Origin of the sequence: Streptococcus sp. 1032, from assembly GCF_013277015.1 — a bacterium.
In the GTDB taxonomy this organism is placed as follows: Bacteria; Bacillota; Bacilli; order Lactobacillales; family Streptococcaceae; genus Streptococcus.
Genome location: NZ_VMMD01000012.1, coordinates 1 through 57,671, shown reverse-complemented (window position 1 = coordinate 57,671; position 57,671 = coordinate 1). Strand labels below are relative to the sequence as shown.

51 protein-coding genes, 2 pseudogenes and 1 riboswitch (1 of these 54 running past the window's edge) are annotated in these 57,671 nt (G+C 41.5%); of the genes and pseudogenes, 40 read left to right on the top strand and 13 right to left on the bottom strand.

All coding sequences use genetic code 11. The features are described from left to right. The 13 genes from HT711_RS03240 to HT711_RS03180 form a co-directional block, all read left to right on the top strand. Positions 1-704, top strand: partial view of an enoyl-CoA hydratase gene (locus HT711_RS03240; protein ID WP_164227001.1) — the 3' portion only. The gene continues 82 nt to the left of window position 1, outside the view; only the last 704 of its 786 coding nucleotides appear in the window; the start codon falls outside the window, past its left edge; the stop codon is at positions 702-704. Positions 705-797: 93 nt separating this feature from the next. Next, positions 798-1,232 carry a MarR family transcriptional regulator gene (locus HT711_RS03235; protein WP_164227000.1) on the top strand — a complete coding sequence of 145 codons (435 nt, stop codon included), beginning with the start codon at positions 798-800 and terminating at the stop codon, positions 1,230-1,232. Continuing rightward, positions 1,232-2,206 carry a beta-ketoacyl-ACP synthase III gene (locus tag HT711_RS03230; RefSeq protein ID WP_164226999.1) on the top strand — a complete coding sequence of 325 codons (975 nt, stop codon included), beginning with the start codon at positions 1,232-1,234 and terminating at the stop codon, positions 2,204-2,206. The genes HT711_RS03235 and HT711_RS03230 overlap by 1 nt, the downstream gene beginning before the upstream one ends. 58 nt (positions 2,207-2,264) lie before the next feature. Beyond that, positions 2,265-2,489: an acyl carrier protein gene (locus tag HT711_RS03225; protein ID WP_000257838.1), complete on the top strand. Its 225-nt coding sequence runs from the start codon at positions 2,265-2,267 to the stop codon at positions 2,487-2,489. Between the two features lie 117 nt (positions 2,490-2,606). Next, the gene (gene fabK, locus HT711_RS03220; RefSeq protein WP_112444397.1) at positions 2,607-3,581 is read left to right on the top strand and encodes an enoyl-[acyl-carrier-protein] reductase FabK; all 975 of its coding nucleotides are present in this window, start codon (positions 2,607-2,609) and stop codon (positions 3,579-3,581) included. Further along, the gene (fabD, locus tag HT711_RS03215) at positions 3,574-4,497 is read left to right on the top strand and encodes an ACP S-malonyltransferase (protein ID WP_173233481.1); all 924 of its coding nucleotides are present in this window, start codon (positions 3,574-3,576) and stop codon (positions 4,495-4,497) included. Before fabK ends, fabD begins: the two co-directional genes overlap by 8 nt. 40 nt (positions 4,498-4,537) lie before the next feature. Further along, complete coding sequence (gene fabG / locus HT711_RS03210; RefSeq protein ID WP_173233483.1) at positions 4,538-5,269, top strand: 3-oxoacyl-[acyl-carrier-protein] reductase; 732 nt, start codon at positions 4,538-4,540, stop codon at positions 5,267-5,269. A 21-nt stretch (positions 5,270-5,290) separates the two neighbouring features. After that, positions 5,291-6,526 carry a beta-ketoacyl-ACP synthase II gene (fabF, locus tag HT711_RS03205; protein ID WP_173233485.1) on the top strand — a complete coding sequence of 412 codons (1,236 nt, stop codon included), beginning with the start codon at positions 5,291-5,293 and terminating at the stop codon, positions 6,524-6,526. A 2-nt stretch (positions 6,527-6,528) separates the two neighbouring features. Next, complete coding sequence (gene accB, locus HT711_RS03200; protein WP_173233486.1) at positions 6,529-7,014, top strand: acetyl-CoA carboxylase biotin carboxyl carrier protein; 486 nt, start codon at positions 6,529-6,531, stop codon at positions 7,012-7,014. Beyond that, a complete protein-coding gene (gene fabZ, locus HT711_RS03195; protein WP_173233487.1) occupies positions 7,011-7,433 on the top strand; it encodes a 3-hydroxyacyl-ACP dehydratase FabZ in 423 nt (140 codons plus the stop codon). The genes accB and fabZ overlap by 4 nt, the downstream gene beginning before the upstream one ends. An 11-nt stretch (positions 7,434-7,444) precedes the next feature. Further along, positions 7,445-8,812, top strand: coding sequence for an acetyl-CoA carboxylase biotin carboxylase subunit (gene accC / locus HT711_RS03190; protein WP_173249728.1), 1,368 nt, complete (start codon positions 7,445-7,447; stop codon positions 8,810-8,812). Between the two features lie 36 nt (positions 8,813-8,848). Next, the gene (accD, locus tag HT711_RS03185; RefSeq protein ID WP_173217937.1) at positions 8,849-9,715 is read left to right on the top strand and encodes an acetyl-CoA carboxylase, carboxyltransferase subunit beta; all 867 of its coding nucleotides are present in this window, start codon (positions 8,849-8,851) and stop codon (positions 9,713-9,715) included. Next, positions 9,712-10,479, top strand: a complete 768-nt coding sequence (locus tag HT711_RS03180) for an acetyl-CoA carboxylase carboxyl transferase subunit alpha (RefSeq protein WP_173217935.1) — start codon at positions 9,712-9,714, stop codon at positions 10,477-10,479. Before accD ends, HT711_RS03180 begins: the two co-directional genes overlap by 4 nt. A gap of 220 nt (positions 10,480-10,699) precedes the next feature. On the opposite strand, the gene nusB is transcribed toward HT711_RS03180, so the two are convergent. From nusB to gatC, 6 genes are all read right to left on the bottom strand, one after another. Beyond that, on the bottom strand, positions 10,700-11,125 hold the full coding sequence (gene nusB / locus HT711_RS03175) for a transcription antitermination factor NusB (RefSeq protein WP_173217933.1): 426 nt from the start codon (positions 11,123-11,125) through the stop codon (positions 10,700-10,702). After that, complete coding sequence (locus HT711_RS03170; RefSeq protein WP_000510575.1) at positions 11,118-11,507, bottom strand: Asp23/Gls24 family envelope stress response protein; 390 nt, start codon at positions 11,505-11,507, stop codon at positions 11,118-11,120. The genes nusB and HT711_RS03170 overlap by 8 nt, the downstream gene beginning before the upstream one ends. A 21-nt stretch (positions 11,508-11,528) precedes the next feature. Then, positions 11,529-12,089 (bottom strand): elongation factor P, encoded by a 561-nt coding sequence (gene efp / locus HT711_RS03165; RefSeq protein WP_000568643.1) that lies wholly within the window; start codon positions 12,087-12,089, stop codon positions 11,529-11,531. 131 nt (positions 12,090-12,220) lie between these two features. Further along, on the bottom strand, positions 12,221-13,663 hold the full coding sequence (gene gatB / locus HT711_RS03160) for an Asp-tRNA(Asn)/Glu-tRNA(Gln) amidotransferase subunit GatB (RefSeq protein WP_173217931.1): 1,443 nt from the start codon (positions 13,661-13,663) through the stop codon (positions 12,221-12,223). Continuing rightward, positions 13,663-15,129 carry an Asp-tRNA(Asn)/Glu-tRNA(Gln) amidotransferase subunit GatA gene (gatA, locus tag HT711_RS03155; protein WP_173217929.1) on the bottom strand — a complete coding sequence of 489 codons (1,467 nt, stop codon included), beginning with the start codon at positions 15,127-15,129 and terminating at the stop codon, positions 13,663-13,665. Before gatA ends, gatB begins: the two co-directional genes overlap by 1 nt. Beyond that, a complete protein-coding gene (gene gatC / locus HT711_RS03150; RefSeq protein WP_173233489.1) occupies positions 15,129-15,431 on the bottom strand; it encodes an Asp-tRNA(Asn)/Glu-tRNA(Gln) amidotransferase subunit GatC in 303 nt (100 codons plus the stop codon). Before gatC ends, gatA begins: the two co-directional genes overlap by 1 nt. A 212-nt stretch (positions 15,432-15,643) precedes the next feature. On the opposite strand from gatC, the gene HT711_RS03145 reads away from it, so the two are divergent. Then, on the top strand, positions 15,644-17,188 hold the full coding sequence (locus HT711_RS03145) for a peptide chain release factor 3 (RefSeq protein ID WP_173218060.1): 1,545 nt from the start codon (positions 15,644-15,646) through the stop codon (positions 17,186-17,188). Between the two features lie 420 nt (positions 17,189-17,608). Beyond that, entirely contained in the window at positions 17,609-18,034 is a 426-nt protein-coding gene (locus HT711_RS03140) for a glycosyltransferase (protein WP_225904793.1), read from the top strand. Positions 18,035-18,072: 38 nt separating this feature from the next. On the opposite strand, the pseudogene HT711_RS03135 reads toward HT711_RS03140, so the two are convergent. Continuing rightward, a pseudogene (locus HT711_RS03135) lies at positions 18,073-18,234 on the bottom strand (ISNCY family transposase); the annotation flags it as partial. A 204-nt stretch (positions 18,235-18,438) separates the two neighbouring features. Here HT711_RS03135 and rpmB point away from each other — a divergent pair. The 9 genes and pseudogenes from rpmB (at position 18,439) to HT711_RS03095 (ending at position 26,717) form a co-directional block, all read left to right on the top strand. Then, positions 18,439-18,627, top strand: a complete 189-nt coding sequence (gene rpmB, locus HT711_RS03130; protein ID WP_001140948.1) for a 50S ribosomal protein L28 — start codon at positions 18,439-18,441, stop codon at positions 18,625-18,627. A 154-nt stretch (positions 18,628-18,781) separates the two neighbouring features. After that, entirely contained in the window at positions 18,782-19,147 is a 366-nt protein-coding gene (locus HT711_RS03125) for an Asp23/Gls24 family envelope stress response protein (RefSeq protein ID WP_050089938.1), read from the top strand. Positions 19,148-19,149: 2 nt separating this feature from the next. Continuing rightward, on the top strand, positions 19,150-20,817 hold the full coding sequence (locus HT711_RS03120) for a DAK2 domain-containing protein (RefSeq protein WP_173233490.1): 1,668 nt from the start codon (positions 19,150-19,152) through the stop codon (positions 20,815-20,817). Between the two features lie 201 nt (positions 20,818-21,018). Next, a complete protein-coding gene (locus HT711_RS03115; RefSeq protein WP_173233491.1) occupies positions 21,019-22,719 on the top strand; it encodes an acetolactate synthase large subunit in 1,701 nt (566 codons plus the stop codon). Beyond that, positions 22,712-23,188, top strand: coding sequence for an acetolactate synthase small subunit (gene ilvN / locus HT711_RS03110; protein ID WP_001253803.1), 477 nt, complete (start codon positions 22,712-22,714; stop codon positions 23,186-23,188). Before HT711_RS03115 ends, ilvN begins: the two co-directional genes overlap by 8 nt. A gap of 169 nt (positions 23,189-23,357) precedes the next feature. Then, positions 23,358-24,380 carry a ketol-acid reductoisomerase gene (gene ilvC, locus HT711_RS03105; protein ID WP_173233493.1) on the top strand — a complete coding sequence of 341 codons (1,023 nt, stop codon included), beginning with the start codon at positions 23,358-23,360 and terminating at the stop codon, positions 24,378-24,380. A 114-nt stretch (positions 24,381-24,494) separates the two neighbouring features. Further along, positions 24,495-25,745 (top strand): threonine ammonia-lyase IlvA, encoded by a 1,251-nt coding sequence (ilvA, locus tag HT711_RS03100; protein WP_000952975.1) that lies wholly within the window; start codon positions 24,495-24,497, stop codon positions 25,743-25,745. Positions 25,746-26,282: 537 nt separating this feature from the next. Continuing rightward, positions 26,283-26,396: pseudogene (locus HT711_RS11215) on the top strand (SPFH domain-containing protein); the annotation flags it as partial. 105 nt (positions 26,397-26,501) lie between these two features. Then, complete coding sequence (locus tag HT711_RS03095) at positions 26,502-26,717, top strand: hypothetical protein (RefSeq protein WP_001130036.1); 216 nt, start codon at positions 26,502-26,504, stop codon at positions 26,715-26,717. Between the two features lie 106 nt (positions 26,718-26,823). On the opposite strand, the gene HT711_RS03090 is transcribed toward HT711_RS03095, so the two are convergent. Beyond that, positions 26,824-27,564: an amino acid ABC transporter ATP-binding protein gene (locus HT711_RS03090; protein WP_000189477.1), complete on the bottom strand. Its 741-nt coding sequence runs from the start codon at positions 27,562-27,564 to the stop codon at positions 26,824-26,826. After that, entirely contained in the window at positions 27,564-29,129 is a 1,566-nt protein-coding gene (locus tag HT711_RS03085) for an ABC transporter substrate-binding protein/permease (RefSeq protein ID WP_173233494.1), read from the bottom strand. Before HT711_RS03085 ends, HT711_RS03090 begins: the two co-directional genes overlap by 1 nt. A gap of 137 nt (positions 29,130-29,266) precedes the next feature. Here HT711_RS03085 and HT711_RS03080 point away from each other — a divergent pair, with 137 nt between their 5' ends. After that, positions 29,267-31,156, top strand: coding sequence for a DUF2207 domain-containing protein (locus HT711_RS03080; protein ID WP_173233496.1), 1,890 nt, complete (start codon positions 29,267-29,269; stop codon positions 31,154-31,156). A gap of 61 nt (positions 31,157-31,217) precedes the next feature. Continuing rightward, positions 31,218-32,063 carry an undecaprenyl-diphosphate phosphatase gene (locus HT711_RS03075; RefSeq protein ID WP_173233498.1) on the top strand — a complete coding sequence of 282 codons (846 nt, stop codon included), beginning with the start codon at positions 31,218-31,220 and terminating at the stop codon, positions 32,061-32,063. 138 nt (positions 32,064-32,201) lie between these two features. Here HT711_RS03075 and dinB read toward each other — a convergent pair whose 3' ends face one another. Next, on the bottom strand, positions 32,202-33,263 hold the full coding sequence (gene dinB / locus HT711_RS03070) for a DNA polymerase IV (RefSeq protein ID WP_173233500.1): 1,062 nt from the start codon (positions 33,261-33,263) through the stop codon (positions 32,202-32,204). A gap of 237 nt (positions 33,264-33,500) precedes the next feature. On the opposite strand from dinB, the gene pflB reads away from it, so the two are divergent. Continuing rightward, the gene (gene pflB, locus HT711_RS03065) at positions 33,501-35,825 is read left to right on the top strand and encodes a formate C-acetyltransferase (RefSeq protein WP_000260631.1); all 2,325 of its coding nucleotides are present in this window, start codon (positions 33,501-33,503) and stop codon (positions 35,823-35,825) included. A gap of 330 nt (positions 35,826-36,155) precedes the next feature. On the opposite strand, the gene HT711_RS03060 is transcribed toward pflB, so the two are convergent. Further along, positions 36,156-37,595 (bottom strand): TrkH family potassium uptake protein, encoded by a 1,440-nt coding sequence (locus tag HT711_RS03060; RefSeq protein ID WP_173233502.1) that lies wholly within the window; start codon positions 37,593-37,595, stop codon positions 36,156-36,158. Between the two features lie 3 nt (positions 37,596-37,598). Then, positions 37,599-38,948: a Trk system potassium transporter TrkA gene (gene trkA, locus HT711_RS03055; protein WP_173233504.1), complete on the bottom strand. Its 1,350-nt coding sequence runs from the start codon at positions 38,946-38,948 to the stop codon at positions 37,599-37,601. 187 nt (positions 38,949-39,135) lie between these two features. Between trkA and HT711_RS03050 the strand changes: the two genes are divergently transcribed. The 11 genes from HT711_RS03050 to HT711_RS03000 all read left to right on the top strand — a co-directional run bounded on the left by HT711_RS03050 (position 39,136) and on the right by HT711_RS03000 (position 49,255). Next, a complete protein-coding gene (locus HT711_RS03050) occupies positions 39,136-39,984 on the top strand; it encodes an S-adenosyl-l-methionine hydroxide adenosyltransferase family protein (RefSeq protein ID WP_112444429.1) in 849 nt (282 codons plus the stop codon). Positions 39,985-40,002: 18 nt separating this feature from the next. After that, positions 40,003-40,551 carry an ECF-type riboflavin transporter substrate-binding protein gene (locus HT711_RS03045; RefSeq protein WP_000403160.1) on the top strand — a complete coding sequence of 183 codons (549 nt, stop codon included), beginning with the start codon at positions 40,003-40,005 and terminating at the stop codon, positions 40,549-40,551. Positions 40,552-40,832: 281 nt separating this feature from the next. Continuing rightward, entirely contained in the window at positions 40,833-42,515 is a 1,683-nt protein-coding gene (locus HT711_RS03040) for an ABC transporter ATP-binding protein (RefSeq protein WP_173233506.1), read from the top strand. Further along, positions 42,500-43,330 (top strand): energy-coupling factor transporter transmembrane component T, encoded by an 831-nt coding sequence (locus tag HT711_RS03035; RefSeq protein WP_084923254.1) that lies wholly within the window; start codon positions 42,500-42,502, stop codon positions 43,328-43,330. The genes HT711_RS03040 and HT711_RS03035 overlap by 16 nt, the downstream gene beginning before the upstream one ends. 192 nt (positions 43,331-43,522) lie before the next feature. Further along, positions 43,523-44,026, top strand: a complete 504-nt coding sequence (locus HT711_RS03030; RefSeq protein WP_000181388.1) for a tRNA (cytidine(34)-2'-O)-methyltransferase — start codon at positions 43,523-43,525, stop codon at positions 44,024-44,026. Between the two features lie 59 nt (positions 44,027-44,085). Then, positions 44,086-44,304: riboswitch (FMN riboswitch) on the top strand. Between the two features lie 163 nt (positions 44,305-44,467). After that, positions 44,468-45,031 carry an ECF transporter S component gene (locus HT711_RS03025; RefSeq protein ID WP_156012675.1) on the top strand — a complete coding sequence of 188 codons (564 nt, stop codon included), beginning with the start codon at positions 44,468-44,470 and terminating at the stop codon, positions 45,029-45,031. Further along, a complete protein-coding gene (locus tag HT711_RS03020) occupies positions 45,021-45,671 on the top strand; it encodes a phosphatase PAP2 family protein (protein WP_112444438.1) in 651 nt (216 codons plus the stop codon). The genes HT711_RS03025 and HT711_RS03020 overlap by 11 nt, the downstream gene beginning before the upstream one ends. A gap of 27 nt (positions 45,672-45,698) precedes the next feature. After that, the gene (locus tag HT711_RS03015) at positions 45,699-46,118 is read left to right on the top strand and encodes a chromosome partitioning protein ParB (RefSeq protein ID WP_173217898.1); all 420 of its coding nucleotides are present in this window, start codon (positions 45,699-45,701) and stop codon (positions 46,116-46,118) included. Between the two features lie 4 nt (positions 46,119-46,122). Beyond that, positions 46,123-46,572, top strand: a complete 450-nt coding sequence (locus HT711_RS03010) for a GNAT family N-acetyltransferase (protein WP_173233514.1) — start codon at positions 46,123-46,125, stop codon at positions 46,570-46,572. Positions 46,573-46,699: 127 nt separating this feature from the next. Next, a complete protein-coding gene (gene rpoE / locus HT711_RS03005) occupies positions 46,700-47,287 on the top strand; it encodes a DNA-directed RNA polymerase subunit delta (protein ID WP_173233508.1) in 588 nt (195 codons plus the stop codon). Between the two features lie 360 nt (positions 47,288-47,647). Further along, positions 47,648-49,255: a CTP synthase gene (locus HT711_RS03000; protein WP_173233510.1), complete on the top strand. Its 1,608-nt coding sequence runs from the start codon at positions 47,648-47,650 to the stop codon at positions 49,253-49,255. Positions 49,256-49,729: 474 nt separating this feature from the next. Here the strand turns inward: HT711_RS03000 and HT711_RS02995 are convergent, their stop codons facing one another. Next, positions 49,730-51,361 (bottom strand): Na/Pi cotransporter family protein, encoded by a 1,632-nt coding sequence (locus tag HT711_RS02995; RefSeq protein WP_173233512.1) that lies wholly within the window; start codon positions 51,359-51,361, stop codon positions 49,730-49,732. Between the two features lie 303 nt (positions 51,362-51,664). On the opposite strand from HT711_RS02995, the gene HT711_RS02990 reads away from it, so the two are divergent. Both HT711_RS02990 and HT711_RS02985 read left to right on the top strand, forming a co-directional pair. After that, positions 51,665-56,674 carry a bacterial Ig-like domain-containing protein gene (locus HT711_RS02990; RefSeq protein WP_112444450.1) on the top strand — a complete coding sequence of 1,670 codons (5,010 nt, stop codon included), beginning with the start codon at positions 51,665-51,667 and terminating at the stop codon, positions 56,672-56,674. Positions 56,675-56,747: 73 nt separating this feature from the next. After that, positions 56,748-57,671, top strand: a 924-nt coding sequence (locus HT711_RS02985; RefSeq protein WP_205403207.1) for a G5 domain-containing protein, incomplete at its 3' end; no start/stop codon positions are given.

Genomic DNA, 57,671 nt, shown 5'->3' with positions numbered 1-57,671 from the left:
TTCCCATGTGTGAGGAGATTTTAGAAGCGCTGACTTTAGCAGAAGAGGATCCAGCTGTGCATTTTATCTTAATCAATGCCAATGGCAAAGTCTTCTCAGTTGGGGGAGATTTGGTAGAGATGAAGCGGGCAGTGGATGAGGATGATATTCCATCATTGACGAAAATCGCAGAATTGGTCAATACTATTTCCTATAAAATCAAGCAAATAGCTAAACCTGTTTTAATGGAAGTTGACGGTGCTGTTGCAGGTGCCGCAGCGAATATGGCTGTTGCGGCAGATTTCTGTTTGGCGACGGATAAGGCTAAGTTTATCCAAGCCTTTGTTGGCGTCGGCTTGGCTCCAGATGCAGGTGGGATTCATCTCTTGAGCCGCAGTATCGGTGTGACGCGTGCTGCTCAATTAGCTATGACAGGAGAGGCTTTGACCGCAGAAAAAGCTCTGGAGTGGGGGCTAGTTTACCGTGTTTCCGAAGCTGATAAACTTGAAAAGACGAGAGAACAGCTTCTTAAAAAATTAAGACGTGGTTCAAGTAATTCCTATGCTGCCATTAAGAAGTTGGTTTGGGAGAGCCAATTTAAAGACTGGCAGGATTACGCTACTTTAGAACTGAATCTACAGGAATCCTTAGCTCAAACAGAGGATTTCAAAGAGGGAGTTCGGGCTCATTCGGAGAGAAGACGGCCTAAATTTACAGGAAAATAAAAAAATACTTGCATCATTCTTTGAACTTTGATATAATTCTCTTGTCAAATGTTTTGATTGTAAAAGTTTTTTTGAGAAGGAGGGATATGAAAAATGGACTACCAACGAATTAATGAATATTTAACATCTATATTTAACAATGTCCTTGTCATTGAGGAAGTGAGCTTGAGAGGTAGTCGTTTCAAGGATATCTCCATCAAAGAAATGCATACGATTGATGTGATTGGGAAATTCCCAGACGTGACACCAAGTCAAGTGTCAAAAGAGTTGATGGTGACTCTTGGGACCGTTACGACTAGTTTGAATAATCTCGAACGCAAGGGTTACATTGAACGCATTCGCTCAGAGCAGGATCGTCGTGTGGTTCATCTACATTTGACAAAGAAGGGTCGCTTGGTTCATAGGCTGCATAGACGCTTCCACAAGGCCATGGTTGAAAAAATCATTGATGGTATGAGTAAGGAAGAAATTGATGTTATGAGCAAAGGTTTGACCAATCTTTATCAATTTTTGGAGGATTTGAAATAATGGCTTTTGCAAAAATAAGCCAGGTTGCTCATTATGTGCCAGAGCAAGTGGTTACAAATCACGACTTGGCTCAGATTATGGATACCAATGATGAGTGGATTTCAAGTCGGACGGGAATACGACAAAGGCATATTTCAAGAACAGAATCTACCAGTGATTTGGCTACGGAAGTTGCTAAGAAACTGATGGCAAAAGCTGGAATAATAGGAGAGGAACTGGATTTTATCATCCTAGCTACCATTACTCCAGATTCGATGATGCCCTCTACAGCTGCTCGTGTTCAAGCTAATATTAGTGCAAAAAAAGCCTTTGCTTTTGACCTAACCGCGGCCTGCAGTGGATTTGTATTTGCTCTTTCAACTGCTGAAAAGTTTATCGCTTCCGGTCGCTTTCAAAAAGGCTTGGTGATTGGTAGTGAAACCCTCTCTAAGGCAGTCGATTGGTCAGACCGATCAACAGCTGTGTTGTTTGGAGATGGTGCTGGTGGCGTCTTGTTAGAAGCTAGCGATAAGCAACATTTCCTAGCGGAGAGTCTCAATAGCGATGGAAGTCGTAGCGAGTGTCTGACTTACGGACATTCAGGTCTGCATTCTCCATTTTCAGATCAAGAAAATGCAGATTCATTTTTGAAGATGGATGGACGCGCAGTTTTTGATTTTGCCATTCGGGATGTAGCCAAGTCTATCAAGCAGACTATTGATGAATCTCCTATAGAGGCGACAAACTTGGATTATCTGCTACTGCATCAAGCCAATGACCGTATTTTGGATAAGATGGCTAGAAAAATCGGTGTCGACCGAGCTAAACTTCCAGCCAATATGATGGAATATGGCAATACCAGTGCAGCCAGTATCCCGATTTTACTTTCAGAGTGTGTAGAACATGGTCTTATCCATTTAGATGGTAGCCAGACTGTTCTGCTATCAGGCTTCGGTGGAGGCTTGACCTGGGGCACGCTCATTCTTACAATTTAGGTAATCATGTGGTGAACACATTGTTATAAAAAACTATTTATTTTAAAGGAGTCCTATCATGGCAGTATTTGAAAAAGTACAAGAAATTATCGTTGAAGAACTTGGAAAAGACGCATCAGAAGTAACACTTGAATCAACTTTTGATGATTTGGACGCAGATTCATTGGACTTGTTCCAAGTAATCTCAGAAATCGAAGATGCTTTTGATATCCAAATCGAAGCAGAAGATGACTTGAAAACAGTTGGTGACTTGGTTGCCTATGTTGAAGAGCAAACAAAATAAGAAGAATATAAGATAGAAGGAGTAGGGAAACCCGCTCCCTCTTGTTTAGGCAATAGTTTGATTTTCAAATTATGACAGTATCGAACTATTACGTAAGCAAGAAACGATGGAGGCACTATGAAAACGCGTATTACAGAATTATTGAATATTGAGTATCCTATTTTCCAAGGAGGAATGGCTTGGGTTGCTGATGGTGATCTGGCAGGGGCTGTTTCCAAGGCTGGGGGACTAGGCATTATCGGTGGGGGAAATGCCCCGAAAGAAGTTGTCAAGGCTAATATTGATAAGATTAAATCATTGACGGATAAACCCTTTGGTGTCAACATCATGCTCTTGTCTCCCTTTGTGGAAGATATTGTAGATCTCGTTATCGAGGAAGGCGTCAAAGTGGTTACAACAGGGGCAGGAAATCCTGGTAAATACATGGAACGCTTTCACGAAGCAGGGATTACAGTTATTCCTGTTGTACCAAGCGTTGCCCTAGCTAAACGCATGGAAAAAATTGGTGCGGACGCTGTTATCGCAGAAGGAATGGAAGCTGGGGGGCATATCGGTAAATTAACAACCATGACCTTGGTGCGTCAAGTGGCGGCAGCTGTATCTATCCCTGTTATTGCGGCAGGAGGGATTGCGGATGGTGAAGGTGCTGCGGCTGGCTTTATGCTAGGTGCAGAGGCTGTTCAGGTTGGAACTCGTTTTGTCGTTGCAAAAGAGTCTAATGCCCATCCAAATTACAAGGCCAAGATTTTAAAAGCTAGAGATATTGATACTACGATTTCAGCTCAACACTTTGGACATGCTGTTCGTGCAATTAAAAATCAGTTGACTCGTGATTTTGAAAAAGCTGAAAAAGATGCCTTTAAACAAGAAAATCCTGATTTGGAAATTTTTGAACAAATGGGAGCAGGTGCCCTAGCCAAAGCAGTTGTTCACGGTGATGTGGATGGTGGCTCTGTTATGGCAGGTCAAATCGCAGGCCTTGTTTCCAAAGAAGAAACCGTTGAAGAAATCCTAAAAGATTTGTACTATGGAGCAGCTAAGAAAATACAAGAAGAAGCCTCTCGTTGGGCAGGAGTTGTAAGAAATGACTAAAACAGCCTTTTTATTTGCTGGTCAAGGTGCCCAGTATCTAGGGATGGGACGGGATCTCTATGATCAGTATCCGATTGTCAAAGAAACGATTGATCAAGCCAGTCAGGTTCTTGGTTATGATTTGCGTCATCTCATCGATACAGAAGAAGAAAAACTCAATCAGACCCGCTATACGCAACCAGCTATTCTAGCGACTTCGGTTGCTATCTACCGTTTATTGCAAGAAAAGGGCTATCAGCCTGATATGGTTGCTGGTTTGTCCCTTGGAGAATATTCTGCCTTGGTGGCCAGTGGCGCCTTGGATTTTGAAGATGCGGTAGCCTTAATCGCTAAGCGTGGCGCCTATATGGAAGAAGCAGTTCCTGCTGGTTCTGGAAAGATGGTAGCAGTTCTCAATACGCCAGTAGAGGTCATTGAAGAAGCCTGTCAAAAAGCTTCTGAACTTGGAGTGGTTACTCCAGCCAACTATAATACACCTGCACAAATTGTGATTGGTGGAGAAGTGGTTGCAGTTGACCGAGCTGTTGAACTCTTGCAGGAAGCAGGAGCTAAACGCTTGATTCCTCTCAAGGTTTCAGGTCCCTTTCATACCGCTCTCCTTGAGCCTGCTAGTCAGAAACTAGCTGAAACTCTAGCTCAGGTAAGTTTTTCAGATTTCACTTGTCCCCTAGTCGGCAATACAGAAGCTACAGTTATGAAAAAAGAAGACATTGCTCAACTCTTGACGCGTCAGGTCAAGGAACCAGTTCGTTTTTATGAAAGTATTGCAGTTATGCAAGAAGCAGGAGTAACCAACTTTATCGAGATTGGACCGGGGAAAGTCTTGTCAGGCTTTGTCAAAAAAATTGATAAAACGGCTAAACTAGCTAATGTTGAAGATCAGGCGAGTTTGGAAGCCTTGCTAGAAAACGAGTAATCCCTTCTCCCACAAATATAAGAGGAAACAGGAGAAAAGAATGCAACTAAAAAATAAAAATATCTTTATTACAGGTTCGAGTCGTGGTATTGGTCTTGCCATTGCCCACAAGTTTGCTCAAGCAGGAGCCAACATTGTTTTAAACAGTCGTGGTGCCATTTCAGAAGAATTGCTCGCTGAGTTTGCAGACTATGGTGTCAAGGTGGTTCCTATATCAGGAGACGTGTCAGATTTTGCAGACGCTAAGCGTATGGTTGATCAAGCTATTGTAGAGCTGGGTTCAGTAGATGTTTTGGTCAACAATGCAGGGATTACCCAAGATACCCTGATGCTCAAGATGACAGAAGCAGATTTTGAAAAAGTGCTTAAAGTGAATCTGACTGGTGCCTTTAACATGACACAATCAGTCTTGAAACCGATGATAAAAGCCAGAGAAGGTGCTATCATTAATATGTCTAGTGTTGTTGGTTTGATGGGAAATATCGGTCAAGCTAACTATGCTGCTTCTAAGGCTGGCTTGATTGGTTTTACCAAGTCTGTGGCGCGTGAAGTGGCCAATCGCAATATCAGGGTTAATGCTATTGCACCTGGAATGATTGAGTCCGATATGACAGCTGTTCTATCAGACAAGGTAAAAGATGCCATGCTAGCGCAAATTCCTATGAAAGCATTTGGGCAGGCAGAACAGGTTGCAGATTTGACAGTATTTTTAGCAGGCCAAGATTATCTAACTGGTCAAGTGGTTGCCATTGATGGTGGCCTCAGTATGTAGCAGAAGCTAGAGGTAAAAAAGATGAAACTAAATCGTGTAGTAGTAACAGGTTATGGAGTGACATCTCCAATCGGAAATACACCAGAAGAATTTTGGAATAGTTTGACAACTGGAAAAATCGGAATTGGTCAAATTACAAAATTTGATCATAGTGACTTTGATGTGCATAATGCAGCAGAAATCCAAGATTTTCCTTTTGATAAATACTTTGTGAAGAAAGATACCAATCGTTTCGATAACTATTCTTTATATGCCTTGTATGCAGCCCAAGAAGCTGTCAACCATGCTAATTTGGATGTAGAGGCTCTTGACAAGGATCGTTTTGGTGTTATCGTTGCCTCTGGTATTGGTGGAATCAAGGAAATTGAAGATCAAGTGCTTCGTCTCAACGAAAAAGGGCCAAAACGTGTGAAACCATTGACTCTTCCAAAAGCCTTGCCAAATATGGCTTCAGGAAATGTTGCTATGCGTTTTGGAGCAAACGGTGTTTGTAAATCTATCAATACTGCCTGCGCTTCATCAAATGACGCGATTGGGGATGCCTTCCGCTCGATTAAATTTGGTTTCCAAGATGTTATGTTGGTAGGTGGTTCAGAAGCTTCTATTACCCCTTTTGCTATTGCAGGTTTCCAAGCCTTGACAGCTCTCTCTACTACAGAGGATCCAGCTCGTGCTTCTATCCCATTTGATAAGGACAGAAATGGTTTTGTCATGGGAGAAGGTTCAGGGATGTTGGTTCTTGAAAGTCTTGAACATGCTGAAAAACGTGGGGCTACTATCCTTGCTGAAGTGGTTGGTTACGGAAATACCTGTGATGCCTACCATATGACTTCACCACATCCAGAAGGTCAGGGAGCTATCAAGGCCATCAAACTAGCCTTGGAAGAAGCTGAGATTTCTCCAGAACAAGTAGCCTATGTCAATGCTCACGGAACGTCAACTCCTGCTAATGAAAAAGGAGAAAGTGGTGCTATCGTAGCTGTTCTTGGTAAGGAAGTACCTGTATCATCAACCAAGTCTTTCACAGGACATTTGCTGGGGGCTGCGGGTGCAGTAGAAGCTATCGTCACCATCGAGGCTATGCGTCATAACTTTGTACCAATGACAGCTGGAACAAGTGAAGTATCAGATTATATCGAAGCCAATGTTGTTTATGGACAAGGCTTGGAGCAAGAAATTCCATACGCTATTTCAAATACTTTTGGCTTTGGTGGCCACAATGCAGTTCTTGCTTTCAAACGTTGGGAGAATAAATAAGTATGAATTTAAACGATATTAAAGACTTGATGGCTCAATTTGACCAATCAAGTTTGAGAGAATTTTCTTATAAGAATGGGACGGATGAGTTGGAGTTTAGCAAGAATGAAGCGAGACTGGTGTCTGAAGCTGTACCTCAAGTCGTTCCAGCACCCGTTCTAGCAACACCGGGTCCAGTAGCTCCTACATCTGCTCCAGCAGAAACTGTAGTGGAAGAAACTTCGGTGCCAGCTGAAGCAAGTGTAGTTGCTGAGGGAGATCTTGTAGAGAGCCCACTTGTTGGGGTGGCTTACTTGGCTGCTGGTCCAGATAAACCTGCCTTTGTAACAGTTGGTGATAGTGTTAAAAAAGGTCAAACATTGCTCATTATCGAAGCCATGAAAGTCATGAATGAAATCCCAGCTCCTAAGGATGGTGTGGTAACGGAAATTCTCGTTTCTAACGAAGAAATGGTTGAGTTTGGTAAAGGATTGGTACGTATCAAATGATCGATATTCAAGGAATCAAAGAAGCCCTTCCCCACCGTTATCCTATGCTCCTAGTAGACCGTGTCTTGGAAGTGAGCGAGGACACTATTGTTGCCATCAAAAATGTGACCATCAATGAGCTTTTCTTTAACGGCCACTTTCCTCAATACCCAGTTATGCCAGGTGTTCTGATTATGGAAGCCTTGGCGCAAACAGCTGGTGTCTTGGAGTTATCAAAACCTGAAAATAAAGGTAAACTGGTCTTTTATGCTGGTATGGACAAGGTTAAATTTAAGAAGCAAGTTGTGCCAGGCGATCAATTGGTTATGACAGCGACTTTTGTAAAACGTCGCGGTAGCATTGCCGTGGTTGAAGCAAAGGCTGAAGTGGATGGCAAGCTTGCGGCCAGTGGTACTCTTACCTTTGCAATTGGGAACTAAGGAGGTTCTCCATGTTTCGAAAAATTTTAATTGCCAATCGTGGTGAAATTGCAGTTCGTATTATCCGTGCTGCGCGTGAATTGGGGATTGTGACGGTGGCGGTTTATTCAACTGCTGATAAGGAAGCCCTTCATACGCTTTTGGCAGATGAAGCAGTTTGTATCGGTCCGGGCAAGGTAACAGAGTCTTATCTTAATATCAATGCGGTTCTATCAGCTGCAGTCTTGACTGAGGCAGAAGCCATTCACCCAGGTTTCGGATTTCTCAGTGAAAATTCCAAATTTGCAACCATGTGTGAAGAGGTGGGGATTAAGTTTATCGGCCCATCTGGTCATGTCATGGATATGATGGGAGACAAAATCAATGCGCGTGCTCAGATGATAAAAGCAGGTGTGCCTGTCATTCCAGGTTCAGATGGAGAAGTGCATAACTCTGAGGAAGCTTTGATTGTTGCTGAAAAAATCGGCTACCCTGTCATGCTCAAGGCTTCAGCAGGTGGAGGTGGTAAAGGGATTCGTAAGGTTGAAAAACCAGAGGACCTCGTTTCAGCCTTTGAAACTGCCTCTAGTGAGGCCAAGGCCAACTATGGCAATGGTGCCATGTATATAGAACGGGTCATCTATCCAGCTCGTCACATCGAGGTTCAAATCCTAGGAGATGAGCATGGACATGTAATTCACTTGGGGGAACGGGATTGCTCTCTTCAACGGAATAACCAAAAGGTTTTAGAAGAAAGCCCTTCGATTGCAATCGGAAAAACGTTGCGCCATGAAATCGGTGCTGCAGCTGTTCGAGCTGCAGAGTCTGTTGGCTATGAAAATGCAGGGACCATTGAGTTTCTTCTTGATGAAGCCAGTGGCAATTTCTATTTCATGGAAATGAATACACGTGTTCAGGTAGAGCATCCAGTAACAGAGTTTGTTTCAGGTGTTGACATCGTTAAGGAACAGATTCGCATTGCAGCAGGTCAGCCCCTGTCTGTTAAGCAAGAAGATATTGTCCTACGCGGTCATGCCATCGAGTGTCGTATCAATGCAGAAAATCCAGCCTTTAACTTTGCTCCAAGTCCAGGTAAGATCACCAATCTCTATCTTCCAAGTGGAGGAGTTGGCTTGCGCGTGGATTCAGCAGTTTATCCAGGTTATACCATTCCGCCTTATTATGATAGTATGATTGCCAAAATCATCGTTCACGGTGAAAATCGTTTTGATGCCTTGATGAAAATGCAACGTGCCCTCTATGAATTAGAGATTGAAGGGGTGCAGACCAATGCAGATTTCCAGCTTGACCTCATTTCAGATCGCAATGTCATTGCTGGAGATTACGATACTTCCTTCTTGATGGAAACCTTCTTACCCAAATATCAAGAAAAAGAATAAAATGACTTCAAGAGTTTAAACCGAAAAGGGGAATTAATGGCTCTATTTAGTAAAAAAGATAAGTATATTCGAATCAATCCCAATCGTTCGGTTAGGGAAAAACCTCAAGCTAAGCCAGAGGTTCCAGATGAATTATTCTCCCAGTGTCCAGGCTGTAAGTATACCATTTATCAGAAGGATCTGGGAAGTGAGCGTATCTGTCCGCACTGTAGCTACACTTTTCGTATTTCTGCTCAAGAACGCTTGGCTTTGACGATTGATATGGGAACCTTCAAGGAATTGTTTACAGGGATTGAAAGCAAGGATCCCTTGCATTTCCCTGGTTATCAAAAGAAACTAGCAACTATGCGTGAAAAAACAGGGCTGGATGAAGCCGTTGTGACAGGAACTGCTCTTATTAAGGGTCAGACTGTGGCTCTTGGGATTATGGATTCCAACTTTATCATGGCTTCTATGGGTACGGTTGTAGGGGAAAAAATCACTCGCTTGTTTGAGTATGCGACTGTTGAAAAATTGCCAGTTATCCTCTTCACAGCCTCTGGTGGAGCCCGTATGCAGGAAGGAATCATGAGTCTCATGCAGATGGCTAAGATTTCTGCAGCAGTTAAACGCCATTCAAATGCAGGTCTCTTTTACCTGACCATTTTGACAGATCCAACGACAGGTGGTGTGACAGCTTCTTTCGCTATGGAAGGCGATATTATTCTGGCTGAACCACAGAGCTTGGTCGGTTTTGCTGGGCGTCGTGTCATTGAAAATACGGTTCGTGAAAGCTTGCCTGAGGATTTCCAAAAGGCAGAATTCCTATTGGAACATGGCTTTGTGGATGCTATTGTCAAAAGAAGAGACTTGCCAGATACCATTGCTAGCCTAGTCAGATTGCACGGAGGGGGTCCTAGATGAATATTGCAAAAATAGTCAGAGAAGCGCGTGAGCAGAGTCGCTTGACAACCTTGGACTTTGCGACAGGCATTTTTGATGACTTTATCCAATTACACGGTGACCGTTCTTTTCGTGATGATGGTGCAGTTGTTGGTGGTATTGGCTGGCTTGGTGATCAAGCTGTAACAGTGGTTGGTATCCAAAAAGGCAAGAGTTTACAAGATAACCTCAAGCGGAATTTTGGTCAACCGCATCCAGAAGGCTACCGCAAGGCACTACGTTTGATGAAACAGGCTGAAAAGTTTGGTCGTCCAGTTGTGACCTTTATCAATACAGCAGGTGCCTATCCTGGTGTCGGCGCGGAAGAACGTGGACAGGGAGAAGCTATTGCTCGCAATCTCATGGAAATGAGTGACCTGAAAGTTCCTATTATTGCTATCATTATCGGTGAAGGTGGTTCAGGTGGTGCTCTGGCTTTGGCAGTCGCAGACCGTGTCTGGATGCTGGAAAATTCTATCTATGCCATTCTCAGTCCAGAAGGCTTTGCTTCCATTCTATGGAAGGACGGCAGTCGTGCCATGGAAGCGGCAGAACTGATGAAAATCACTTCGCATGAACTGTTAGAAATGGACGTGGTGGACAAGGTGATTTCTGAAGCAGGACTTTCTAGTAAAGAACTGATTAAGAATGTTAAAAAAGAACTCCAAGCTGAGCTAGCTCTACTTTCACAAAAACCGCTAGAAGAGTTGTTGGAAGAGCGCTATCAACGGTTTAGAAAATACTAATACTCTTCGAAAATCAAATTCAAACCACGTCAGCTTCGCCTTGCCGTACTCAAGTACTGCCTACGGCTAGCTTCCTAGTTTGCTCTTTGATTTTCATTGAGTATAATTCTTTAGAATACGCAAAAACTAGAACTGACTGCCAGTTCTAGTTTTTATGTGGTTCTTACTCTGTGCAGAGGGGAAAGTAAAAAAGTGCTTGGAAGACCAAACACCTTTTCGATTATTCATTTTCTTCAGTTACGAATTGACTGAGCAGTCCGTTGATAAAGCGGGCTGATTTTTGATCTGAAAAATTCTTAGCGAGTTCAATGGCTTCATTGACTGCTACTAGCTGAGGTGTATCAAATGATGTGATTTCAAAGATACCTAAGCGTAGTAAGTTTTTTTCGACCAAGGTCAAGCGTTCAACTGTCCAGCCTGACTTGAGGTGCTGGTTGATTTGTTTATCCAACTCGTCTTTCTGAGCTTGAACACCAGAAACCAAGTTTAGAAGAAAGGCAGGGATTTGCACATCTGCATCTTCACGGTCATGCGTGTAGGCAAAGAGACAAGCTGTTTCCATATCTGTACCGAATTCAAGGCTCATAAGAGCTTGAAAAGCACATTTACGAAGTTCACGTCTAGATTCTAATAATGGACTAGTCATTGAGGAAGTCCTCGTTAAATAAATCTTTCAACTCAGGTTTTGGTGTTTTATCTGGAACGATTCCTGCAACATGGATGTTGACAGCAGCAAGTTCCACATCAGCCATATCTCGGACAGCATCTTTGACTGCTTTTTGAATAGCAAGAGCCACTTTTGGTACTTTCACACCGTACTCAAGGTAGAGGTAGATGTCAGCAGTTAGCTCTTCATTGCTTTCTTTTAAGTAGACGCCGCGACCAAGAGAGAGTTTTGATAGGGTATCAGATACGGATTTATTTGAAAATGAGTGGACACCATCAACTTTAGCAGTTGCGATGGCAATGATTTTTTCAAGTACACGTGGAGCGATAACGATTTCGCCAAATTGTTCTTCAATTCCCATAGAATGACCTCTTTCTAGAGATTAGGCACGAGAAACGTAAGTTCCTTCTGCAGTGTTGATGATCAATTTTTGTCCAGCTTCGATGAAGTCAGGAACGTTGACAACAAGTCCAGTTTCCATAGTTGCTGGTTTACCAGAACCTGTAACAGTAGCACCTTTGATAGATGGTTGTGTTTCAGCGACTGTCAATTCAACAGTAGTTGGTACAGTTACACCGATTACTTCAGTTCCGTAGAATTGGATTTTCACATCAGAGTTTTCAAGGATGTAAAGCAATTCATTTTCAACGTTTACGACTGGGATTTCGTATTGGTCGTAAGTTTCAGTGTTCATGAAGTAGGCAGTTTCATCCATTTTATACAAGTATTGAGCTGGAACAGTTTCGATAATAGCTTGTTCGAATTTTTCTTCTGGACGGTAGCTTGTATCAAATGTAGAACCAGTACGGACATCACGCAATTTCATACGCATGATCGTGTTTCCTTTACCTGGTTTGTGGTGGCTAGCTTCCAAAACGCGGATCAATTTTCCGTCTGCAGTTTCAAATGTCATACCAGCTTTCAATTTGCTTGCTTCAATCATGTTTTTACCTCTTTAATAAATATTATTACTCTTCATTTTACCATAAAATCTTCTGGAAATAAAGCCAAAATAGTTATTGGGAGATGGTAGGGGAGAAAAAAACCAACCTCAGGGCTGGTTTCTTTTACATATTAATCTTCTTTCAACTTCGCTAATTCCTGTGCAAGTAGTTTAAGGGCAACTTGTGGGTTGGCTTGGCCTTTGGTTGCTTTCATAAGGAATCCTGTGAAGGCCTTGTCTGCGTTACGTTTGCCTGACTTGAAGTCGGCAACAGCAGCTTCGTTATCGGCAAAGACTTGGTGGATGATTGGGATCAGGATTTCAGAATCTGAGATTTGAACCATGCCTGCTTTTTCCACGTATTCACGCGCGCCACCGCCATTTTTAGCTAGGTGGACAAAGACTTTTTTGGCAATCTTAGATGAGATAGTTCCGTCTTCGATGATGGCAATCATTTCAACCAAGTTTTCTGGTGTCAACTCGATTTGTTCCAGTGTCTTGCCTTCAGCATTCAAGAATTGAGCGACTTCTCCTTGAAGCCAGTTAGAAACTTGTTTAGCATCGCCACCGAGAGCCACAGCTTTTTCAAAGAAATCAGAAGTGACTTTGTTTGCAGTCAACTGGCTAGCATCGTAGTCTGATAAACCAAGGTCAGATACATAACGCGCACGGCGTTCTTTTGGAAACTCTGGCAACTCTGTCCGCATTTCCTCGATCCACTCGTCTGAAATTTCAAAGAGAGGTAGGTCTGGTTCTGGGAAGTAGCGGTAGTCTGCAGCCCCTTCCTTGACACGCATGAGGATGGTTGCTTTGTTAGCTTCATCGTAACGGCGTGTTTCTTGGCGAATTTGACCACCTGAGCGAAGAATTTCAGCCTGGCGTTGAACTTCGTATTCAAGACCTTTACGAACGTTTGAGAAGGAGTTGAGGTTTTTCAACTCTGTCTTGGTACCGAATTTCTCTTGACCATAAGGGCGAAGAGAGATATTGGCATCCACACGCATCGAACCTTCTTCCATCTTAACATCAGAAATACCAGCGTACTGGATAACTTCCTTGAGGGCTGTTAGATAAGCATAGGCTTCTTCAGGAGAACGCATGTCAGCTTCAGATACAATCTCAATCAATGGCACCCCTTGGCGGTTGAGGTCAACGTAAGAGTAGCCGTCTGTACCGTGGGTGTTTTTACCAGCGTCTTCTTCTAGGTGGGCACGTTCGATACCGATTTTCTTAGTCGTACCGTCTTCTAGCTTGACTTCAATCCAGCCGTTATAACCGATTGGCTCATCAAACTGAGAAATTTGGTAGGCTTTAGGATTATCAGGGTAGAAGTAGTTCTTGCGGTCAAAGTGCATCTTTTTATGGATGTCCATGTTGAGGGCAAGAGCAGCCTTGATACCGGCATCGACAACACCTTTATTGAGAACTGGCAGAACTCCTGGGAAAGACCAGTCAATCACATTTGTATTGGCATTTTGGTCATTTCCAAAGTGGGCAGAAGTGGGTGAGAAGATTTTTGAATTGGTGTTGAGCTCTACGTGGACTTCAAGTCCAATGACTGTTTCAAAGTTCATTAGTTATCACCTCCAAAAATCACGGGTTGTTGTTTGTGGTAGTCTGTTGTCGCCTCAAAAGCAGCAGCAGCTTGGTAAATAGTTTCCTCAGAATACTTAGGACCAATCAATTGCAGACCGACAGGTAGACCTTGAGAGAATCCAGCAGGAATCGAAATCCCTGGAAGTCCTGCCAAGTTGACTGGGATGGTCAAGAGGTCAGCCAAGTACATGGCAACTGGGTCGTGGTTGAGTGAATCCAAGTCATAGGCAACACTTGGAGCAGTTGGACCCAAAATCAAGTCGTAATCCGCGAAGACTTTTTCGAAATCTTGAATGATGAGGGTACGGACCTGTCCAGCCTTCTTATAGTAGGCATCGTAGTAACCTGATGAAAGGCTGAAAGTACCTAGCATGATACGGCGTTTCACTTCTTCACCGAAACCTTGGCTACGGCTGTTTACATAGATTTCATCAAGATTAGTCGCATCTTCTGCGCGGTAGCCGTAACGGATACCATCAAAACGTTGCAAGTTTGATGAAGCTTCTGATGAAGCGATGATGTAGTATACGGCAACTCCGTATTTAGAGTGAGGAAGGCTGACTTCTTCGACGATAGCACCCAATTTTTCAAAGTGTTTGGCTGCATTCAGAATGGTTTCCTTAACCTCTGGGTCAATCCCTTCGCCTAGATATTCCTTAGGTAAAGCAATTTTCATGCCCTTGATGTCTTGACCGATTTTTGAAGTAAAGTCGGCGATTCGGACAGGAGCAGAAGTAGAGTCTTTAGCGTCTTCGCTGGCAATAGCGTTGAGCAAGAGGGCATTTTCCTTAACAGTTGGTGCGAAAGGTCCGATTTGGTCTAATGAGCTACCAAAGGCAATGAGACCGAAACGTGAAACTGTTCCGTAGGTTGGTTTGAGACCAACGATTCCGTTGAAGGCAGCAGGTTGGCGGATAGAACCACCAGTATCAGAACCTAGTGACAAGCGGACTTGTCCTGAGGCTACGGCTGAAGCAGAACCACTTGATGAACCACCAGGAACCTTGGTCTGGTCCCAAGCATTTTTAGTGGCACCATAGTGAGAAGTTTCGCCTGAACCACCCATGGCAAATTCGTCCATGTTGGTTTTCCCAACAACAATCATGCCTTTAGCTTTTGCATTGGCAACGGCTGTTGCGTCAAAGATTGGCTCATAGTTGTAGAGCATTTTTGAGGCTGCAGTTGTGAGAATACCGTCTGTAGAGATGTTATCCTTAACAGCCAATGGAATCCCTGAGAGGACATTATCAGCATCAATTCCAGCTTCATCAATAGCCTTAGCTTGCGCAAGGGCTTGCTCCTCAGCGATGGTGACAAAAGCGTTGATAGCTGTCTCTCGAGACTTGATATCTTCAAGCGTTGCTTGGGTTAATTCTGTTGCAGAAATTTCCTTAGAGACAAGGAGATTGTGCAAGTCTTCAATGGTTTTATTGTTGAAAGTCATTAGGCATCTCCTCCATCGTCTAGGATAGCTGGTACCTTGATATAGTAGTTGTCTTTTTCAGGTACGTTTTTAAACAAGCGATCGCGGTCTGTTCCTTCTTCGGCCACATCAGGGCGGAGTACAGTCTTGCGGTTAGCCATGGTTGTAGTAGGTGCAACACCAGTTGTGTCAACTTCGGCCAGTAACTCAACCATGTCAACAATTTTAGACAAGGTAGTCGCAAAGGCAGCAGTTTCTTCTTCGGAGAATCTTAATTTTGAAAGATTGGCAACGTGTGTTACCTCTTCTTGCGTAATTTTCATCTTGCATCCTTTCGTGAAATGATGATTTTTAGTCTGTTCTATTTTACCATATTTTCCTATAAATAAGGGAGGGGGAAGTGAAAAGAAATAGAAATTGAAAAAAATGCTAAAATCCGATATAATGGAGTGTTGAAAGGAATGGTAAAATCCAATGTAAAAATCATTCTTAGCTATCGAAACAAGAAAAATAGAGAATCAAAGAAAGAGAAATTATGAATATTCAAGAAGAAATTAAGAAACGTCGTACCTTTGCCATCATCTCCCACCCAGACGCAGGGAAAACAACCATCACTGAGCAGTTGCTTTACTTTGGGGGTGAGATTCGTGAAGCTGGTACCGTAAAAGGAAAGAAAACAGGGACTTTTGCCAAGTCTGACTGGATGGATATCGAGAAACAACGTGGGATTTCGGTTACTTCATCTGTGATGCAATTTGACTACGATGGCAAGCGTGTGAATATCCTCGACACGCCAGGGCATGAGGACTTTTCAGAAGATACTTATCGTACCTTGATGGCGGTGGATGCTGCGGTCATGGTCGTGGACTCTGCCAAGGGTATCGAGGCCCAAACTAAGAAGTTGTTTGAGGTTGTCAAACACCGTGGTATTCCAGTCTTTACCTTTATGAACAAGCTAGACCGTGACGGTCGTGAGCCACTAGACCTCTTGCAAGAGTTGGAAGAAGTCTTGGGCATTGCTAGCTACCCTATGAATTGGCCGATCGGGATGGGGAAAGCTTTTGAAGGCTTGTATGACCTCTATAACCAACGCTTGGAGCTCTATAAAGGGGATGAACGTTTTGCTAGTCTTGAAGATGGGGACAAGCTTTTTGGTAGCAATCCTTTCTACGAGCAAGTCAAGGATGATATTGAGCTTTTAAATGAAGCTGGAAATGAGTTTTCAGAGGAAGCTATCCTTGCTGGAGAATTGACACCTGTCTTCTTCGGTTCAGCTTTGACAAACTTTGGTGTTCAGACCTTCCTTGAGACTTTCCTTAAGTTTGCTCCAGAACCACATGGACACAAGAAAACAGACGGTGAAGTTGTGGATCCGTACGACAAGGATTTCTCAGGATTTGTCTTTAAAATCCAAGCCAACATGGACCCTCGTCACCGTGACCGTATTGCCTTTGTCCGTATCGTATCAGGTGAATTTGAGCGTGGCATGAGTGTCAACCTGCCTCGTACTGGTAAGGGGGCTAAACTTTCGAATGTCACTCAGTTCATGGCTGAAAGTCGTGAGAATGTAACAAACGCTGTAGCAGGTGATATTATCGGTGTTTACGATACAGGTACTTATCAAGTTGGAGATACCTTGACAGTTGGCAAAAACAAATTTGAATTTGAACCCCTACCAACCTTTACACCTGAAATTTTCATGAAAGTATCTGCTAAGAATGTCATGAAGCAAAAATCTTTCCACAAGGGAATCGAGCAATTGGTGCAAGAAGGTGCCATTCAGCTTTATAAGAATTACCAAACAGGTGAGTATATGCTGGGAGCTGTTGGTCAGCTCCAGTTTGAAGTCTTTAAACACCGCATGGAAGGCGAGTACAATGCAGAAGTTGTCATGAGCCCAATGGGTAAAAAGACCGTTCGTTGGATCAAGCCTGAGGACTTGGATGAACGCATGTCGTCAAGCCGAAATATCTTGGCCAAAGACCGTTTCGACCAACCAGTCTTTCTCTTTGAAAATGACTTTGCCCTCCGTTGGTTTGCAGACAAGTATCCAGATGTAGAGTTGGAAGAGAAAATGTGACTCAGTACCAACAATTGGAACTAAAGTTCCAAATTGTTGGACGCTAGTCGCTATTTGGCGAACTAGCTAACTGCCTCACTAACTGAGTTTTACAAATGGAATCGATTTGTAAAACTCAGTGTCGTAGTGTAAAAGATAGCCTTACCAAAACGCTTTGCCGTCATAATGGGAAGGAAGCTGCCTAGCTAATTGCCTTACTAACTCATCGGCGAAAAAAGATTGTTTTCATCTCTTCGTGTCGTAATGTGAAAATCGTAAACCGTAATGGGACTTCAATTAAAATTTCCACTGGTATGGTTTTACGAACGAATGGGCGAAAATAATGGTTACGTAGAAACATATGATGGGAATAAAAAGAAATGAGATAAAGAGTGAAAGAAGAGAAAAAAGCGATTATCTTAGGCGCAGGTAATGCTCAGTATGAATAAAGTTGAGACTACGATAAAATCTCTTTGTGTTCATCATGATAATCGGAAGTTTTATATTTTTAATGATGATCTTCCACGAGAATGGTTCCAAGTGATGGAGAAAAGACTAGAAACTTTGAACAGTGAGATTGTGAACGTTCAGATTAACAGTAGGATTCTGAAAGGTTATCGTCTCCCTTTTGAGGGACTTTCTTACGCTCCCTTATTTAGGTATTTTATCCCTAAGTATGTAAGTGAGGTTCGTGTACTGTATTTAGACTCGGATATTATCGTAAGAAAACAGATAGATGAGCTGTGGGACTTGGACTTGACAGGCATCTCCTTAGTAGCAGTTAGAGATGATTTTTATACACCTATTTTCAATGCTGGTTTTTTGTTAATTAACAATGACATGTGGAGAGCAGAAAATGTCACGTAAGATCTGATTTAAGACACAAATAAAAAATCTTCCAATTCTCTGTTTCCGTGTCTGAAGGATTCTTTTCCTTTCGGTTGATAGGCCAGTAGCAGACGATTGATTTGTCTTTCAGAAAGATTGAGTTCGACACAGGCTCGTTTCTTTGTTTTTTTTCATTGGGCAATAGCTGTTATCACAAGATATTTTTTCGTTTCATTCATATTTAGTTGGATCCTTTTCATATGACTATTCTATCAAATGAGACATTTTCACGTTCGATTTACTAAAGACATTATCACATTCGAATCACAATAAATAAAAAAATCTTCCAATTCCCTTGCAAAAATGAAGAAAGTGTGATAACATAGTACGGTATGTGGTGCTAGCACATCCGCTATATTAGATCTAATAGGAGGAAAACACAAATGGCTAAAGTATGTTACTTTACAGGTCGTAAGACTGTATCAGGAAACAACCGTTCACACGCGATGAACCAAACAAAACGTGCCGTAAAACCAAACCTTCAAAAAGTTACTGTTCTTATCGATGGTAAACCTAAAAAAGTTTGGGCTTCAGCTCGTGCTTTGAAATCAGGTAAAGTTGAACGCGTTTAATAATAAAAGTAAGGAGACCTCAGGGTCTTTTTCTTTTGTCAGAGTGAAAAAATCATTTTAAAAGCAGAGTAAATATCCGCTGATACACTATTCTGCTTTTACACTCGGGCTGAAATATGATAAAATAGAGTATCAACTAGTTGAGGTAAAAAGGATGACTGTAAAAATCAATACAAAAGATGGTCAAATCGAACTAACAGATGAAGTGATTGCAACTGTCGTAGGCGGTGCAACAACTGAGATTTTTGGTGTGGTCGGTATGGCTAGTAAAAATGCCCTCAAAGATAATTTTCAAGCCCTTCTAGGTAAGGAAAATTATTCCAAAGGTGTCGTCGTAAAGGCAGCCGAAGATGGCAGCATTGCAGTTGATGTGTATACCGTGTTGAGCTACGGAACAAAGATTAGTGAAGTGTCAAAAAACATTCAAGAGCGTGTTGCCTTTAGCTTGGAAAACCAGCTTGGAATTACTGCTCAGACTGTAAATGTCTACATTCAAAATATCAAAGTTGTAGGAGAATAACCGTGTCAAAAATTACTACTAGCTTATTTCAAGAAATGGTGCAGGCTGCATCAACTCGCTTGAATAAGCAAGCTGAATATGTCAATTCATTAAACGTCTTTCCAGTTCCAGATGGAGATACTGGGACAAATATGGGGATGACCATTGAAAATGGAGCCAAAGAAGTTGCAGACAAGCCAGCTTCTACAGTTGGCGAGGTAGCGAGCATTCTTGCCAAAGGTCTTTTGATGGGTGCGCGTGGGAACTCAGGAGTTATTACATCTCAGCTTTTCCGTGGATTTTCACAAGCTATCAAGGATAAAGACGAGTTAACAGGTCAAGACTTGGCCCTTGCCTTCCAATCAGGTGTGGAAGTTGCCTATAAGGCAGTGATGAAGCCAGTTGAAGGAACGATTTTGACAGTTTCTCGTGGTGCTGCTATCGGTGCTAAGAAAAAAGCTGAGCAAACAGATGACGCTGTTGAAGTCATGCGTGCAGCTTTAGAAGGTGCTAAAACAGCTCTAGCTAAAACGCCAGACATGCTTCCAGTCTTGAAGGAAGTTGGCGTTGTGGACTCAGGTGGTCAAGGGTTGGTCTTCATCTACGAAGGTTTCCTTTCAGCCCTTACTGGCGAATATATTGCATCTGAGGACTTTGTAGCGACTCCTGCCAACATGAGTGAGATGATCAATGCAGAGCATCATAAGTCTGTGGCTGGTCATGTAGCGACTGAGGACATCACATTTGGTTATTGTACTGAAATCATGGTAGCTCTTAAACAAGGTCCAACCTATGCTAAAGATTTTGACTACGACGAATTCCGTAACTACTTGAATGAGCTTGGAGACTCTCTCCTCGTTGTCAATGATGATGAAATCGTCAAAGTCCATGTTCATACAGAAGATCCAGGACTTGTTATGCAAGAAGGACTCAAATATGGTAGCTTGGTCAAGGTAAAAGTTGACAATATGCGCAACCAACACGAAGCACAGGTTGAGAAAGAAGCTACTCAAGTTAGCAAGCCTGCTGAAGAAAAAGAGTATGCTTTGATTGCTGTAGTGGCTGGTAAAGGTCTAGCAGATATCTTCCGTTCTCAAGGTGTGGATTATGTTATCGAAGGTGGTCAAACTATGAACCCTTCAACTGAAGACTTTATCAAGGCTGTTGAACAGGTCAACGCTCGTAACATCATCTTCCTGCCAAACAACAAAAATATCTTCATGGCAGCTCAATCTGCAGCAGAAGTTTTGGAGCAACCAGCAGTAGTGGTAGAAGCTCGTACTCTTCCTCAAGGTTTGACAAGTCTTCTTGCTTTTGATCCAAGCAAGTCCATCGAAGAAAACCAAGAGCGTATGACAGCTGCTCTTAGCGATGTCGTTAGCGGAAGCGTCACAACAGCTGTACGTGATACAACCATTGATGGTTTGGAAATCCATGAAAACGATAATCTTGGTATGGTGGATGGGAAAATTCTCGTGTCAAACCCTGACATGCACCAAACCTTGACAGAAACCTTGAAACATATGTTGGATGAAGATAGTGAAATCGTAACCTTCTATGTCGGTGAAGACGGAAGCGAAGAACTTGCCAATGAAATTGCTCAAGAAATCGCAGAAGAATTCGAAGACCTTGAAGTCGAGATTCACCAAGGCCAACAACCTGTTTATCCATACCTATTTAGTGTGGAATAAGATTAATGAAGGACTGAGAAATCGGTTCTTTTTTCTTTTTTAGTAAATGAAATCGGTATCTTTTTTAATAAAAACAAAAATAACATTCATAAATAAACATTAAAATAGAAAATTCAGAAAATTTCTTCTTTTCTCTTGAAAAATCTTGAAAAAATGGTATGATAGTAACAAGTTATTTTTAAGAGGAAAGAAAGGGGAACAATGGAGAAAATCAGTTTAGAATCTCCTAAGACGGGGTCGGATCTAGTTTTGGAAACACTTCGTGATTTAGGAATTGATACCATCTTTGGTTATCCTGGTGGTGCAGTCTTGCCTTTTTATGATGCGATATATAATTTTAAAGGCATTCGCCACATTCTAGGACGTCATGAGCAAGGTTGTTTGCATGAAGCTGAAGGTTATGCCAAATCAACTGGAAAGTTGGGTGTTGCCGTCGTCACTAGCGGACCTGGAGCAACAAATGCCATTACAGGGATTGCGGATGCCATGAGCGATAGTGTTCCTCTTTTGGTCTTTACAGGTCAGGTGGCGCGAGCAGGGATTGGGAAGGATGCCTTTCAGGAGGCAGACATTGTGGGAATTACCATGCCAATCACTAAGTACAATTACCAAGTTCGTGAGACAGCTGATATCCCTCGAATCATTACGGAAGCTGTCCATATCGCAACGACAGGTCGACCAGGGCCAGTTGTTATTGACCTACCTAAAGACGTATCTGCTTTGGAAACAGATTTCATTTATTCACCAGAAGTAAACCTACCAAGCTATCAGCCGACTCTTGAGCCAAATGATATGCAAATCAAGAAAATCTTGAAGCAATTATCCAAGGCTAAAAAGCCAGTCTTGCTAGCTGGTGGTGGAATTAGTTATGCTGAAGCAGCTGCAGAATTAAATGAATTTGCAGAACGCTATCAAATTCCAGTCGTAACAACGCTCTTAGGTCAAGGAACGATTGCAACAAGTCATCCACTCTTCCTTGGAATGGGAGGCATGCACGGATCATTCGCAGCGAATATTGCCATGACAGAGACGGACTTTATGATTAGTATTGGCTCTCGTTTTGATGACCGTTTGACGGGAAATCCTAAGACTTTCGCTAAGAATGCTAAGGTTGCCCACATTGATATTGACCCAGCCGAGATTGGTAAGATTATCAGTGCAGATATTCCTGTGGTTGGAGATGCTAAGAAAGCCTTGCAAATGTTGCTGGCGGAACCAACCGTTCATAACAATACTGAGAAATGGATTGAGAAAGTCACGAAAGACAAGAACCGTGTTCGTTCTTATGACAAGAAAGAGCGTGTGGTTCAGCCACAAGCTGTTATTGAACGAATTGGTGAATTGACAAATGGAGATGCCATCGTGGTAACAGACGTTGGTCAACACCAAATGTGGACAGCCCAGTATTATCCCTACCAAAATGAACGTCAGTTAGTGACTTCAGGTGGTTTAGGAACCATGGGATTTGGAATTCCAGCAGCAATTGGTGCCAAAATTGCCAACCCAGATAAGGAAGTAGTCTTGTTTGTTGGGGATGGCGGTTTCCAAATGACTAACCAGGAATTGGCGATTTTGAACATTTACAAGGTGCCAATCAAGGTGGTTATGTTGAACAACCACTCGCTTGGAATGGTCCGCCAGTGGCAGGAATCCTTCTATGAAGGTAGAACATCAGAGTCAGTCTTCGATACTCTTCCTGATTTTCAACTGATGGCACAAGCTTACGGTATTAAAAACTATAAGTTTGACAATCCTGAGACCTTGGCTCAAGACCTTGAAGTCATTACTGAGAATGTTCCTATGCTAATCGAGGTAGATATTTCTCGTAAGGAACAGGTGTTGCCAATGGTGCCAGCTGGTAAGAGTAATCATGAGATGTTGGGGGTGAAGTTCCATGCGTAGAATGTTAACAGCAAAACTACAAAATCGTTCAGGAGTTCTCAATCGCTTTACCGGCGTTCTGTCTCGTCGTCAGGTTAATATCGAAAGCATCTCTGTTGGAGCAACAGAAGATCCGAATGTATCGCGTATTACCATTATTATTGATGTAGCTTCACATGATGAAGTGGAGCAAATCATCAAGCAACTTAATCGTCAGATTGATGTGATTCGCATTCGAGATATTACAGACAAGCCTCATTTGGAGCGCGAGGTGATTTTGGTTAAGATGTCAGCGCCAGCTGAGAAGCGAGCTGAGATTCTAGCCATTATTCAACCTTTCCGTGCAACAGTGGTAGACGTAGCGCCAAGCTCGATTACCATTCAAATGACAGGAAATGCCGAAAAGAGTGAAGCTCTATTGCGAGTCATTCGACCATACGGTATTCGCAATATCGCTCGTACGGGTGCAACTGGATTTACCCGCGATTAATACTCTTCGAAAATCAAATTCAAATCACGTCAGCTTTGCCTTGCCGTACTCAAGTACAGCCTGTGGCTAGCTTCCTAATTTGCTCTTTGATTTTCATTGAGTATAAAAATATTTTAAATTTGTTAAACCAGCCTAAAAGGCAATAAATAATAGAAAAGAGAGAAAAACTATGGCAGTTCAAATGGAATACGAAAAAGATGTTAAAGTAGCAGCACTTGACGGTAAAAAAATCGCCGTTATCGGTTATGGTTCACAAGGACATGCGCATGCTCAAAACTTGCGTGATTCAGGTCGCGATGTCATCATCGGTGTACGTCCAGGTAAATCTTTTGACAAAGCAAAAGAAGACGGATTTGACACTTATACAGTAGCAGAAGCTACTAAATTGGCTGATGTTATCATGATTTTGGCACCAGACGAAATCCAACAAGAACTTTACGAAGCAGAAATCGCTCCAAACTTGGAAGCTGGAAATGCAGTTGGATTTGCTCATGGTTTCAACATTCACTTCGAATTTATCAAAGTTCCTGCAGATGTAGATGTCTTTATGTGTGCACCTAAAGGACCAGGACACTTGGTACGTCGTACTTATGAAGAAGGATTTGGTGTTCCAGTTCTTTACGCAGTATACCAAGATGCAACAGGAAATGCTAAAAACATTGCTATGGACTGGTGTAAAGGTGTTGGAGCAGCTCGTGTAGGTCTTCTTGAAACAACTTACAAAGAAGAAACTGAAGAAGATTTGTTTGGTGAACAAGCTGTACTTTGTGGTGGTTTGACTGCCCTTATCGAAGCAGGTTTCGAAGTCTTGACAGAAGCAGGTTACGCTCCAGAATTGGCTTACTTTGAAGTTCTTCACGAAATGAAATTGATCGTTGATTTGATCTACGAAGGTGGATTCAAGAAAATGCGTCAATCTATTTCAAACACTGCTGAATATGGTGACTATGTATCAGGTCCACGTGTAATCACTGAGCAAGTTAAAGAAAATATGAAAGCTGTCTTGGCAGACATCCAAAATGGTAAATTTGCAAATGACTTTGTCAATGACTACAAAGCTGGACGTCCAAAATTGACTGCTTACCGTGAACAAGCAGCTAACCTTGAAATTGAAAAAGTTGGTGCAGAATTGCGTAAAGCAATGCCTTTCGTTGGTAAAAACGACGATGATGCATTCAAAATCTATAACTAATTGATAGAAATTAAGGTGAAGGCGAGTTGGGGGACTAACTCGCTTTTATAATCAATTCATCTCACTTTTAAGGGGATGGATTGCGATAAGTATGAAATAGTCTAGGAGAAAAAGATGTTAAGTTCAAAAGATATTATCAAGGCTCACAAGGTCTTGAACGGTGTGGTTGTGAATACACCGCTTGATTATGACCATTATTTATCGGAGAAGTATGGTGCTAAGATTTATTTGAAAAAGGAAAATGCCCAACGTGTTCGTTCCTTTAAAATTCGTGGTGCCTATTATGCTATTTCTCAGCTCAGCAAGGAAGAGCGTGAGCGTGGAGTAGTCTGCGCTTCTGCGGGAAATCATGCGCAGGGAGTTGCCTATACTTGTAATGAGATGAAAATTCCTGCTACTATTTTTATGCCCATTACTACTCCGCAACAAAAAATTGGGCAGGTTCGCTTTTTTGGTGGGGATTTCGTGACCATTAAACTAGTTGGAGATACCTTTGATGCCTCAGCTAAAGCAGCTCAAGAATTTACAGTCTCTGAAAATCGTACCTTTATTGATCCCTTTGATGATGCTCATGTCCAAGCAGGTCAAGGGACTGTTGCTTATGAGATTTTAGAAGAAGCTCGAAAAGAATCGATTGATTTTGATGCTGTCTTAGTTCCTGTTGGAGGTGGTGGTCTCATTGCTGGGGTTTCTACTTATATTAAGGAAACAAGTCCAGAGATTGAAGTCATTGGGGTAGAGGCTAATGGAGCGCGTTCTATGAAGGCTGCTTTTGAAGCTGGTGGTCCAGTCAAACTCAAAGAAATTGACAAATTTGCGGATGGGATTGCTGTGCAAAAGGTAGGACAGTTGACCTATGAGGCAACTCGTCAACATGTTCAAACTTTGGTAGGTGTCGATGAGGGATTGATTTCTGAAACCTTGATTGACCTCTACTCTAAGCAAGGGATTGTTGCAGAACCTGCTGGAGCGGCTAGTATCGCCTCTTTAGAGGTTTTAGCTGAATATATCAAGGGGAAAACCATTTGTTGTATCATTTCTGGAGGAAATAATGATATCAACCGTATGCCAGAAATGGAAGAACGTGCCTTGATTTATGATGGGATCAAGCATTACTTTGTGGTCAATTTTCCACAGCGTCCAGGGGCTTTACGTGAGTTTGTAAATGATATCCTGGGGCCAAATGATGATATCACACGTTTTGAGTATATCAAACGAGCTAGTAAGGGGACAGGGCCAGTCTTAATTGGGATCGCTTTAGCAGATAAGCATGATTATGCAGGTTTGATCCGTAGAATGGAAGGTTTTGATCCGGCTTATATTAACTTAAATGGGAATGAAACGCTTTATAATATGCTTGTCTGAGGACTAATAAAAAAATATCATATTATTTGCACAACTGATGTATAGGTGCTATAATGAAGATGAAGAAAGGGGGCGATTCCTATGGTTTTAGGAAGCTTATCGTGCAATTCTTACTTCTGTTCATTATAGCACTTATGATGTTTGGCTCAGATTTCCATCCTTCATTTTGATTTCCCATCTATTTTGAAAAGTAAACTCACACGGTCTTTAAGATGTGATTTGATTTCTTTTTATTGACAAACATACCATATTAAAAGGATATATAAGTAATTGACTGAGCTTATCCATCTTGTCATCTTTATTAAGGATGGTTTAGAGAATCGGGTGTTTGGTTTTAGGTTAGCACTTCAATATCCAAATGAGTGATGAATTTGAAGAATATAAGGAATAACTATCTCTCAGATGATTTCTTGAGGAAGAAAGATAGGAGTTTTGAGCTAGTGAATGCTTGGATTTCTAAAGGTTAGGACTGTCATCTTCAGTTCTTAAATTGAAGAAATAAGCTATCTTACGGGAATAGAGAAGCATTTTTTTAAGAGCTTGAATAATTTTGCACCTCAAGAGGGTAATAATACAATATTTTTATTAGCAAATATTTATGGTGTAGAGGCTAGTAAAACCTATATATTATCGGCTTTAAAAAGGAAGTAAGAATATTCTAGATCATTTATTTTATTGAATATATGTTTTTTTATTGACAAAAGTAGTAAAAACGTATACAATTAAATATTGTAAAGAAGAAAATAGGAGAAAAACATGGCTAAGTCAAACTTTGAAAAAGTAGAATCAGTTGTTGGCTGGGTTCGTGATAAGAAAATCACAGGCTACCGTATCTCTAAAGAAACGAATGCGCGTGAAATGTCTATCATTGCTCTGGCGCAGGGTCGTGCAAAAGTAAAAAATATTTCATTTGAAACAGCCCTAGGCCTAATTGATTTCTATGAAAAAAATCATGAAAAATTTGAAGATTAATCTTTGGATAACGGCGGATTCTTGACCCTCAAGTAGTAGAGATAGAGAATCTGCCTTTTCATTTTGGACAGCAAAAAGACTGCACGATTGATGCAGCCTTTTCTTTTTATTTGAGATAGCGTTGAAGGAATTCTTTTGTACGGTCTTCTTTAGGATTGGTGAAGAGGTCTTCTGGTTTGCCTTCTTCAGCGATTACACCCTTATCCATGAAGATAACACGGTGAGAGACATCACGGGCGAATTCCATTTCGTGAGTTACAACAATCATGGTCAAGCCTTCTTGAGCCAGGTCCTGCATGATTTTGAGGACTTCTCCAACCATTTCTGGATCGAGAGCTGATGTTGGTTCATCAAAGAGAATAGCGTCTGGATTCATTGAAAGGGCACGAGCGATGGCCACACGTTGTTTTTGACCACCTGAGAGTTGTTTTGGTTTCGCTTGCCAGTAGCGTTCTCCCATGCCGACCTTTTCTAGGTTTTCTTTGGCAATCTTTTCAGCTTCTGTACGTTCGCGTTTAAGGACAGTTGTCTGAGCGACGATTGTGTTTTCAAGCACGTTGAGATTTTCAAAGAGGTTAAAGGATTGGAAAACCATCCCCAACTTTTCACGGTATTGCGTGAGGTCATAGCCTTTTTCGAGGACGTTTTGTCCATGATAAAGGATTTGCCCATCAGTTGGCGTTTCAAGTAGGTTAATGGAGCGTAGGAAGGTCGATTTCCCGCTTCCAGAGCTTCCGATGATAGAGATGACCTCTCCCTTGTGGACGGTGAGAGAAATGTCTTTTAACACTTCGTTTTGTCCATAGGATTTTTTGAGGTGTTTAATTTCAAGGATTGCTTGGGTCATTATTTCAAATCCTCCGTTTGCATTTGGTTAGCACCGGTAGTATAGGTATCCATGTCCATGCGGCGTTCGATGAAGCGTAGGATACGTGTTACGGTGAAGGTGAGGACAAAGTAAATCACGGCGATGATTGTAAATGTCTGGAAGTATTGATAGGTTTGCGTCGCCACGGTGTTTCCTGAGAAATAAAGTTCGACAACAGAGATAACGTTCAATACAGATGTATCTTTGATATTGATGACAAATTCATTACCAGTTGCTGGTAGGATATTGCGGACAACCTGAGGGAGGACAATCTTACGCATGGTTTGGTTATGAGTCATACCAAGAGCAGTCGCAGCTTCAAATTGTCCCTTGTCAACTGCTAGGATACCACCACGGACGATTTCAGTCATGTAGGCACCGGTGTTGATTGAAACGATGAAGATAGCAGCTAGTGTACGGTCAAGGTTGATCCCGAAAGCTTGGGCAGTTCCATAGTAGATAACCATCGATTGAACGATCATTGGCGTACCACGGAAAATTTCAATGTAGACATTGAGGATCCAGCCGATTAGTTTTTGTAATCCATAAATGGCTTTATTCTCAGAGAGAGGAGCAGTACGGAAAACACCAATGGCAAGACCGATGATGAGACCGATGATGGTTCCGACGATAGAGATTAAAAGAGTGATACCAGCACCACGCAAGAGTTGTTGCCAGTTTTCAGAAAGAATTTTAGCAACTTGGCTAAAGAAACTACTGCTAGTCTCTTCAGTTGTTGTAGCTTCGGCAGGTTGTTCCTTGATCATACGATCCATCAAGGCAACTTGGTCGTCTTTTGAAATGGTTTCAATGCTGGCATTGATTTGGCTAATACGATTGTCATCTTTACGAAGTCCAATGGCGATAGCTGTATCTTCTTCCCCAGTTTTGAAACCTGGATCTACTTGGACCATCTTAAACTTAGAGTTCGCAGCTTCAGCAGTCAGAGCTTCTGGTCGTTCAGAAACATAGGCATCGATGACACCAGCCTCAAGAGCTTGGCGCATTTGAGCGAAGTCTCCCATGGCTGTTTCTTTTTTAGCACCTGGGATTTGTGCAATCAAGTCATAAAGGTAGACACCTTGTTGAGAAGTGATTTTCGCACCATTAAAGTCATCCAAAGATTTAGCATTTGCGTAGGCAGAATCTTTTTTGACTAGTAGAACTGGTTCGCTAGTATAGTAACTACTTGAAAAGGCAATTTCTTGTTTACGCTCGGCAGTAGGACTCATACCTGCGATAATCATGTCAATCTTACCGGAAGTAAGGGCAGGGACTAGACCTTCCCACTTGGTTTTAACAACTAAAGGTTCTTTGCCTAAGTCCTTAGCGATTTTCTTGGCGATTTGAACATCGTATCCGTTAGCATACTGGTTAGTCCCATCGATTTTGACAGCCCCATTGCTATCATCATCCTGAGTCCAGTTAAAGGGAGCATATGCTGCTTCCATCCCGATGCGTAAATATTCATCGGCTTGAGCAACATTGACAAGTCCCAGCATCAGCAAGAGACTTGTGAAAATAGATAAGTATATTTTTCTCATGATTTCTCCTATTCTAATCTATTAAAAAATAACTGTCTCCTATTTTATCGAAAAATGCGTAATTTTTCAACATAAGTAAGCCTTTACTTACGAAAAAATGCTATAATGATAAGAAAGATAAAAAGGGGGCTTAGTTGATGAAAAAAACTTTTTTCTTACTGATGTTTGGCTTGTTTTGCCTTCTGCCACTTTCTGTTTTTGCCATTGATTTCAAGATAAACTCTTATCAAGGTGATTTGTATATTCATGCAGATAATACGGCAGAATTTAGACAAAAGATAGTTTACCAGTTTGAGGAGGACTTTAAGGGCCAAATCGTGGGACTTGGACGTGCTGGCAAGATGCCTAGTGGATTTGACATTGATCCTCATCCAAAGGTTCAGGCTGCGAAAAATGGTGCTGAACTAGCAGACGTTACGAGTGAAGTGACAGAAGAAGCGAATGGTTATACTGTGAGAGTCTATAATCCAGGCCAGGAAGGCGACACAGTTGAAGTTGAGCTTACATGGAACTTAAAAAATTTGCTTTTCCTATATGATGACATCGCTGAATTAAATTGGCAGCCTTTAACAGATAGTTCAGGGGCTATTGGAAAGTTTGAATTTCATGTAAGGGGAGAGAAGGGGGCTGAAAAACTCTTTTTCCATACAGGCAAACTTTTTAGAGAGGGAACGATTGAAAAGAGTAGCCTTGATTATACTATTCGTTTGGACAATCTTCCGGCTAAGCGTGGAGTTGAATTGCATGCCTATTGGCCTCGAACTGATTTTGCTAGCGCTAGGGATCAGGGATTGAAAGGAAATCATTTAGAAGAGTTTAATAAGATAGAAGACTCGATTGTTAGAGAAAAAGATCAGAGTATGCAGCTCGTTACTTGGGTCTTTCCTTCCATACTTTCCATCTCCTTGTTATTGAGTATTTGCTTTTATTTTATTTATAGAAGAAAGACCACTCCTTCGGTCAAATATGCCAAAAATCATCGTCTCTATGAACCACCAATGGAATTAGAGCCTATGGTTTTATCAGAGGCTGTCTACTCTACCTCCTTGGAGGAAGTGAGTCCTCTAACAAAAGGAGCAGGTAAATTTACCTTTGACCAACTTATTCAAGCTACCTTGCTAGATGTGATAGACCGTGGGAATGTCTCTATCATTTCAGAAGGAGATGCAGTTGGTTTGAGGCTAGTAAAAGAAGATGGTTTGTCAAGCTTTGAGAAAGACTGTCTAAATCTGGCTTTTTCAGGCAAAAAAGAAGAAACTCTTTCCAATTTGTTTGCGGATTACAAGGTATCTGATAGTCTTTATCGTAGAGCAAAAGTCTCTGATGAAAAACGGATTCAAGCAAAGGGGCGTCAGCTCAAATCTTCTTTTGAAGAAGTATTGAACCAGATGCAAGAAGGAGTGAGAAATCGAGTTTCCTTCTGGGGGCTTCCGGATTACTATCGTCCCTTGACTGGTGGAGAAAAGGCCTTGCAAGTGGGGATGGGACTCTCTACTATCCTACCCCTATTTATCGGATTTGGTTTGTTCTTGTACAGTTTGGATGTTTATGGCTATCTTTTCCTCCCCTTGCCTATACTTGGTTTTCTAGGTTTGGTTTTGGCTGTTTTCTATTATTGGAAGCTTCGGCTAGATAATCGCGATGGTGTCCTAAATGAAGCAGGAGCAGAAGTATACTATCTCTGGACCAGTTTTGAAAATATGTTGCGTGAGATTGCACGATTGGATCAGGCTGAGTTGGAAAGTATTGTGGTCTGGAATCGCCTCTTGGTCTATGCTACCCTATTTGGCTATGCGGACAAGGTTAGTCATTTGATGAAGGTTCATCAGATTCAAGTGGAAAATCCAGATATCAATCTCTATGTAGCTTATGGCTGGCACAGTATGTTTTATCATTCAAGCGCGCAAATGAGCCATTATGCTAGTGTCGCAAATACAGCAAGTACCTACTCCGTATCTTCTGGAAGTGGAAGTTCTGGCGGAGGCTTCTCTGGAGGCGGAGGCGGTGGCAGTATCGGCGCCTTTTAAAGAGAACTGCCATAGACTGAAAAAGTATGCTATAATGGGAGATAGAAAAAAGGAGTAATCTATGTATCTTATTGAAATTTTAAAATCTATCTTCTTCGGAATTGTTGAAGGAATTACGGAATGGTTGCCGATTTCCAGTACAGGTCACTTGATTTTAGCAGAGGAATTTATCCAATACCAAAATCAAAATGAAGCCTTTATGTCCATGTTTAATGTCGTGATTCAACTTGGTGCTATTTTAGCAGTCATGGTGATTTACTTTAATAAACTAAATCCCTTTAAACCGACTAAGGACAAACAGGAAGTTCGTAAGACTTGGAGACTATGGTTGAAGGTCTTGATTGCGACCTTGCCTTTGCTTGGCGTCTTTAAATTTGATGATTGGTTTGATACCCACTTCCATAACATGATTTCTGTTGCTCTCATGTTGATTATCTACGGGATTGCCTTTATCTATTTGGAAAAGCGCAATAAAGCGCGTGCCATCGAGCCAAGTGTAACAGAGTTGGACAAGCTTCCTTATACGACAGCCTTCTATATCGGTCTCTTCCAAGTTCTTGCCCTTTTACCAGGGACTAGCCGTTCAGGTGCAACGATTGTCGGTGGTTTGTTAAATGGAACCAGTCGTTCTGTTGTGACAGAATTTACCTTCTATCTTGGGATTCCTGTTATGTTTGGAGCTAGCGCCTTAAAGATTTTCAAATTTGTGAAAGCAGGACAGCTCTTGAGCTTTGGACAATTGTTCTTGCTCTTGGTTGCGATGGGAGTCGCCTTTGCAGTCAGCATGGTGGCTATTCGTTTCTTGACAAGCTATGTGAAAAAACACGACTTTACCCTTTTCGGTAAATACCGTATCGTGCTTGGTAGTGTCTTGCTACTTTATAGCTTTGTCCGTTTATTTGTATAAGAAAAACCTTGAAGGGTCCAGGCTCTTCAAGGTTTTATATTTTTCGAAAATCTCTTCAGCTCTATCTGCAACCTCAAAACAGTGTTTTGAGCAGCCTGCGGCTAGCTTCCTAGTTTACTCTTTGATTTTCATTGAGTTTCAAAATCCAGTCAGGGTAATCCCCAGCAGGCGGACACCTCTTTCTTTCTCGCTTAACTCTTCATAGAGTTGCAGGGCGATTTGGCTTATCTGACTAGCATCCTGTGTTTTTTGAGCCAGACTTTTTCGTTTAGTAAGAGTTGAAAAGTCCTCGTAGCGAATTTTCAGAATGACAATTTTTCCAGCTTTTTCTTGTTGACTGAGATTGAGAGCGACTCTTTCTGATAGAAGAGTCAGCTCTTTTTTAATGTCTTCCTCGGCACGGAGAATCTTCCCGTAGGTTTTCTCCTTGCCGATTGATTTACGGATGCGATTTGATTTAACTGGAGAGTTGTGAATGCCACGAGCCTTTCGATAAAGGTCATAGCCCAGTCTGCCAAATCGGTCTATTAGGGTCACTTCAGGAACTTCAAGTAGGTCAGCGCCAGTAAAAACACCCATGTGATGAAGACGTTCGACTGTCTTTTTTCCTACTCCATGAAATTTGGAAATATCCATTTGTTTGAGAAAATCCTCAGCTTGGTCAGGTAGAATCACTGTCAAACCATGAGGTTTTTGATAATCACTGGCCATTTTAGCCAAGAATTTGTTGTAAGAAACGCCAGCAGAAGCAGTTAGATGGATTTCTTGCCAGATATCCTCTTGAATGAGGCGAGCAATTTTGACCGCTGACTTGATCCCGAGTTTATTTTCTGTCACATCCAAATAGGCTTCGTCAATGCTCATGGGTTCTATTAAATCTGTATAGCGCTTAAAGATAGCTCGAATCTGGAGTCCCACAGACTTGTATTTCTCATAATTTCCTGAGATGAAGACGGCCTGGGGACAACGCTCATAGGCTTCCTTAGAGCTCATGGCTGAATGGACACCAAAAGCTCGTGCCTCATAGCTACAGGTAGAGACGACTCCCCGCCCACCTGTTTGCCGAGGGTCGCTTCCAATAATGACAGGTTTTCCTCTGAGTTTAGGATTATCCCTGATTTCTACCGCAGCAAAAAAGGCATCCATGTCAATATGGATAATTTTTCTTGACAAATCATTTAACAAAGGAAAAATCAACATACCTATCCCCTTTTTACCGCTTATTCTCTTTTATTATACTCTTTTTTCTGAAAAAAGGAAAAGAGGCTTTATTTTTTTCAAAAATATAATACAGTTTGGGATAAAAAACAGACTGTTTTAGAAAAGAAAGTGTAAAAATAGGGAATTTTCACTTGTTGAAATCGGTTACTGTGTGGTATACTTGTCTCATAAATGTAACAGATGGTTGTTACTAGAAAGAAAAAAGAGGACATTAACATGGTTGTTAAAACAGTTGTTGAAGCACAAGATATTTTTGACAAAGCTTGGGAAGGCTTCAAAGGCGTAGATTGGAAAGAAAAAGCAAGTGTATCACGCTTCGTACAAGCTAACTACACACCTTACGATGGAGACGAAAGCTTCCTTGCAGGACCAACAGAACGTTCACTTCATATCAAAAAAATTGTAGAAGAAACTAAGGCTCACTATGAAGAAACTCGTTTCCCAATGGACACTCGTCCAACATCTATTGCTGATATTCCTGCTGGATTTATCGACAAAGAAAACGAAGTTATCTTCGGTATCCAAAACGATGAACTCTTCAAATTGAACTTCATGCCAAAAGGTGGTATCCGTATGGCTGAAACTACTTTGAAAGAAAATGGATACGAACCAGATCCAGCTGTTCACGAAATCTTCACTAAATACGTAACAACAGTTAACGACGGTATCTTCCGCGCTTACACTTCAAACATCCGTCGCGCTCGTCACGCTCACACTGTAACTGGTCTTCCAGATGCATACTCACGCGGACGTATCATCGGTGTTTACGCACGTCTTGCTCTTTACGGTGCAGACTACTTGATGCAAGAAAAAGTAAACGATTGGAATGCAATCGAAGAAATCGATGAAGAAACAATCCGTCTTCGTGAAGAAATCAACCTTCAATACCAAGCATTGCAACAAGTTGTTCGCTTGGGTGATCTTTACGGAGTTGATGTTCGCAAACCAGCGATGAACGTTAAAGAAGCAATCCAATGGGTTAACATCGCCTTCATGTCTGTTTGCCGTGTTATCAACGGTGCTGCTACATCCCTAGGACGTGTACCAATCGTATTGGACATCTTTGCAGAGCGTGACCTTGCTCGTGGTACATTTACTGAATCGGAAATCCAAGAATTCGTTGATGATTTCGTTATGAAACTTCGTACAGTTAAATTTGCTCGTACAAAAGCTTACGACCAATTGTACTCAGGTGACCCAACTTTCATCACAACTTCTATGGCTGGTATGGGTAACGACGGTCGTCACCGTGTTACTAAGATGGACTACCGTTTCTTGAACACACTTGACAACATCGGTAACTCTCCAGAACCAAACTTGACAGTTCTTTGGACTGATAAATTGCCATACAACTTCCGTCGCTACTGTATGCACATGAGCCACAAACACTCTTCAATCCAATATGAAGGTGTAACAACAATGGCTAAAGACGGATATGGTGAAATGAGCTGCATCTCATGCTGTGTGTCTCCACTTGACCCAGAAAATGAAGAACAACGCCACAACATCCAGTACTTTGGTGCGCGTGTAAACGTATTGAAAGCCCTTCTTACTGGTTTGAACGGTGGTTACGACGATGTACACAAAGACTACAAAGTATTTGACATCGAACCAATCCGTGACGAAGTTCTTGAATTTGAATCAGTTAAAGCTAACTTTGAAAAATCTCTTGACTGGTTGACTGACACTTACGTAGATGCTTTGAATATCATCCACTATATGACTGATAAGTACAACTATGAAGCTGTTCAAATGGCCTTCTTGCCAACTAAACAACGTGCCAACATGGGATTCGGTATCTGTGGATTTGCCAACACTGTTGATACATTGTCAGCTATCAAATACGCTACAGTTAAACCAATCCGTGACGAAAATGGTTATATCTACGATTACGAAACAATCGGTGAATACCCACGTTGGGGTGAAGATGACCCACGCTCAAACGAATTGGCAGAATGGTTGATCGAAGCTTACACTACTCGTCTACGTAGCCACAAACTTTACAAAGACGCAGAAGCTACAGTATCACTTTTGACAATCACATCTAACGTTGCTTACTCTAAACAAACTGGTAACTCACCAGTCCACAAAGGTGTATACCTCAACGAAGATGGTTCTGTGAACTTGTCTAAACTTGAATTCTTCTCACCAGGTGCTAACCCATCTAACAAAGCTAAAGGTGGTTGGTTGCAAAACTTGAACTCACTTTCTAGCCTTGACTTTAGTTATGCAGCTGATGGTATCTCATTGACTACACAAGTATCACCTCGCGCTCTTGGTAAGACTCGTGACGAACAAGTTGATAACTTGGTAACAATCCTTGATGGTTACTTCGAAAACGGTGGACAACACGTTAACTTGAACGTTATGGACTTGAACGATGTTTACGAAAAGATCATGTCAGGTGAAGACGTTATCGTACGTATCTCTGGATACTGTGTAAACACTAAATACCTCACTCCAGAACAAAAAACTGAATTGACACAACGTGTCTTCCACGAAGTTCTTTCAATGGATGACGCCTTGGATGCATTGAGCTAATTAAGTTCTTGAATAATGAAATAAGGAACCCTCGGTCAGTCGACCGAGGGTTGTTTTTTGGGATCTTAAATTCCTTAAGTCAGGTACTGAAATGTCTGACCGGGATTCAAAGATACTTGTTGAGTTGCGGGAGGTATTTGATACTCAATGAAAATCAAAGAGCAAACTAGCCGCAGGTTGCTCAAAGCACCGCTTTGAGGTTGTAGATAAGACTGACAAAGTCAGTCACACATATACGGCAAGGCGAAGCTGACGTGGTTTGAATTTTATTTTCGAAGAGTATGAAAATAAAAACACCACACTTTGTAAGACACAAGGTGTGGTTGTATTTTATCTCTTAGACCAAGTTCTCTTCATAAAGAGAAGGAGGATTGGGTAAATCTCCAAACGACCTGCAATCATTGCAAAGGAGAGGAGAATTTTTGAGATGGGACTAAAGATTGAGAAACTAGAAGTGGTTCCTAGGATAGGCCCGATATTATTGAAGCAGCTAAAGACAGCACTGGTAACGACTAGGAAATCATTGCTATCTAGGCTGACAATAAAGATAAGTGCTAGCAAAATCATAGCATAGATGACAAAGTACTTGAGAATCTTATGCTGGGTATCTTTATCAATCACCGTTTTATTAACATGGAGGGTCAAAACACGGTGGGGCGATAGGATTGACAAAATCTGGTTTTTGGCAATTTTTGAAAGGATGAGGCCTCGAATAACCTTGAGTCCACCTGCGGTTGATCCAGCAGAGCCACCGATTGCCATGAGAAAGAGGAGGATAAACTGGGAGAAGAGGGGCCAGTTGGTAATATCTCCATATCCAAAACCAGTTGTTGTAATGATGTTGGAAACTTGGAAGAAGGCCATTTCAAAGCTCTTTGAAAATCCTGGGTAGAGATAGAGGGTATTAAGGCTAATCAAGCCTGTAGAAACCAGCACGATGACCAAGTAAGCCCTAAGCTCTTCATCTCTAAAGAAGGCCTTGATGCGACGGAGCATAAGGAAGTAGTAGAGATTGAAATTTACCCCAAAAACTAGAACTCCTATACTAACTAGATAGGTAATCAGTGAGCTACCATAGTGAGCAATTCCGTCGTTATAGACGGTAAATCCTCCTGTACCTGCTGTTCCCATGGCAATGACAAAACTATCAAATAGGGGCATACCAGCTAGATAATAGATGATGACAAAGAGGGAGAAGAGAGCTAGATAAAGGAGATAGAGAATCTGGGCAGTATTTTTGAGTTTGGATACAACCTTACCGAAGACGGGACCAGGAACCTCAGCCTTCATCACTTCTAGGTGGCTATTCTTGGTATTATCCATAATAGCCAGTGCGAAAACGAGCACTCCCATCCCTCCAATCAAGTGGGTAAAACTTCGCCAGAAGAGGAGGGAACGGCTGAGAACCGAAATGTCGTTCAAGATACTTGCTCCAGTAGTTGTAAACCCAGAACTGATTTCAAAAAAGGCATCGATAACGCTAGGGATTTGTCCAGCAAAAACAAAGGGGAGACCGCCAAAGAAAGACCAAAGGATCCAGCAGAGGGCAACAATTAAGATTCCCTCCTTGGCATAAATACGTTGATTTTTTGGCTTTTGTAAAATTCCTGAACCGCCTAGTAATACGAGAATCCCAATCGTTGTAAAGAGGGCTGTAAAGACTTGGCTCGATTCACGGTAATAGACAGCGACAGACACAGGAACCAAAAGAAGAACGGCTTCAATCAAAAGTAACTTTGAAAGGAGGTAGCGAATCATACTTTTATTCATTTCTTACCTCGCGATCAAGTCATAAATCTTGGTGATGTTTGGCAACAAAGTTGTTACTAGGAGCTTATCTCCAACTTCCAACATATCCTCCCCAGTTGGGAAAATAGTCTTGCCCTTTCGAATGATGGCTGCAATAAGAACCCCTTTTTTCAGTTTGAGTTGAGAAAGAGGTTTGGCAGTCATTTTATTGGCTTCCTTGATATGGAATTGTAGGGTTTCGATTTGGCCATTGGCTAGATGGTGCATGGCTTGAAGGTCTGAATACTGGGCATTAACCCGACCACGAATAAAGTGCATGATTGTATCTACAGCGATGCTTTTAGGTGTGATAATACTTGAAAAATCAGGCGCATTGATAATCTCGAGGAGACTGGTACGATTGACCTTGGTAATATTTTTCTGTACACCTACCCTGTCAAGGAACATAGAGGTAATCAGATTTTCCTCATCGACTCCTGTTAGAGTCGCAACGGCATCATAGTGTTGAGCACTTTCTTCCAGCAGGATATCTTTTGCGGTACCATCTCCTTGAACGATATGAAGATTTGGGAACTTCTCGCTAAAGAAACTAGCGATTTCAGAATTGATTTCAATGACCTTGGTATCGATACGACTGTCTTTGAGAATGCCTAGTAGATAATAGGCAATTCTACCTGCACCGACGATGAGAAGACTCTTCACAGCACGAGACTTGAAATAATTATGGAAGAGCATCATATCAACACGGTTACCAGTGACAAAGATTCTGTCTTTATCCTGTACAGTCATGTCACCGCTTGGGATGATAATTTGATGATCTCTTTCTATCGCACAGACAATGACATTGCCAAATTTTTTCCGAAAATCAGAAATGGGCATTTGGCAAAGACCACTGGAGGATTTAACAGTGAATTCCATCAAGCTGACCCGTCCACCAAAGAAACGTTCGACAGAGAGGGCGTTGGGGAAGTCAATGATATTCGCGATAGCGCGGGCAGCCAAGAGCTCAGGATTAACGATAAGAGAAAAACCGAGAATATTCTTTTCTTTGAAATAAGAGTTAGAATATTCAGGGTTCCGCACCCGAACGATGGTCTCTTTAGCTCCCATTTTTTTGGCTAGAACGGCTGCGATCATGTTCACTTCATCGTATTCAGTCAGGGCGATAAAGATATCACAATCCTGGACACTGGCTTGCTCAAGGATGGTAAAATCGGCCCCGTTACCAAGGATACCCATGATATCAAAGCGATTAACAATATGATTGAGGACAGCTTCGTCTTGCTCAATTAGCAAAACATCATGCTTTTCTGCAACCAAGGAGCGACAGAGGGCAAAACCAACTTTTCCCCCTCCGACAAGGATAATTTTCATATTAAAACCTACTTTTTCATGATGTAACTATCATACCTTTTTTCAAGAAAAAATGCACCTACTAGCTAATAACAAGAGCTTTTAGTGAAAATTTGCTATAAGATAAAACTATACCCTAACCAATTGAAATAGCTATTAGCGACTTTCTCTGAAATATGGTATGATAAAGGATATACAAGGAGATAAAATGAATAATAATTTACTGGTATTACAATCAGACTTTGGTCTGGTTGATGGTGCGGTATCGGCTATGATTGGAGTGGCTTTAGAAGAATCTCCAACCTTAAAAATTCATCACTTGACGCACGATATTACGCCTTATAATATTTTTGAGGGGAGCTACCGTCTTTTTCAGACGGTGGATTACTGGCCTGAGGGAACGACTTTTGTATCGGTTGTCGATCCAGGTGTCGGCTCGAAACGTAAGAGTGTGGTTGCCAAGACTGCAAAAAATCAATACATTGTCACGCCAGATAATGGAACGCTTTCTTTTATCAAGAAACACGTTGGCATTGTAGCTATTCGTGAAATTTCTGAAGTGGCCAATAGACGTCAAAACACAGAGCATTCTTATACCTTCCACGGTCGTGATGTTTATGCTTATACTGGTGCTAAACTGGCCAGCGGTCACATTACTTTTGAGGAAGTGGGGCCAGAGCTCAGTGTAGACCATATTGTAGAGCTTCCAGTCGTAGAGACCATCATTGAAGATCATTTGGTGAAGGGAGCTATTGATATTCTGGATGTGCGTTTTGGTTCGCTTTGGACCTCTATCACGCGAGAAGAATTTTACAAACTGGAACCAGACTTTGGTGACCGTTTTGAAGTGACTATCTATCACGCTGATATGCTGGTCTATCAAAATCAGGTTGTTTATGGCAAATCATTTGCGGATGTGAGAATTGGGCAACCCATCCTTTACATCAACTCTCTCTATCGTTTAGGTCTGGCTATCAACCAAGGTTCTTTTGCCAAGGCCTATAATGTGGGTGTCGGTTCATCTTGGACCATTGAAATAAAGAAAATAGAAGGATAAAATAGGAGAATAAATAGTATGGAAATCAAATTTACAATTAAACAAGTTGTTGCTGTCGGAATTGGCGCTGCCCTCTTTGTCGTCATCGGGATGATCAACATTCCGACCCCTGTTCCCAATACAAGCATCCAGCTTCAGTATGCGGTACAAGCGCTACTTTCTATTATTTTTGGACCGATTATCGGTTTGCTTGTCGGGTTGATTGGTCATGCAATCAAGGACTCTCTTGCTGGTTACGGTCTGTGGTGGACTTGGATTATCGCTAGTGGGCTCTTTGGTCTAGCTGTGGGGCTATTTAGAAAGTACGTTCGCGTGATCAATGGTGTCTTTGACTGGAAAGATATTCTTATTTTTAACCTCATTCAACTACTTGCAAATGCCCTTGTTTGGGGTGTCTTGGCACCGCTTGGAGATGTTGTGATTTATCAAGAAGCGGCAGAAAAAGTATTTGCACAAGGGATTGTTGCGGGAATTGCTAATGGTGTATCTGTAGCTATTGCAGGAACTCTTCTCTTGCTTGCCTACGCAGGAACTCAAACTCGTGCAGGAAGTTTGAAAAAGGACTAATACTCTTCGAAAATCTCTTCAAACCACGTCAGCTCTATCTGCAACCTCAAAACAGTGTTTTGAGCAACTTGTGGCTAGCTTTCTGGTTTGCTCTTTGATTTTCATTGAGTATAAAATGATGGGGAAGGCTGGGCAACCAGTCTTTTTGCTGTTTATTGATTAGTTAGGCAAGTAAGCTAGGATAGGAATCTTTTTGGCGCTAAGATTTTAAGAGAAGAGACTGCAAGAAGGGGTAGATTTATGATAAAATAGAAGTCTAAGAAGCGAATGAAGAGAGTAAGATGAAAGAAGCTATAATTGAGTGGAAGGATTTCTCTTTCCGGTATAAAACACAACAAGAACCGACCTTGCAAGGGGTAGACTTGACCATTTACAAGGGAGAGAAAGTCTTAATTGTTGGGCCATCTGGGTCAGGTAAATCTACCTTGGGTCAGTGTTTGAATGGGATTATTCCCAATATTTACAAGGGTCAGATGTCTGGAGAATTTGTGATCAAGGGTCAAGCCGCTTTTGATATGAGTGTCTATGATAAATCTCATTTAGTCAGCACGGTTTTGCAGGATACAGATGGGCAGTTTATCGGCTTGTCCGTGGCAGAGGACTTGGCTTTTGCTCTGGAAAATGATGTAACAGGACTAGAAGAGATGAAAAATCGTGTTTATAAATGGGCTGAAAAGCTGGACCTTCTTTCTTTACTGGATCAGCGTCCTCAGGATTTGTCAGGTGGACAAAAGCAGCGAGTCAGTCTGGCTGGTGTCTTGATTGATGAGAGTCCGATTCTCTTGTTTGATGAGCCACTCGCCAATCTTGATCCCAAGTCAGGTCAGGATATTATCGAATTGATTGACCAGATTCATAAGGAAGAGGGGACGACGACCCTTATTATCGAGCACCGTTTAGAGGATGTTCTGCATCGCTCTGTGGATCGGATTGTCTTGATAAACGATGGCCGTATCCTCTTTAATGGGAGTCCTGATCAGTTATTGGCGACTGATTTGTTGACCCAAAATGGAATTCGCGAACCCCTTTATCTAACTACTCTCCGTCAATTAGGTGTGGATTTAGCTAAGGAAGAACAATTAGCAAATCTGGATAACTTGTCTATCTCAAAAGGTCAGGTTCAGTTGCAGAATGAACTGGTAAAAGAAAGCCCAGAATTGCAGTCACTCTTTAGATTAGAGGACGTGTCATTTTCTTATGATGATAGACCGATTTTAAAGTCCCTACATTTGGATATTAAAAAGGGTGAAAAGATTGCCATTGTCGGGAAAAATGGGGCTGGGAAATCAACCCTTGCCAAGGCCTTAAGTAGCTTTATCCAGACGGAAGGTTCTTATCTTTGGAAAGGTCAGGATATAAAAGGAGATTCTGTTGCAGAGCGGGCGGAACGAGTAGGCTATGTGCTGCAAAATCCCAATCAAATGATTTCAACTAATATGATTTTTGATGAGGTGGCTCTAGGACTCCGTTTGCGAGGTGTGGATGAGAAGGAAATTGAAACGAGAGTCTATGAAACCTTGAAAATCTGCGGTCTTTTTGAATTCCGTAATTGGCCCATTTCTGCCCTGTCATTTGGTCAGAAAAAACGTGTCACCATTGCTTCAATTTTGGTCTTAGGAGCTGAAATTATTCTCCTAGATGAACCGACTGCAGGCCAAGACCAGAAGAACTATACTGAGATTATGGAATTTCTTGAAGAACTGCATCAAAAAGGTCATACCATTGTCATGATTACCCATGATATGCAATTGATGCTGGATTATTCTGATCGTGCTCTTGTCATGGTTGATGGAGAATTGATTGCCGATACCGATCCAGCTAGTCTTTTGAGCAATCCTGAGCTGTTAGTAAAAGCCAACCTAAAAGAAACTTCAATCTTCAACTTGGCCAAGAAACTAGACGTGGATCCACTTGCTTTAACGGCATTTTACAAAGAAAGGAGAGAAGGATGCAAGCTAAATTAATTGGTTACCAGCATAGAGATACTGTGATTCATCGCTTGTCAGGAGCTGGTAAACTCCTCTTTTTCATTCTCGTGTCATTGGCTGCCATGATTAGCTATGATACCAGACTGCTTGTTCTGATTGCTATTTTTTCGGTCTTTCTCCTCTATTTGTCAGAAATCCGTTTTAAAGATGTTTCCTTTGTAGCAGTTTTTGCGACGGTATTTGCCGTTTTAAACGTCTTGATGGTCTATCTCTTTTCTCCTGAGTATGGGGTTGGACTTTACGGAGAGAGAAGTGTGATTTGGCAGGGAATCGGGTCCTACACTCTAACCAGCCAGGAGCTCTTTTATCTGCTAAATCTGGCCATTAAGTACCTTTGCACCATTCCTCTGGCTATTATCTTTTTGATGACAACCCACCCTAGTCAGTTTGCTTCCAGTTTAAATCAAATCGGTGTGCCTTATAAGATTGCCTATTCAGTCAGCCTGACCTTGCGCTATATTCCAGATTTGCAGGAAGAATTCTTTACCATCAAGATGTCTCAGGAAGCGCGTGGGATGGAATTATCCAAGAAAGCTTCTCTAATGCAACGAATCAAAGGCAATCTGCGCATTATCACTCCCTTGATTTTTAGCTCGCTAGAACGCATTGATACCATCGCGACCGCCATGGAGCTTCGTCGCTTTGGGAAAGAGAAAAAACGCACTTGGTATAGTTATCAGGCCTTGAAAAAAGGAGACTATCTTACCTTGTTCTTGGCAGCCTTGTTTTTAGTAGCTAGTTTACTACTTATCTTGCAGAATCAGGGACGATTTTACAACCCTTGGAAATAGCTTGAAAAAATTGAAAAAATCAAGTCGTTTCTATTGACAATGATTCTGAAAGTGTTATACTAAGAAAGTAGTTTCGCTGATTTACTTCAAACCTGTTGTGAGGTAAGTTAACGATGCCTTAACCACGCTGTTTGCTGAGCTTGACTCCGGGCAGTGTGGCTATTTTTTTGCAATGGTGAAAGGAAGCAAGTCATGACAAATCACATTGTATTATTTGAGCCACAAATTCCACAAAATACAGGCAATATCGCGCGTACTTGCGCTGCAACCAATTCTCCCCTCCACATCATCAAGCCCATGGGCTTTCCTATCGATGACCGCAAGATGAAGCGGGCTGGGTTGGATTATTGGGATAAGCTAGAGATTTATTTTTACGAGAGTTTGGAAGATTTCATGTCTCAGATGAAGGGAAAACTCTATCTAATTTCGAAATTCGCTGAAAAAGTCTATTCTGAGGTGGATTTATCGACTGACGAGGACCACTATTTCCTCTTTGGACGTGAAGACAAGGGCTTGCCTGAGGACTTTATGCGCGAACATCCTGAGAAGGCTCTCCGTATTCCTATGAATGATGAACATGTCCGCAGTCTCAATGTGTCGAATACCGTCTGCATGATTGTCTACGAAGCCCTCCGTCAACAGAACTTTGCAGGTCTTGAGCTTGTTCATACCTATGAAGTGGATAAATTGAAATAAAAAATGAAAATGAAAATGAACAAAATGCTTGCGCTTGCAAGCGTTTTTTGTTATGATAAAAGAGTCTTCAGGGCAGGGTGTGATTCCCGACCGGCGGTAAATTTGACTATCTATTTTAGCTTTCTCGTCGTTGTCTTGTCTCGATATACTTTAAGTATTATCTTCGACTGCGACGCCTAGATAAATCTAAAATATCTTAGCCAAATAAGTCCGCGAGCGCAAGCTGATGTGGTGAGATTCCACAACCGACAGTATAGTCTGGATGGGAGAAGACGAAAGAATAGCTTTGTCTGTTCTGATAGATTTATAGCTAAACTGTAACCGCTTACTTGAATTTCCTTAATAGAGTGAGAGGGAACTTTTGGGATATAAAAAGTGAGAATAGATAGAGGAATCCTTTCTAACTTCTTCTGATTTTATAGAAAATTGGAGGAACCTGTTATGACAAACACACGTCGACTTTCGACCATTGCAATCTTATCAGCCATCTCATTTGTGCTGATGTACTTTGACTTTCCGCTCTTACCAGCGGCATCCTTCCTCAAGATCGAATTTAGTATCTTGCCCGTCCTTGTGGGTCTGGTGGTCATGGATTTGCCTGCTGCTCTAGGAGTTCTCTTGCTTCGCTCACTCTTGAAATTGCTTCTTAACAGTCAGGGAGTGAATACTTACATTGGCTTGCCGATGAATATCGTGGCTTTGGGAATTTTTGTCATCGTATTTGCTTTGATTTGGAAAAAGGAACGGACAACCCTTCGTTTCCTACTAGGATCTCTAGCTGGAACTATTGGCTTGACCGTGGCTATGTTGGTTCTCAACTATGTTTATGCTGTTCCTTTGTACGCTAAGTTTGCTAACTTTGATATTGGAAAAATTTTGGGACTGTCCAACTACCTAATGACCATGGTATTACCTTTTAACTTGATTGAGGGTGTAATCTTTTCCGTTTCATTCTGGTTGTTGTACGTCCTTTTGAAACCAACCTTAAAACACTATGAAAGATAAACAAACATTTTTAATGAAGGGCAGTTTTGCCCTTTTACTTTTCGTTATTCTTGGCTACATGGTCAAATTTTACCCTGAAACGCTGGTCGGTTTTGACCAACCGATACAGACTGCCGTTCGAGGAGACTTACCAGATTATTTGACTATTCTTTTCCGAGCCATCACACGCTTGATTGATATTCCGGTGATTATCACTTGGGTTGTTATTACAGCTTTTGTCTTTTATCGTAAGCGGTGGAAGATAGAAAGTTTCTTCATGCTGGGAAATCTGGCTTTGGCAGGTCTTTTAATCGTGACCTTTAAAAATATTTACCAGCGCCCACGACCAGCTATTTTACACTTGGTAGATGAGAAGGGATTTTCCTTCCCAAGTGGCCATTCTCTGGCTGTAACCTTGATGGTCGGTTCTCTGATTGTTATTCTTAGTCAGCGGATTAAAGATTCGGTCGAGAGAAAAATCGTACAAATCGTCCTTGGCCTCTACCTAGTCAGTGTGTTGGTATCAAGGGTCTATCTGGGAGTTCATTATCCATCAGACGTTCTTGCCAGTCTCTGTGTGGGCTTGGGAGTCCTGTTTATAGAGTTTCCCTTCTATGACAAGCTCCGCTTCCAATGGCGATTTAAAGGCAAGCAGAAGTGAGTATCGAATTCCCTTGAGGAGAAAGAAATGAAAGTCAATATAAAAGATCTCCATCCGACTCAACTATACTTATCAGAAAAGAAACTAGCAGGCATCCAGACACTTTATCAGTCGGCAGAAATAATCAATGTTGCTCCAATCAGTATTCTTGCGTTCGGAGATTGCTTGTTGATTACAGATGGGCATCACAGGGCTTATCAGGCTTTATTGGCAGGTCGGGATACGATTTCTGCTGAGTGGGATAGAGACGGCGGTGATGAACTATATCATCTCTATGCGCAAGCTTGTGAGGAAAGAAAGATTTACTCTGTTCTGGATTTAAAAAATCATATCTTACCTCAAGGTGAGTATGAAGCAAAATGGTATAACTGGTGTGATGGTTTTAATCAAGCAGCAACTCTCTTATTGAAAAGGAAAGCAGATGAAAGAGATCTTACAAATAGATAATGCACTGCGTCTTGTTCCTTATTGTAAGGTCAATCATTGTGAGGAAGCTTTTGCTTGGTATCAGAATGTGGACTTGGTTTACCTCGTAGATGGGGTGAAGCTTCCTTATAGTCAAGAAACTTTGGAAGCCATGTATTCCTATTTGGATCAGCATGGTGAACTTTTTTGGATTGAAGTCAAGGAGAAGGGAGAATGGTTTCCAATTGGGGATGTTACACTATCTCAGGATAATCTCCCCATTGTGATTGGGAATTCCGCTTACCAACATCGAGGACTTGGAAAAAAGATTCTAAGTACTTTGATTGAATTGGCTCGAGTAAAAGGATGGAAAGAATTGAGAGTCAAGGAAATCTACACCTACAATCATGCTTCTAGGAGGTGTTTCAAGTCGCTTGGATTTGTGGAAAATGGAGCAACAGAAAAAGGAAGGAGTTTTGTACTGAAATTAGTCTAATCCTGCCACTTTCTCCCCCTTAACCTTTGACTATTCCGCAAAATTATCGTAAAATAAAGAGTAAATGATAAAATGAGGTCAGAGTCTGTTCGCTCTGGCGATAGTAGTATAAATGAGGAGAAACGCTTTGGAATTAGAAGTATTTACTGGGCAAGAAAAAAGTGAACTATCTATGATTGAGGTAGCGCGTGCTATCTTGGAACTTCGTGGTCGTGATCATGAGATGCATTTTAGCGATCTTGTAAACGAAATTCAAAACTACCTTGGAACATCAAACAGCGATATCCGTGAAGCCTTGCCTTTGTTCTACACAGAGTTGAACTTTGATGGTAGCTTCATCTCGCTTGGAGACAACAAATGGGGGCTTCGTTCATGGTATGGTGTGGACGAAATTGACGAAGAAATCATCGCTCTTGAAGAAAATGATGACGATGAAGTGGCACCAAAAGCTAAGAAAAAACGCGTCAATGCCTTTATGGACGGCGATTCAGATGCTATTGACTACAATGCAGATGATCCAGAAGACGAAGATGCATACGAAGCAGATCCAGCTCTTTCATATGATGATGAAAATCCAGATGATGAGAAAAATGAAGTGGAAGCTTATGATGCAGAAATCAACGAAATCGCCCCTGATGACTTGGGTGAAGACGTGGATCTCAACGAGGAGGATGACGAGTTCTCAGAAGATGATGCTGAAACCAGCGAGGAATAAAAGTTAGGTATTGACAATTATCCTATTTTTAGGTATCATATTGTTCGGGCACCTCTTTTAGAGGTCGGGGCTCCCTAGTTCTTAGGGAGCTATTTTTGTTTTTTCAAGAAGTTATCTTCTTGTATTTTATACTCAATGAAAATCAAAGAGCAAACTAGGAAACTAGCCGCAGGTTGNNACTGACAAAGTCAGGAACACATATCTACGGCAAGGCGACGTTGACGCGGTTTGAAGAGATTTTCGAAGAGTATTAGTTGTGAATCTGGTGCAGTTGTCCCAGATTATTCTTATTAGTAGGGTCTTGTTTTCTATGTCCCCACGTAGTTAGCAAGACCTTGAGCATTTTAGAAAGAGGAATCTATGTCTACGAAATATATTTTTGTAACTGGTGGTGTGGTGTCGTCTATTGGGAAAGGGATTGTCGCAGCGAGTCTGGGTCGTCTCTTGAAAAATCGTGGTCTCAAAGTAACCATTCAAAAGTTTGACCCTTATATCAATATTGATCCGGGAACTATGAGTCCTTACCAGCACGGGGAAGTTTTTGTGACAGATGACGGAGCTGAGACAGATTTGGACTTGGGTCACTATGAACGTTTCATCGATATCAATCTCAACAAATATTCCAACGTGACAACTGGTAAAATTTACAGTGAAGTGCTTCGTAAAGAACGCCGTGGAGAATACCTTGGGGCAACCGTTCAGGTCATTCCTCATATCACAGATGCTTTGAAAGAAAAAATCAAGCGTGCCGCTCTAACGACCGACTCTGATGTCATTATCACAGAGGTTGGTGGAACAGTAGGAGATATCGAGTCTTTGCCATTTCTAGAGGCCCTTCGTCAGATGAAGGCAGATGTGGGTGCGGATAATGTCATGTACATCCATACAACCTTGCTTCCTTACCTCAAGGCTGCTGGTGAAATGAAGACCAAACCAACCCAACACTCTGTCAAGGAATTACGCGGTTTGGGAATCCAACCAAATATGTTGGTTATTCGTACAGAAGAGCCAGCTGGTCAAGGAATTAAAAACAAACTGGCCCAGTTCTGTGATGTGGCACCAGAAGCCGTTATTGAATCGTTGGATGTCGAACACCTTTACCAAATTCCATTGAACTTGCAGGCGCAAGGTATGGACCAAATTGTCTGTGACCATTTGAAATTAGACGCACCAGTAGCAGATATGACAGAATGGTCAGCCATGGTGGACAAGGTCATGAACCTCAAGAAACAAGTTAAAATTTCCCTTGTCGGTAAGTATGTTGAATTGCAAGATGCCTACATTTCTGTGGTTGAAGCCTTGAAACACTCTGGTTATGCCAACGGTGCAGAAGTTAAAATCAATTGGATCAATGCCAATGATGTGACAGCAGAGAATGTGGCAGAGCTTTTGTCTGATGCAGACGGAATTATCGTACCAGGTGGTTTTGGTCAACGGGGTACGGAAGGGAAAATCCAAGCCATTCGCTATGCGCGTGAGAATGATGTTCCAATGTTGGGTGTCTGCTTGGGAATGCAGTTAACTTGTATTGAATTTGCTCGTCACGTTTTAGGTCTTGAAGGTGCCAATTCTGCAGAGCTTGCACCAGAAACAAAATACCCTATCATTGATATCATGCGTGATCAGATTGATGTTGAGGATATGGGCGGAACCCTTCGTTTGGGGCTTTATCCGTCTAAGTTGAAACGTGGCTCTAAGGCAGCGGCTGCTTATCACAATCAAGAAGTGGTGCAACGCCGTCACCGTCACCGCTATGAGTTTAACAATGCCTTCCGTGAGCAGTTTGAGGCAGCAGGCTTTGTCTTTTCAGGAGTGTCTCCAGACAATCGTCTGGTAGAAATCGTGGAAATTCCTGAAAATAAATTCTTTGTAGCGTGTCAGTATCACCCTGAACTGTCAAGTCGTCCAAATCGTCCAGAAGAACTCTACACTGCCTTTATTACTGCAGCGGTTGAGAACAGCAATTAGCAAAATCAGAACCTTTGAGAAGAATCTCAGAGGTTTTTTGCATACAATGATATTGCAGTATATCTGAGTTAGGAGTCCTCTGTATGTACCTGCTACCGTTGAAATCAATAGCGACTCCCTCTTGCCCTGTGCTAGTGAATGGATTTATCAGTATATTGAAGTGAAATAAAATCTGAACAAATTAATTCGGAAAGCCAAATCAATTTCTAGAAATATTTTAGCAGTCAAGGTGTACTGTTATAGATTCAATACACTATACTTTTTTAATTTATACTCTTCGAAAATCAAATTCAAACCACGTCAGCTTCACCTTGCCGTACTCAAGTACAGCCTGCGGCTAGCTTCCTAGTTTGCTCTTTGATTTTCATTGAGTATTAATCCACTATATCTGCAGAATACTCTCTCAGTTTCATTCAGCCTAGTCTTGCTTAGGAAAAGCAAAAAGCCATCCCATTCAGGATAGCTTCTTGGTTTTTAGATTTGTTCTGCAAAAACCTTTTCAGCAAGGTTCATAGCGTGGTCTGATACACGAGTGTAGTGTGAGATGATATCGATAAAGTTTACCCCAGCTTGTGTTGAACATTCGCCTTTATTGAGGCGTTTGATGTGGGTTTTTCTGAGAACACGTTCTATCTTATTGATTGCTTCATGATGTTCTACAAGACTGCGTGCTTTTTCAATATCATTGTTTTCCACACTATCCAGAGCATCTTTGATAAAGTCACTAGTTTGGCGGTAAACTTCCTCTAATTCTTTCAAGGCGGCATCAGAAAATTCAACATTTTTCCGTTGAAGATAGTCAGTCAGATTGAGTAGAGCCTCCGCGTGGTCTCCAATCCGTTCCAAATCACGGGAGGAATCAAGGATATTGGTGAGTACTTCGCTTTCTTTTTGACTGAGAGCTTCGCTTGAAAGGGCAATGAGATAACGTGTTAATTGCTCATCGATGGTGTTAATTGCTTCTTCGGTTTTATGCCCTTTTTCAGCAACTTTTTCATCCAAGTCAATGATATACTTATAGGAAAGGTCAAAGGCTTTAGCAGCGTAGTTTCCTAAGTGCAAGAGCTCTTTCTTAGCATTTCCGAGAGCGATAGATGGGGCTTGTTTGATGAAATGTTCATCAAGATATAAGGGTTCGTATTTGACAATCTCGTCCTCTCCAGGAATAATCTTGGTTACAAAGTAAGCCAGAGCTCCGATAAATGGAAATTGGACAATGGTATTGGTAATATTAAAGGTTCCATGAGCAAAGGCGATGGTCATTTCCGGTGCTAGATTTAGCGTAGATTCAAACCAATGAATCAAGCCAGTGAAAGGTACAAGGAAGACAATACAGATAACCGTACCAATCACGTTAAAGGCGACATGGGCACCTGCTACCCGTTTAGCTGCAATATTAGCACCTAAAGAGGCAATGATGGCTGTAATGGTTGTCCCGATATTGTCACCAAATAGAACTGGCAAAGCTCCTTGCAGGTCAATGAGGTTGCTGGCGTAGAGGTTTTGTAAAATCCCGATGGTAGCCGAGGAAGCTTGAATCAGTAAGGTCAAGCCGGTACCGACAAAGACACCCAAAACAGGATTCTTACTTAGCTCAATCATATAGTCTTTAAAGACCTGTAAATCTTTGAGTGGAGCCATTGCGCCACTCATGAGATTGAGGGCAAAAAAGATACCACCGACACCAAAGAGGATGCGTCCGATATTATTGACTGTCCGATTTTTTGTAAAGAAGAGGCAGACAGCACCGATAAAGAGCATAGGCAGGGCATAGTCACCTAGTTTAAACCCAATAAGAAAGGATGTGACTGTTGTCCCAATATTAGCCCCCATGACAATCCCGATAGCCTGACGTAAGGTTAGGAGACCGGCACTGACCAGACCGACTGTGATAACTGTTACACCAGAACTAGACTGAATTAGAGCAGTCATCCCAATACCAACCAGAACTCCAAAGAAAGGATTACTAGTATACTTGTCAATGTAAAAACGAAGGCGATCTCCAGCAGCTTGCTGCAAACCGTCTCCCATGGTCTTGATACTATATAAGAATAGTCCCAGACCACCTAAAAAGTGAAATAAAATTTCCTGCCAATTAATGGACATTTCTTTTTCCTCCGAAAAATAATAACGGAATTTCTCCTATTCTATTTTAAAGGATAAAAGTAAATCTAACAAGTGTTAAGCTAAGATTTTAGAAAGAAAATTCGTGAGAAAAGGCCTTAATTATATTAATTTTACCAATTTCTAACCTAGATATAGATATTTCCTTTTATATATTGACATTTAAAAGAAATATTTTAAAATTAGGGAGAAATTATCTTAATCCCTGTGATTGGGATAAAAATTTTACGAAGAAAGTTAAGCGCTTTCTTTAAAATAATAAAATCAATCTTTTAGGAGGAGAAAATGAAGAATTCATTTTTTGAAAGACGTTGTCGGTACAGTATTCGTAAGTTATCAGTAGGAGCCTGCTCGCTGATGATTGGGGCTGTTTTATTTGCTGGTCCAGCCTTGGCAGAAGAAACTGCAGTTCCTGAAAATAGCGGAGTCAATACAGAGCTTGTTTCAGGGGAGAGTGAGCATTCGGCCAATGAAGTTGATCAGCAGAATGAAGGAGAACATGCTAGAGAAAATAAGCCAGAAAAGGCAGAAGGAGTAGCGACAGCATCTGACACTGCTTCGCCAGCAAGCAATGAAGCTGCAACTACTGAAACTGCAGAGGCAGTAAGCGTAGCTAAATCAGAGGAAAAACCAAGTGAGGTGGCTGCAGAAACACCATCTGCAGAAGCAAAACCAAAGTCTGACAAGGAAACGGAAGCAAAGCCTGAAGCAACTAGCCAAGGAGATGAGTCTAAGCCAGCAGCAGAAGCTAATAAGACTGAAAAAGAAGTCCAGCCAGATGTCCCTAAAAATACGGACAAAACATTAAAACCAAAGGAAATCAAATTTAATTCTTGGGAAGAATTGTTAAAATGGGAACCAGGTGCTCGTGAAGATGATGCTATTAACCGCGGGTCTGTCGCCCTCGCTTCACGTCGGACAGGTCATTTGGTTAATGAAAAAGCTAGCAAGGAAGCAAAAGTTCAAGCCCTATCAAACACCAATTCTAAAGCAAAAGACCATGCTTCTGTTGGTGGAGAAGAGTTCAAGGCCTATGCTTTTGACTATTGGCAATATCTAGATTCAATGGTCTTCTGGGAAGGTCTCGTACCAACGCCTGACGTTATTGATGCAGGTCACCGTAACGGGGTTCCTGTATATGGTACACTCTTCTTCAACTGGTCTAATAGTATTGCAGATCAAGAAAAATTCGCTGAAGCTTTGAAGCAAGACTCAGATGGTAGCTTCCCAATTGCCCGTAAATTGGTGGATATGGCCAAGTATTATGGCTATGATGGCTATTTCATCAACCAAGAAACAACTGGGGATTTGGTTGAACCTCTTGGAGAAAAGATGCGCCAGTTTATGCTCTATACCAAGGAGTATGCTGCTAAGGTAAACCATCCAATCAAGTATTCTTGGTACGATGCTATGACCTATAACTATGGACGTTACCACCAAGATGGTTTGGGAGAATACAACTACCAATTCATGCAACCTGAGGGAGATAAGGTTCCAGCAGATAACTTCTTTGCTAACTTTAACTGGGATAAGGCTAAAAATGATTACACTATTGCAACTGCCAACTGGATTGGTCGTAATCCTTATGATGTATTTGCAGGTTTGGAATTGCAACAGGGTGGTTCCTACAAGACCAAGGTTAAGTGGAATGACATTTTAGATGAAAATGGGAAATTACGCCTTTCTCTTGGTTTGTTCGCCCCAGATACCATTACAAGTTTAGGAAAAACTGGTGAAGATTATCATAAGAATGAAGATATCTTCTTTACAGGTTACCAAGGTGATCCTACTGGCCAAAAACCAGGTGATAAAGATTGGTATGGGATTGCTAACCTAGTTGCGGACCGTACGCCAGCAGTAGGTAATACTTTTACTACTTCTTTTAATACAGGTCATGGTAGAAAATGGTTCGTAGATGGTAAGGTTTCTAAGGATTCTGAGTGGAATTACCGTTCAGTTTCAGGTGTTCTTCCAACATGGCGCTGGTGGCAAAAATCAACTGGCGATAAGTTGAAAGCAAGCTATGATTTTGAAGATGCTTATAATGGTGGAACTTCTCTCAAATTTGCAGGGGATCTTTCAGGTGCGACCAAGCAAGATGTGAATTTGTACTCTACTCGCTTGAAGGTGACAGATACCACCAAATTGCATGTTGCCCACAAAGGAGGCAAAGGGACCAAGGTTTATGTAGAATTTGCAACCAAGAAAGATTATACCTACGGTGATGAAGCTGCCCGTAAAGAATTGACAGTTTCAGATAACTGGACTACCGATGATTTTGATTTGAGTGCCTTGGCAGGTAAAACAATTTACGGTATTAAACTCTATTTTGAAAATGATAAAGACTTAAAAGGTTATCAATTTAACTTGGGGCAATTGACCATCAGCAATAATCAAGATGCTCCTCAGGCACCAACCACAGTAGCTGTAGCCAAACAAGTCCTAAAAAATGCCCAAGAAGCAGAAGCAGTCGTGCAATTTAAAGGCAACAAGGATGCAGATTTCTATGAAGTTTACGAAAAAGATGGAGACAGCTGGAAATTACTAACTGGCTCATCTTCTACAACTATTTATCTACCAAAAGTTAGCCGTTCAGCAAGTGCTCAAGGTACAACTCAAGAACTGAAAGTTGTAGCAGTCGGTAAAAATGGAGTTCGTTCAGAAGCTGCAACCACAACCTTTGATTGGGGCATGACTGTAAAAGATACCAGCCTACCAAAACCATTAGCTGAAAATATCGTACCAGGTGCAACAGTTATTGATAGTACCTTCCCTAAAACAGAAGGTGGGGAAGGCATAGAAGGCATGTTGAATGGTACCATTACCAGTCTGTCAGACAAGTGGTCTTCTGGACAATTAAGTGGTAGTGTGGATATTCGTTTGACCCAGCCACGTACAGTTGTTAGATGGGTGATGGACCATGCTGGAGCTGGTGGAGAATCTGTAAACGACGGTTTGATGAACACCAAAGATTTTGACCTCTATTATAAAGATGCGGATGGTCAATGGAAGTTGGCTAAGGAAGTCCGTGGCAATAAAGCCCATGTTACAGATATTACCCTTGATAAACCAATCACAGCTCAAGATTGGCGCTTGAATGTTGTCACTTCTGACAATGGAACTCCATGGAAGGCTATTCGTATCTATAACTGGAAAATGTATGAAAAGCTTGATACAGAAAGTGTCAATATTCCGATGGCCAAGACTGCAGCTCGTACTTTAGGCAATAACAAGGTACAAGTTGGCTTTGCAGATGTACCAGCTGGAGCTACCATTACCGTTTATGATAATCCAAATTCTCAAACTCCGCTTGCAACCTTGAAGAGCGAAGTTGGAGGAGACCTAGCAAGTGCACCATTGGATTTGACAAATCAATCTGGTCTTCTTTACTATCGTACCCAGTTGCCAGGCAAGGAAATTAGTAATGTCCTAGCAGTTTCTGTTCCAAAAGATGACAGAAGAATCAAGTCAGTCAGCCTAGAAACAGAACCTAAGAAAACAAGCTACGCCGAAGGGGAGGATTTGGACCTTAGAGGTGGTGTTCTTCGAGTTCAGTATGAAGGAGGAGCTGAGGACGAGCTCATTCGCCTAACTCACGCAGGTGTATCAGTATCAGGCTTTGATACGCATCATAAGGGAGAACAAAATCTTACTTTACAATATTTGGGACAACCAGTAAATGCGAAGTTGTCAGTGACTGTCACTAGCCAAGATGAAGCAAGTCCGAAAACTATTTTGGGAATTGAAGTGAGTCAGGAACCGAAAAAAGATTACCTAGTTGGTGATAGCTTAGACTTGTCTGAAGGACGCTTTGCAGTGGCTTATAGCAATGACACCATGGAAGAACATTCCTTTACTGATGAGGGAGTTGAAATTACTGGTTACCATGCTCAAAAGACTGGTCGTCAAACCTTGACTCTTCGTTACCAAGGTCATAAAGTCAACTTTGATGTTTTGGTATCTCCAAAAGCAGCATTGAACGATGAGTACCTTAAACAAAAATTAGCAGAAGTTGAAGCGGCTAAGAACAAGGTGGTCTATAACTTTGCTTTACCAGAAGTAAAAGAAGCCTTCTTGAAAGCAATTGAAGCGGCTGAACAAGTGTTGAAAGACCATGAAACTAGCACCCAAGATCAGGTTAATGACCGACTTAATAAATTGACAGAAGCTCATAAAGCTCTGAATGGTCAAGAGAAATTTACGGAAGAAAAGACAGAACTCGATCGCTTAACAGGTGAGGCTCAAGAACTCTTAACTTCAAAACCAAACCATCCTTCAGGTTCCGCCCTAGCTCCTCTTCTTGAGAAAAACAAGGCCTTGGTTGAAAAAGTAGATTTGAGTCCAGAAGAGCTTGCAACAGCGAAACAGAGTTTGAAAGATCTGGTTGCCTTATTGAAAGAAGACAAACCAGCAGTCTTTTCTGATAGTAAAACAGATGTTGAAGTACACTTCTCAAATAAAGAAAAGACTGTCATCAAGGGCTTGAAAGTAGAGCGTGTTCAAGCAAGTGATGAAGAGAAGAAATACTTTGCTGGAGAAGATGCTCATGTCTTTGAAATAGAAGGTCTAGATGAAAAAGGTCAAGACGTTGATCTCTCTTACGCTTCTATTGTGAAAATTCCAATTGAAAAAGATAAGAAAGTGAAGAAAGTCTTCTTCTTACCTGAAGGCAAAGAAGCAGTAGAATTGGCTTTTGAACAAACGGATAGTCATGTCATCTTTACAGCACCACACTTTACTCATTATGCCTTTGTTTATGAATCTGCTGAAAAACCACGAGTAGAATCTAATGGTGCAAATGACCTTGTTACTATCTCAACTAAACCAGAACAACAAAACACAGTCCTTTCAAAACCTACTAATCAACCTCCTTCTGATAAACAAAAGGCTCCTAAATTGGAAGTTCAAGAGGAAAAGGTTGCTTTTGACCGTCAAGAGCATGAAAATGCTGATATGCTAGTTGGGGAACAACGAGTCATCATACAGGGACGAGATGGTCTGTTGAGACATGTCTTTGAAGTTGATGGGAACGGTCAGCGTCGCCTTCGTTCAACAGAAGTCATCCAAGAAGCGATTCCAGAAATTGTTGAAATTGGAACAAAAGTAAAAATAGAACCAGCAGTAGTAGCTACACAGGAAAAATCAGCTCAAAATACAGCAGTTAAATCAGAAGAAGCAAGCAAACAATTGCCAAATACAGGGACAGTTGCTACAAATGAAGTCTTAATAGCAGGATTGGCCAGCCTTGGCTTTGCTAGTTTAGCCTTGACATTGAAACAGAAAAAAAGAAGATGAAGATTAAATAAAAGATTTTTTTTTTTTTTGGTATAATAACTTTAAAATTATTTTTTTGAAAGGTTTTGTATTTATGAAAAATAAGATGTTTAGTGGGTATACTTTGCGCAAAAAATATGCTTTAAGAAAATTGACAGTTGGACTTTTTAGTGTAGCTGTTGGTTTGTTGAGTATTGGTCTTGTCGATGGTGTCAATTTTATTATGAATGACGATTATGGGACTGTTTATGCGGCTGAAAATTTTCATAGTATTGAAGTTGTCAATTATTATGATTATGATACTATTTATGAAGGTGATTCAAATTTGACAAAAGGTGACCATGAAGATGGTAGACAAGGTGAGAGTGGTAAACAAATCTTTGATATCGAACATGGTCTTAGTTCATCACCAATCTATAGTTTAGGTGATAATCTTAACGAAATCGTCTATCGACCTTATGAAGTGATCAAAGATAATAGGTCTAAACTTAAAGAACATTATGGTGATGGGAGTACGGGAGGGTGGGACTCTAATTATCCAGCCACTTATGATGAAATCCTAGCTGAGACTCGCACCCATAAGAAAATCTTGATTGACGATAATATTGAAGAGCCTATTTATAAGGATGACGGGACTGTTATTTTACCTCGAACTATCATTTCCAAAGTTGGTGTTAATTATCGAGGTTCTTCGTCTGAATATCTTTTTACTGAATCTGTCGAAAAAGAAGCTATTTCAAAAATCATTAAAGTTGGTAATGTGGAGAGGGTTCCTATTTCCAAAATAGCTGTAGAGACCGAATATGTTGCTAATAACACTTTGAATTACGGTGTTAGAAATATTAAATCTAATGGTAAAGAAGGTTTGCGTGAAAATGTAACGACTTATGAAGTCAATAAGTTCACTGGTGATTTGAGTAATCCAACTACTGTTGAAAATTATGTTCCGATGGAGAAGAAGGTTGTTGAAGTTGGGACTAAAGGTGATGTGGTTTTTACTAAAGTCGGAAACGATGTT

Coding starts and splice junctions, on each gene's coding strand:
- HT711_RS03235 (WP_164227000.1), top strand. CDS start 798: ATGGACTACCAACGAATTAATGAATATTTAACATCTATATTTAACAAT.
- HT711_RS03230 (WP_164226999.1), top strand. CDS start 1,232: ATGGCTTTTGCAAAAATAAGCCAGGTTGCTCATTATGTGCCAGAGCAA.
- HT711_RS03225 (WP_000257838.1), top strand. CDS start 2,265: ATGGCAGTATTTGAAAAAGTACAAGAAATTATCGTTGAAGAACTTGGA.
- fabK (WP_112444397.1), top strand. CDS start 2,607: ATGAAAACGCGTATTACAGAATTATTGAATATTGAGTATCCTATTTTC.
- fabD (WP_173233481.1), top strand. CDS start 3,574: ATGACTAAAACAGCCTTTTTATTTGCTGGTCAAGGTGCCCAGTATCTA.
- fabG (WP_173233483.1), top strand. CDS start 4,538: ATGCAACTAAAAAATAAAAATATCTTTATTACAGGTTCGAGTCGTGGT.
- fabF (WP_173233485.1), top strand. CDS start 5,291: ATGAAACTAAATCGTGTAGTAGTAACAGGTTATGGAGTGACATCTCCA.
- accB (WP_173233486.1), top strand. CDS start 6,529: ATGAATTTAAACGATATTAAAGACTTGATGGCTCAATTTGACCAATCA.
- fabZ (WP_173233487.1), top strand. CDS start 7,011: ATGATCGATATTCAAGGAATCAAAGAAGCCCTTCCCCACCGTTATCCT.
- accC (WP_173249728.1), top strand. CDS start 7,445: ATGTTTCGAAAAATTTTAATTGCCAATCGTGGTGAAATTGCAGTTCGT.
- accD (WP_173217937.1), top strand. CDS start 8,849: ATGGCTCTATTTAGTAAAAAAGATAAGTATATTCGAATCAATCCCAAT.
- HT711_RS03180 (WP_173217935.1), top strand. CDS start 9,712: ATGAATATTGCAAAAATAGTCAGAGAAGCGCGTGAGCAGAGTCGCTTG.
- nusB (WP_173217933.1), bottom strand. CDS start 11,125: ATGACTAGTCCATTATTAGAATCTAGACGTGAACTTCGTAAATGTGCT.
- HT711_RS03170 (WP_000510575.1), bottom strand. CDS start 11,507: ATGGGAATTGAAGAACAATTTGGCGAAATCGTTATCGCTCCACGTGTA.
- efp (WP_000568643.1), bottom strand. CDS start 12,089: ATGATTGAAGCAAGCAAATTGAAAGCTGGTATGACATTTGAAACTGCA.
- gatB (WP_173217931.1), bottom strand. CDS start 13,663: ATGAACTTTGAAACAGTCATTGGACTTGAAGTCCACGTAGAGCTCAAC.
- gatA (WP_173217929.1), bottom strand. CDS start 15,129: ATGACTTTCAACAATAAAACCATTGAAGACTTGCACAATCTCCTTGTC.
- gatC (WP_173233489.1), bottom strand. CDS start 15,431: ATGAAAATTACGCAAGAAGAGGTAACACACGTTGCCAATCTTTCAAAA.
- HT711_RS03145 (WP_173218060.1), top strand. CDS start 15,644: ATGAATATTCAAGAAGAAATTAAGAAACGTCGTACCTTTGCCATCATC.
- HT711_RS03140 (WP_225904793.1), top strand. CDS start 17,609: ATGAATAAAGTTGAGACTACGATAAAATCTCTTTGTGTTCATCATGAT.
- rpmB (WP_001140948.1), top strand. CDS start 18,439: ATGGCTAAAGTATGTTACTTTACAGGTCGTAAGACTGTATCAGGAAAC.
- HT711_RS03125 (WP_050089938.1), top strand. CDS start 18,782: ATGACTGTAAAAATCAATACAAAAGATGGTCAAATCGAACTAACAGAT.
- HT711_RS03115 (WP_173233491.1), top strand. CDS start 21,019: ATGGAGAAAATCAGTTTAGAATCTCCTAAGACGGGGTCGGATCTAGTT.
- ilvN (WP_001253803.1), top strand. CDS start 22,712: ATGCGTAGAATGTTAACAGCAAAACTACAAAATCGTTCAGGAGTTCTC.
- ilvC (WP_173233493.1), top strand. CDS start 23,358: ATGGCAGTTCAAATGGAATACGAAAAAGATGTTAAAGTAGCAGCACTT.
- ilvA (WP_000952975.1), top strand. CDS start 24,495: ATGTTAAGTTCAAAAGATATTATCAAGGCTCACAAGGTCTTGAACGGT.
- HT711_RS03095 (WP_001130036.1), top strand. CDS start 26,502: ATGGCTAAGTCAAACTTTGAAAAAGTAGAATCAGTTGTTGGCTGGGTT.
- HT711_RS03090 (WP_000189477.1), bottom strand. CDS start 27,564: ATGACCCAAGCAATCCTTGAAATTAAACACCTCAAAAAATCCTATGGA.
- HT711_RS03085 (WP_173233494.1), bottom strand. CDS start 29,129: ATGAGAAAAATATACTTATCTATTTTCACAAGTCTCTTGCTGATGCTG.
- HT711_RS03080 (WP_173233496.1), top strand. CDS start 29,267: ATGAAAAAAACTTTTTTCTTACTGATGTTTGGCTTGTTTTGCCTTCTG.
- HT711_RS03075 (WP_173233498.1), top strand. CDS start 31,218: ATGTATCTTATTGAAATTTTAAAATCTATCTTCTTCGGAATTGTTGAA.
- dinB (WP_173233500.1), bottom strand. CDS start 33,263: ATGTTGATTTTTCCTTTGTTAAATGATTTGTCAAGAAAAATTATCCAT.
- pflB (WP_000260631.1), top strand. CDS start 33,501: ATGGTTGTTAAAACAGTTGTTGAAGCACAAGATATTTTTGACAAAGCT.
- HT711_RS03060 (WP_173233502.1), bottom strand. CDS start 37,595: ATGAATAAAAGTATGATTCGCTACCTCCTTTCAAAGTTACTTTTGATT.
- trkA (WP_173233504.1), bottom strand. CDS start 38,948: ATGAAAATTATCCTTGTCGGAGGGGGAAAAGTTGGTTTTGCCCTCTGT.
- HT711_RS03050 (WP_112444429.1), top strand. CDS start 39,136: ATGAATAATAATTTACTGGTATTACAATCAGACTTTGGTCTGGTTGAT.
- HT711_RS03045 (WP_000403160.1), top strand. CDS start 40,003: ATGGAAATCAAATTTACAATTAAACAAGTTGTTGCTGTCGGAATTGGC.
- HT711_RS03040 (WP_173233506.1), top strand. CDS start 40,833: ATGAAAGAAGCTATAATTGAGTGGAAGGATTTCTCTTTCCGGTATAAA.
- HT711_RS03035 (WP_084923254.1), top strand. CDS start 42,500: ATGCAAGCTAAATTAATTGGTTACCAGCATAGAGATACTGTGATTCAT.
- HT711_RS03030 (WP_000181388.1), top strand. CDS start 43,523: ATGACAAATCACATTGTATTATTTGAGCCACAAATTCCACAAAATACA.
- HT711_RS03025 (WP_156012675.1), top strand. CDS start 44,468: ATGACAAACACACGTCGACTTTCGACCATTGCAATCTTATCAGCCATC.
- HT711_RS03020 (WP_112444438.1), top strand. CDS start 45,021: ATGAAAGATAAACAAACATTTTTAATGAAGGGCAGTTTTGCCCTTTTA.
- HT711_RS03015 (WP_173217898.1), top strand. CDS start 45,699: ATGAAAGTCAATATAAAAGATCTCCATCCGACTCAACTATACTTATCA.
- HT711_RS03000 (WP_173233510.1), top strand. CDS start 47,648: ATGTCTACGAAATATATTTTTGTAACTGGTGGTGTGGTGTCGTCTATT.
- HT711_RS02995 (WP_173233512.1), bottom strand. CDS start 51,361: ATGTCCATTAATTGGCAGGAAATTTTATTTCACTTTTTAGGTGGTCTG.
- HT711_RS02990 (WP_112444450.1), top strand. CDS start 51,665: ATGAAGAATTCATTTTTTGAAAGACGTTGTCGGTACAGTATTCGTAAG.